This window comes from Blastococcus sp. CT_GayMR20 (genome assembly GCF_004570345.1).
Genome location: NZ_SPQM01000006.1, coordinates 1 through 55720 on the forward strand (window position 1 = coordinate 1; position 55720 = coordinate 55720).

Below are 55720 nucleotides of genomic sequence, written 5' to 3' on the forward strand. Positions count from 1 at the left end.
CCGACGTCGCCCGCATGATCGGGGCGCCGGTCTTCCACGTGAACGGCGACGACCCCGAGGCCTGCGTCCGCGTGGCGCGGCTCGCGGTCGAGTACCGCCAGGCGTTCAAGAAGGACGTCGTCGTGGATCTGGTCTGCTACCGCCGCCGCGGGCACAACGAGGGCGACGACCCGTCGATGACCCAGCCGCTGATGTACGACATCATCGACCGCAAGCGCTCGGTCCGGAAGCTGTACACCGAGGCGCTCGTGGGCCGCGGGGACATCACGCTGGCCGAGGCCGAGGAGGCCCTCAAGGACTACCGCGGTCAGCTCGAGCGGGCCTTCGCCGAGACGCACGACGCGCAGGAGACGTCCAAGCCCGAGCCCGTGATGGACCCGCGCACGGCGCAGGAGTCGCAGGTGAAGACGGCGATCACGCCGGAGGTCCTCAAGACCATCGGCGACGCGCACGTCTCCTTCCCGCCGGACTTCACCCCGCACCCGAAGCTGCAGAAGATGCTGGAGCGGCGCGCGGCGATGGCCAGCGAGGGCGGCATCGACTGGGCGATGGGCGAGCTGCTCGCGTTCGGGTCGCTGCTCATGGAGGGGGTGCCGGTCCGGCTCGCCGGGCAGGACTCCCGCCGCGGCACGTTCGTGCAGCGCCACTCGGTGCTCATCGACCGGGAGACCGGTGCGGAGTACACGCCGCTGGCCAATCTCACCGAGGACCAGGCCAAGTTCTTCGTCTACGACTCCCTGCTGTCGGAGTACGCCGCGCTGGGCTTCGAGTACGGCTACTCGGTCGCCAACCAGAAGGCGCTCGTCCTCTGGGAGGCGCAGTTCGGTGACTTCGTCGACGGCGCCCAGATGGTCATCGACGAGTTCATCAGCTCCGGCGAGGCCAAGTGGGGCCAGCGCTCCGGCGTGGTGATGCTGCTGCCGCACGGCCTCGAGGGCCAGGGCCCGGACCACTCCAGCGGCCGGATCGAGCGGTTCCTGCAGCTGTCGGCGGAGAACAACATGACCGTCGCCAACTGCACGACGCCGGGCAACTACTTCCACCTCCTCCGCCGTCAGGCGCTGTCGGACGTGCACCGCCCGCTGGTGGTGTTCACGCCGAAGTCGCTGCTGCGGGCCAAGGCCGCCGTCAGCGCGGTCGAGGACTTCACGGAGCAGGGCTTCCGTCCGGTCCTGCCCGACAGCGGTGTCGGCGGCGAGCCCCTGGACGACGCCGCGTTGCGGCGGGTGCTGCTCTGCAGCGGCAAGGTCGCCTACGACCTGATGGCGCAGCGGGAGTCCGACGGCACCGCGGACGTCGCCGTCGTGCGGGTCGAGCAGCTGTACCCGCTGCCGGCCGAGCAGATCCGGGCGGAGCTGGAGCGGTACCCGAACGCGACCGACGTGGTCTGGGTCCAGGAGGAGCCCATGAACATGGGCGCCTGGCAGTTCATGGCCGTCAACCTGCCCGAGCACCTGCCGGAGGGCCGGACGTTCCGCCGGGTCAGCCGGCGGGCCTCGGCCAGCCCGGCCGTGGGTTCGGCGAAGGTGCACGACGTCGAGCAGCGCCAGCTCGTCGCAGAGGCCTTCGCGGACTGACGTGTACTTCACCGATCGCGGGCTGGAGGAGCTGGCCGACCGGAGGGGCGAGGAGCAGGTGACCCTCGCCTGGCTGGCCGACCAGATGCAGGCGTTCGTGGACCAGTTCCCCGACTTCGAGGTGCCCGTCGAGCGGCTGGCCACCTGGCTCGCCCGCGGCGGCGCCGACCCGGACGAATGACACTGCGATCCTCCGGATCGCACCGCGGCCAGGTGCCGTCCCCCGGCTGAGCTGAGCCCTGCCGCGGGTCGCGGTGAGGACCTTCCGGGCCCGTCGCTGCGCTCCGCCCTCGCAGGGCGGCTCCCGGGCGCGCCTACCGGGCTTGGCGCCGCAGGGACGTCACCCTCTGACCGTGCTCGGTCACTCGCATGCCCTCTCCGGCCTCGCCGCGGGCGCGGCGACGCTGCCGTGGGCACCCATCCAGGGCACCGTCGCGCAGGTCGCCTGGGTCGCGGCCGCCGGCGGGTTCGCGATGCTCCCCGACCTCGACCACCGGGGCTCCACCGTCTCGGACATGTGGGGTCCGGTCACCGACGTCCCGTCCGGGCTGGTCGGCAAGGTCACCGGCGGACACCGATGGGGCACTCACGACGCGGTGCTCGCCCCGCTGGCGTTCGGCGGCCTGGCGATGCTCGCCGCGGACACCTACTGGGCGAGCCTGCTGCTGATGGCCCTGGCGATCGGCCTGGCGCTCCACGCACTGCACTTCGTCATCCCTGGCAACACGGAGACGACGATCATCGGCAACGTCGCGCTGTCGTGGGCAGGGGCCTGGTGGCTCCTCGAGCACAGCCCGCAACCGGCATGGCTGCCGTGGGCCGTGGCTCTGGGCGTGCTCACCCACATCGCCGGCGACGCCCTTACCAACGCAGGCATCCCGTTGCCGGTGCTGTGGCTGGTCCGGCGCACCCGATTGAAGTTCTCGCCCATGCGGACCGGCACGGTGCTGGAGAAGGCGGTGCTGGTGCCCGCCTTCATCGTGGCGATCGCGGTCTTCGTCTACCTCAACACCGAGGCCCGCACGGCCCTCGACCCCCTGGTCGACCGGATCCTCAGCCTCGGCTGAATCCGGTCGCCAGCGCGTCGCACGGCCCGCAGAATCGGGCGGTGGAACGCCTCTCCGACAAACTGCTGAACTGGGCCAGCATCCTCGACGACGTCACCCGGCGGCAGGCCGAGAACACCGCCTCCCTGGCGATCATCGCACCCCACGTCGCCCTCATGCCCGACGCGCACCTGGGCAAGGGGGCGACGGTCGGCTCGGTGCTGCCGACCAGACGCGCGATCATCCCGGCAGCTGTCGGCGTCGACATCGGCTGCGGCATGATCGCCGTCCGCACCCCGTGGACGGTCGAGGAGGTCCGCGCCCGGGGCTCGCTCGCGCCGCTGCGGGGCGACATCGAGCGCGCCGTCCCGTTGTCGGCCGGCAAGTACAACAAGAGGCTGACCGAGTCGGCGAAGCGCCGGGCCGCGGAGCTGGAGGAGCTCGCCGCCGAGCTGGGCGACCACGTGCTGCCCGCGGTCACCGGGGCGACCCCGAACTGGCAGCTCCAGCTGGGCAGCCTCGGCTCGGGGAACCACTTCATCGAGGTCACCGCCGACGAGCAGGACAGGGTCTGGCTGTTCCTGCACTCCGGCAGCCGGGGCGTGGGCAACAAGATCGCCATGCGGCACATCGCGATCGCCCGCAAGCGGGCCGAGCGCGAGCGGCTGGACCTGCCCGACCGTGACCTCGCCTGGCTCGAGGAGGGGACGCCGGAGTTCGACCGGTACATCGCCGAGCTGCGGTGGGCGCAGCACTTCGCCCTGCTCAACCGCGAGGAGATGATGGACCGGGTGGCCGGCTGCCTCGCCGTCCACATGCGCGCGGACGAGACCCCTCGCCTCGAGGTCACGAACTGCCACCACAACTTCACCCAGCGGGAGACCCACGACGGCGTCGACCTCTGGGTGTCGCGCAAGGGCGCGATCGAGGCGAGGAAGGGGCAGCCGGGCCTGATCCCGGGTTCCATGGGGACGGCGAGCTACGTCGTCGCCGGCCTGGGCAACCCGCTGTCGCTGAACTCCTCGCCCCACGGCGCCGGGCGGGCGTACTCGCGGAACCAGGCGCGGCGGACCTTCACCCGCGCCCAGCTCGAGGAGTCGATGCAGGGCATCGAGTGGCGGCACAGCGACGCCTTCCTGGACGAGATCCCTGCTGCCTACAAGCCCGTGGACGTCGTCATGGAGGACGCGAAGGATCTCGTGGAGGTGCGGCACACCCTGCGCCAGCTGGTCAACGTGAAGGGCGATTAGTGCACCGACCGCCGCCGAGGTCAGCGCGCGATGCCCTGCTCCCGCGCGCACGTGGCGACGGCGTCGGCGACGGCCCGGGCCACGCGGTCGTCCATGGGGCTGGGCACGACGTAGTCCGCCCGCACCTCGTCCCCGACGACGCCGGCGATCGCCGACGCGGCGGCGAGCTTCATCTCCTCGGTGATCGCGGTGGCGCCGGCGTCGATGGCGCCGCGGAAGATCCCGGGGAAGGCGAGGACGTTGTTGATCTGGTTCGCGAGGTCGCTGCGGCCGGTGGCGACGACGGCGGCGTAGCGGGCCGCCATCTCCGGATCCACCTCGGGCGTGGGGTTGGCGAGGGAGAAGACGATGCAGTTCGGGGCCATCGACGCGATCGCCGACTCGGGGACCGAACCGCCCGACAGCCCCAGATAGACATCGGCGCCTGCGAGAGCACCGATCATGGTGCCGGCGTACCCCGACCGGTTGGTGTTCTCGACGAGCCACTGCTTGATCGGCGTCAGGCCCTCCCGGCCGGCGTGCAGCACGCCCTGCGAGTCCGCCACCGAGATGTCGCCGATGCCGGCCCCGAGCAGGATCTTCGTGCAGGCGACGCCCGCCGCACCCGCTCCGGCGACCACCACCCGGAGGTCGCCGAGCTCGCGGCCGACGACCTTCGCCGCGTTGCGCAGCGCCGCCAGGACGACGATCGCCGTCCCGTGCTGGTCGTCGTGCATGACGGGGATGGACAACCGCTCGCGCAGCCGGGCCTCGATCTCGAAGCAGCGCGGAGCGCTGATGTCCTCCAGGTTGATCCCGCCGAAGGACGGCGCGATCGCGGCGACGGTCTCGACGATCGTGTCGACGTCGGTGCTGCTCAGCACGATGGGGACGGCGTCGAGTCCGCCGAACTCCTTGAACAGGCAGGCCTTGCCCTCCATGACCGGCAGGGAGGCGACCGGGCCGATGTTGCCCAGACCCAGCACGGCCGTGCCGTCGGAGACGACGGCGACGACGCGGGGCGCCCAGGTGAAGCGGTGGGCCAGCTCGGGCTCGGCGGCGATGGCGCTGGAGACGCGGGCGACGCCCGGGGTGTAGGTCAGCGCGAGGTCGGCGATCGAGTCGATCGAGCGGGTCGGCGTGACCGACAGCTTGCCGCCCTCGTGCACCGCGAACGCGGGATCGTCGGCGAAGCGATCGGGCTGCTGGTCGTGCCCTGAACCCGGACTGCCGCTCATGGACACGGGAGCCTAATGGGGTGGCCCCTGCGGCAGCCTGCCCGGGCGGGGCCAGAGCCGGCAGACGACGCGTCCGACGACCACTGCGGCGCCGAAGGACCGGCTGTCCTCGGTGGCGAAGGAGTTGTCCCCCTCGACCCAGTGGCCGCCCGGCACCGGCCGGAGGACCCGCTTCACGACCAGCAGGTCGGGGCGAGCGGGGAACCGAGCGAGGACGACGTCCCCCGGCCGGACGGCCGCTGCCGACCGGACACGGCGCACCAGCAGCCGGTCGCCGTGGCGGACGGTCGGGGACATCGACGGGCCGGTGATCCGCGCCATGGTCCAGGCGCTGCCGGGTCCGGGAACGGCTTCTCCCGCGCTGTCGCTGTCGATCACCGCGAGTAGGGTCGCAGACGACCCAACCCCACGACATCCGGAGGCACGTCCATGCGTTTCACCCGCATGTTCTCCGCCGTGGAGGCCACCGCTCACTGCGACCTCCCCTGCGGCGTGTACGACCCGGCCCAGGCCCGCATCGAGGCGGAGTCCGTCAAGGCCATCCAGGAGAAGTACCAGGGCAACGAGGACCCGGTCTTCCGTCAGCGCGCGGTCCTGATCAAGGAGCAGCGCTCGGACCTGGTCAAGCACCACCTGTGGGTGCTGTGGACCGACTACTTCAAGCCGCCGCACTTCGAGAAGTACCCCCAGCTGCACGAGCTGTTCAACAAGGCCACCAAGCAGGCCGGCGCCGCCGGCGGCAAGGGCAGCATGGACCCGGCCGAGGGCCAGAAGCTCCTCGACTACATCGCCGAGATCGACAAGATCTTCTGGGAGACCAAGGCCGCTGCCTGATTTCTCACGTTTCTCCCCGTCGCTGCCGGGCCACCCATACACGGGCGGTCCGGCAGCGTCGTCTTCTCTGCGGGCGCGACGACCGCGTCGATCCTTCCGCTGCGCCTAGGGTTCGCCGCATGCGCGGCTCGGAGGGTTACATGATCGACGTCGGCGCGCTCCTGGAGAAGGTCGAGGCCGCGGCCCCCATCGACTCCGTCGAGGCAGTCGCCGCCTCGCTCGGCGAGATGGTCGACGCCCGGGAGGTCAGCCTCCTCATCACCGACTTCACCGGACGGGCCGTCGTCCGGCTGACGTCGACGGACCGGGTGGAGGGCGCCCGGAGCCACGGCATCGAGCAGGCGGAGACCCTGCCCCTGCCCGGCACGCTGTACGAGCGCGTGCTGCGCACCCAGGGGGCCGACGTGCGGCCGCTCGACGACGGCTTCGCCCGGATGCTGGTCCCGGTCACCGACCGCGGGGACGCGATCGGGCTGCTCGAGCTGACGCTGCCGCGCCACCCCTCCCCCCAGGAGATCTCCGACATCGGGAGCGCGGCGCACGCCCTGGCCTACGTCGTCATCGCCGCCCGCCGGCACACCGACGTCTTCGAGTGGGGCCAGCGCTCGACGCCCTTCGCGCTGGCGGCCGAGATCCAGCGCCGGCTGCTGCCGGCCTCCTACACGTGCGAGGCGGGACAGTTCACCCTCGCCGGCTGGTTGGAGCCGGCGAGCTCGGTGGGCGGGGACACCTTCGACTACACCCTGGACCGCGACTCCCTCCAGGTGTCGATCACCGACGCGGTCGGTCACCAGGTGTCGGCGGCCCTGCTGGCGACGCTGTTGGTCGGCAGCCTGCGCAACGGGCGCCGCAAGGGCCTCGACCTCGGCAAGCAGGCGATGTACGCCAACGACTCCCTCGCCGAGAACGCGCCTGCCGGGCAGTTCGTCACCGGCCAGCTCATGCGGGTCGACCTGCACACCGGCACCGCAACGATCGTCAACGCCGGTCACCCGTTCCCGCTGCGGCTGCGCGACGGGAAGGTCGAGGAGGTCGAGCTGGGCATCGAACCGCCGTTCGGGGTCGTCCCCGGCAAGGGCTTCGACGTCCAGGAGTTCCCGCTGGAGCCCGGTGACCGGATCGTGCTGCTCACCGACGGCATGCAGGAGCGCAACGCCGTCAACCTCGACGTCGCCGCCACGCTGGCCGCCAGCGCCGACCTGCACCCCCGGGAGGTCGTGCAGGAGCTCGGGTCGGCCATCCTCCGGGCCACCGGCGGCGACCTGCAGGACGACGCCACGATGGTCTGCCTCGACTGGTACGGCGGGCCCCCGCGAGGGCGCAACAGCGAGCAGGGCGCCGACCCCGACCGCGCCTCCGCGCCCGTCTGAGCCGGACGTCCGGAGCCGCCCGGGACCCGGCCGGTAACGTTTGGCCACCATGCGCATCGACCGGGCCGGGTGGCCTTTCATCACCGGACCCCTGGCCCCTGCGGCTCTCGCTCTCGCGGCCGGACGACGGTGGGCCGCGTGGCCCTTTCTCGGGCTCTCCGCCTACATGGCCCTGTTCTTCCGTGACCCCGACCGCCGCTGTGACGCCGTGCCGCCCGACCCCGACGAGGTGCTCTCCCCGGCCGACGGCGTCGTCATGGTCGCCGGCGAACCGCAGCCCGACGTGGCGCCCGAGGGCGACTGGCAGCAGGTCAGCGTCTTCCTCTCCGTCGTCGACGTGCACGTCAACCGGTCGCCCTACCGCGGCGAGGTCGTGGAGAGCTCCTACCGCAAGGGCAGCTTCCTGGCCGCCTACCGCAAGGAGTCGGCGCACCGGAACGAGCGCAGCGAGCTGTGGCTGCGCGAGGGCGACCGCACCGTGGTCTTCCGGCAGATCGTCGGCGTCCTGGCCCGGCGGATCGTGACCCGCACCGGGCCGGGCCGGCGCCTGGCGACCGGCGAGCGGATGGGCCTCATGAAGTTCGGCTCCCGGATGGACGTCTTCGTGCCGCCGGAGTGCACGATCACCGTGACCGAGGGGCAGCGCGTGCGCGGTGGCGAGACCGTCATCGCCCGCTGGCCCGCGGCCGGCTGAGGAGGTCGCGCGTGCCACCCACCCGGCGCGGGGCGACCGTCGAGTTCGTCCGCGGTTCCGTCCGCGGCACCCGGCGCCGCGCTCTGGCGACGCTGCCCAGCCTGTTCACGCTCGGCAACATGTTCTGCGGGTTCTTCGCGATCCTGGTGTCGATCCGGGGTGACCACGATCTCGCCGCCGTCCTGATCGGCCTGTCGGTGGTCTTCGACATCACCGACGGCGCGGTCGCGCGCCTGGTCGGCGCCGTCACCCCGTTCGGCCTGCAGTTCGACTCGCTGGCCGACCTGGTCTCCTTCGGTCTCGCGCCGGCGCTGCTGGCTTTCACGGTGTTCTCGCAGGGCCGCGACGAGTGGGACCCGCTCGGCTGGGTGGCCTGCTTCATCTGGGTCGCCTGCGCCGCGATCCGGCTGGCCCGCTTCAACACCACCATCGATCCCACGGCCGACAAGCGGTACTTCATCGGCATGCCCAGTCCGGGGGCGGCCGGCGTGGTCATCGCGTCGGTGTTCGCGTTCGGCGACCAGATGCAGGGCCGCGACCGCCTGTGGGTGCTGCTGGTCGTCGTCGTCCCGGCGCTGCTGATGGTCACCAACATCCGCTTCCGGTCGTTCCGGTCGCTGGTCAGTCCCAAGAGCAGCCGGCCGTACGGGTTGATCGCGGCCGCCCTCGTGATCGTCATCGGCCTCGTGATCGATCCGGTGTGGACCGGCATCGCCCTGGCCTACGGCTACCTGCTGGCGCCGGTGCTGGTCCCGATCGTGTCGCCGCTGGGCCGGCTGCTGCCGGACCGGCTCAAGGAGGTGCTCTCATGACGGTGCGACCGGTCCGTCCGGACGACGTCCCGGCCGTCGTGGGGCTCGTCCGCGAGCTCGCCGACTACGAGCGGGCGCTGCACGAGGTGCGGCTCACCGAGGAGCAGCTGACCGCCGTGCTGTTCGGCGACTCCCCCGCCCTGTTCGGGCACGTGGCAACAGCTGACGACGGGGTGCACCCCGGCGAGGTCGTGGGGATCGCGCTGTGGTTCCTCAACTTCTCCACCTGGCGCGGCACCCACGGCATCTACCTCGAGGACCTCTACGTGTCACCCGGCCACCGCGGCACCGGTCTGGGCAGGGAGCTGCTGCGCACCCTCGCCGCCGTCTGCGTCGAGCGGGGGTACTCCCGCCTCGAGTGGTCGGTCCTGGACTGGAACGCGCCCTCGATCGACTTCTACAAGGCGGCCGGCGCCGTCCCGATGGACGACTGGACCGTCTTCCGCCTCACCGACGAGGCCCTCAGCACGTTCGCCGACGACCGGAGGACCCCATGACCACCGAGCGCACGCCGCCCGAGTGCTGGCTGACCGACATGGACGGCGTCCTCGTCCACGAGGAGAAGGCGCTGCCCGGCGCCGCGGAGTTCCTGGAGCGGCTGGTCGAGAAGCAGCGCCGGTTCCTGGTGCTGACCAACAACTCGATCTTCACGCCGCGCGACCTCTCCGCCCGGCTGGTCCGGGCCGGCCTGCAGGTGCCCGAGGAGTCGATCTGGACGTCGGCGCTGGCGACGGCGGACTTCCTGGCCACGCAGCTGCCGGCCGGTTCCGCCTACGTCATCGGTGAGGCGGGGATGACCACCGCGCTCCACGAGGTCGGCTACACGCTCACCGACACCGACCCCGACTACGTCGTCCTCGGGGAGACCCGCACGTACTCGTTCGAGGCCATCACCCGGGCGATCCGGCTGATCGGGCGCGGCGCCCGATTCATCGCCACGAACCCGGACGTCACCGGCCCGTCGCCGGAGGGTCCGCTGCCGGCGACCGGCTCGGTCGCGGCGATGATCACCCGGGCGACCGGCGCGGAGCCCTACTTCGTCGGCAAGCCGAACCCGATGATGTTCCGCAGCGCCATGAACCGCATCGAGGCGCACTCGGAGTCCACGATCATGGTGGGCGACCGCATGGACACCGACGTGGTGGCCGGCATCGAGGCCGGCCTGGAGACCGTGCTGGTGCTGTCGGGTTCCACGGCCGCGGCCGACGTCAGCCGGTTCCCGTTCCGCCCGAGCCGGATCCTCGACTCGATCGCAGACGTCATCGATCTGGTCTAACGCTCCAGGTAGGCCAGGCGAGCTTCGGGCGTGGCGAGCAGGTAGAGCTCGGCGGCCACCAGGAGGAGGACGGGCAACCCGATCGCGGGCTGCTCCGCCTCGAACGCGGTCGTGTAGGCCAGCGCGGCCAGGAGCAGCTGGAGGACGACGACCGGGCCGCGAGCCCAGCTCGCCACGCGCCACAGCCCGGTCGCGGCCACCGCGAGGGCCGCGGCACCGCCGGCGACGATCACCACCTCCGCGAGCGCGCGGGAGACACTGTCCGCCGAGCTGGTCACGGTCAGCCAGAGCAGCACCAGCGCGCCGATCGCGATGAGCGCCGCCTCCAGGCCGACGACCGCGGCCGCCCACTTCAGGGCGCGCGGCGCCTCGGGGCGCGACCGCTCGGGCCGGGGTGCCGGCGGCTCGGCCGCGGCACCGAGCAACCGGTCCAGCGCCCTGCGGGGCGGCTGCGGCGCTGCACCGCTCTGCTCCGTCACGACGGCGAGATTACGCGGGCACGGACGCTGCTCCTGCGCCCTTCCTCCCGGGGAAAAGCGTCGCGGCTGGTTAGCCTGGCGTCCATGCGCGCGCTCGTGGTGGTCAACCCTGCGGCCACCACCACGACGGAGAAGATGCGGAACGTGCTCGTCGGCGCTCTCGCCAGCGAGCTCAAGCTCGACGTCGTCCAGACCAACCACCGCGGCCACGCGCGGGAGCTCGCCGCCCAGGCGGCGGCCGAGGGCATCGACCTGCTGGTGTCCGTCGGCGGCGACGGCACCGTGAACGAGGTCGTGAACGGGATCCTCGACAAGGGCCCCGCCCCGCACCTGCCCATGCTCGCCGTCGTGCCGGGCGGGTCGACGAACGTCTTCTCCCGCGCGATCGGCCGCTCCCGCGACCCGATCGAGGCGACCGCGGAGATCCTGGACTCGCTGCGCGCCGGCCGGACCCGCCTGGTCTCCCTCGGCACCGCGAGCGCCTCGGGCTGCAGCGCCGCACCGGTCGAGGGCGGCGACCCGGCGACGGCAGCCGCCGACGCCGACGCCGACGCCGCCCGGCACGACGACGACTGGACGCCGCCGCGCTGGTTCGTCTTCGCCGCCGGCCTGGGCTTCGACGCCGAGGTCATCGCGCGCGTCGAGGCGCAGCGGGCGCGGGGCCGCCGTTCCACCGGCGCCCTCTACGTCCGGGAGGCGACCAGCGCCTTCCTGGTGGGGCGGGAACGCCGGCGGCCGGCCATGACGCTCCAGCTGCCGGGTCAGCCGCCGCTGGAGGGGCTGTTCCTCTGCCTGGTCTCCAACGTCAGCCCGTGGACCTATCTCGGCGCGCGACCGGTCAACCCGTCCCCCGAGGCCTCGTTCGACAGCGGCCTCGACGTCTTCGCGATGGGCCGCATGGGTCCGCTCCGGATGCTGCACACGCTCCGCCAGACCCTGGCGCGGGAACCCGACGCCCGCGGGCGCGGCGTGCACCGGTGGCACGACCTGGAGGAGCTGTCGCTCACCGCCTCCCGTCCGCAGGGCTGGCAGGTGGACGGCGACCATCTCGGCACCGCGACAGGACTGCGGCTGACGCACGTTCCCGCCGCTCTGCGCGTCGTCGCCTGAGAAATCCCGCTGGGGCTCTCACGCACGTCGCAGTACGGTTGTCAACGTCCCGCACCGGTGTGTGGTTCCGTCGAGTGGCGGGCCTAGCACGCCCGTGGTGAGCTTGCTCACGAGGGGTCGAACGACGGCCTCGATCTGCTTGACAGGCGTCCTCGTCGTGAAAACATCGCACGTGAACGCAACTTGCCGGTAACAAAACTTCGCCGGTGAGGACAACGCTCGAAGTCGCTGAGCCAAAGCGCTGGGCAACCGGTGTCGGCCCTGCACTGCGGTCCGAGGCCGGCGACTGAGATAGCAACCGTAAACGACACCGAGGAGTACGAAGCCATGGACTGGCGCCACCGCGCGCTCTGCCGGGACGAGGACCCCGAGCTGTTCTTCCCGATCGGGACGACCGGCCCGGCGATCGTCCAGATCGAGCAGGCCAAGGCCGTGTGCCAGCGCTGCCCGGTCGTGTCGTCGTGCCTGGACTGGGCACTGCGCTCGGGCCAGGACTCCGGGGTCTGGGGTGGGCTCTCCGAGGACGAGCGGCGTGCGCTGAAGCGCCGTCAGGCTCGTACCCGGGTGCGCACCGCCTGATCCGGAGCACGACCGCACGACGAACCGCCACGAGGCCGGTCCGGGATCCCCCGGGCCGGCCTCGGCTGTGTGTGGCGACGATGTGCGCGGATGGGCAGTTCTGGCCGCTGGAACTGCCCATCAGCGCACACTGCTCACCTCCGCGGCAGGCCGACCCCGGGGAGCCTCAGCACCGCCTCCGTGCCCGGCTGGTCGGTAGGAGTGCCCATCGCGAGGGTGCCGCCGAGCTCGCTGGTGACGAGGGTGCGCACGATCTGCAGGCCCAGCCCGTCGCTGCCGGCCGGGTCGAAGCCCTCGGGCAGCCCGCGGCCGTTGTCCCGCACCCGGACGACGAGGTCGTCGCCGGTCCGCTCCGCGATCAGCTCGATCGAACCCGGGACCCCCTCGAAGGCGTGCTCGGCGGCGTTGTGCAGCAGCTCGGTGATCGCCAGCACCAGCGGCGTCGCCGCGGCGGCCGGGAGCTCGCCGAAGGAGCCGGTGCGCCGCGTGTGCGCGGCCGGCCCGACGGACGTCAGGTCCCCCAGCATGGGCAAGACCTGGTCCAGGACGTCGTCCACGACCACGACGTCCTCCCGACTGCCGGCGAGCGTCTCGTGGACCACGGCGATGGACGCCACCCGGCGCACCGACTCCTCCAGCGCCGCTCGGGCGGCCGGTTCGGTCATCCGGCGGGCCTGCAGGCGGAGCAGCGCCGCGACCGTCTGCAGGTTGTTCTTCACGCGGTGGTGGATCTCGCGGATGGTGGCGTCCTTGGTGAGCAGCGCGCGGTCCCGCAGCCGGACGTCGGTCACGTCGCGGACCAGCACCAGCGCGCCGGGCTCGGAGCCGGGAGGCCGCAGCGGCAGCGCGCGCAGCAGCATCGTGGCGGTGGCGCCCTCGACGTCCATCGGATCGGGGAACCGGCCGGCGACAGCTGCGGCGATGCCGGCCGCCACGGCCTCCCCGGCCACGCGGTCGGCCGAGGCGCCCCGGGTCAGCTCCGCGAGGTCGGCGCCGACGACGTCGCCGGCCACGCCGATCCGCCGGTAGGCCGACAGCGCGTTGGGGCTGGCGTAGGTCGCGCGGCCGTGGCTGTTCAGGCGGACCAGGCCGTCACCCACGCGGGGACTGACCTCCGCGTCCTGCAGCTTCTGGGGCGGGAAGCTGCCCGACGAGACCATCAGGCAGAGGTCGGCGGCGATGTCCAGGTAGGTCAGCTCCAGGGTGGACGGCGACCGGGTGACGGCCAGGTTGGTGTCCTTGGCCAGGACGGCCACCGGGACGCCGTCGTGGCGCACGGGGATCACCTCGCGCCGCCGCGGGGCTACGCCCGACCAGTCGGGTTCGCCCTCGGTCACCGGCCGGCCCTCGCTGTGCGCGACCACGAACGGCTCGGCCACGACCCCGTCGACCTCGGTGCCCACCAGGTCCTCCGGACGGCTGGTCGGCGCGGTCAGGGGCCGGACCTGCGCGACGCACCACCAGCTCCCCGTCGGGAGCGGCACCCACAGCGTCAGGTCGGCGAAGGCGAGATCGGCGAGCAGCTGCCAGTCGGCGACCAGGCGGCGGGCGTGCTCGACCTGGGACGGGCTGGACGCCGAGCCGCGGGTGAGGCGGTCCGAGAGGCTGCTCATGATGGTTCCGAGCCTAAGGCGGCCGCCGCATACGCTCTCCGCGTGGCCGAGCCCCTCGCCTCCCCGTCCGTCGAGCCGGCCCGACCGGAGGACTACGACGCGATCGCCGAGCTGACGGTGCGGGTCTACGTGGACGGCGGTCTCGCCTCCCCCGGGTACGGCGTCGAGCTGGCCGACGTCGCCGGCCGCGCCGACCGCTCGGAGCTGCTCGTGGTCCGGGACTCCGGTCGCATCGTGGGCAGCGTCGCGCTGGTCCTGGACGGCGACTTCGGCAACGTGACCGCCTCCGAGGACGAGTCGGCGTTCCGGATGCTGGTGGTCGACCCGTCGGCGCAGGGGCGTGGCGTCGGCGAGCTGCTGGTCCGCACCTGTCTCGAGCGGGCGCGCGCCGCCGGCAAGCGCCGGATGGTGCTCTCGACCGACCCGCGGATGACCGCTGCCCAGCGGCTCTACCGGCGGATGGGCTTCACGCGGCTGCCCGAGCGGGACTGGTCGCCCGAGCCCGCCATCGACCTGCTCGTCTACGCGCGCGAGCTGTAGGAGGGGACGCCGGACGGCGTTGAAGATGTACCACGAGGTGCACGGCTCCGGCGGGACGCCCCTGCTCCTGCTGCACGGCGGGCTCTTCGACATCGATCAGCAGTTCGGCCAGGTCCTGCCCGGGCTGACCGCCGACCGCCAGGTGATCGCCGCCGACCTCCAGGGGCACCGGCGGACCAACGACGTCGACCGGCCGCTGCGCAGTGCGGATCTGGCGTCCGATGTCGTCGGCCTGCTGGGGCACCTGGACGTCGCTCGGGCAGACGTCTTCGGGTTCAGCGTCGGCGGGGCGACGGCCCTGCACCTGGCCATCGGGCAGCCGGAGCTGGTCCGGAAGCTGATCGTGTCGTCGGCCTCGTTCCACCCGGACGGCGACCGCCCCGAGAACAAGACCGCTGTGCCGGAGCTGACTGTCGAGATGATCGCCGGTACGCCGATGGAGCCGGCATACCGGGCCAAGTCGCCGCACCCCGACCGGCTGCAGGTCCTGCTCGACAAGCTGGGGACGTGCGACGAGGGGTTCGCCGGCCGGTCGGACGCGGACATCCAGGGCATTCCCGCCCCGACGTTGATCACGCTGGGCGACTGCGACGCGATCACGCTCGACCACGCCGTCCGCTTCCTGCAGCTGCGCGGCGGTGACGTGAACGGCGACTTCACCGGGGTGCCGGCCTCGCAGCTGGCGGTGTTCGCCGGCACCACCCACTTCAACGGCCTCGCGCGGACCGAGCTCGTCCTGGACGTCGTCCGCACCTTCCTCGACGCACCGATGCCTGAGGTCTGAGCCCGCCCGGTGCCGGTATCCGGGCGGTTCAAGTGGGCCTCTAGTGCGTGCCAAGTCCACCGAAAGCGCCCCGGGTCATGGTCCTCCCAGGCCCACCCGACGAGGAGAATCGCCATGACCCAGCAGACGTACCCGACCCCGCCCTCCGGCCAGCCGACGCCGCCGTACGCCCCGTCGTACGCCCCCTACGGCCCCGCGGCTGCCGGCTCCGGCCAGCCATCTGCGCCGCCCCGGCGCAGGCGCACCGGCGTGATCGTCGGCGCCGTCGTCGCCGCCGTCGTGGTGCTCGGCGGGCTCGTCGTCGGCGCGCTCCTGCTGTTCGGCAGCAAGACCCTGGACACCGCCGAGGCCGAGCGCCAGATCGCCCAGCTGACGCAGGACCAGGCCGGCGTCGCGCCGACCGACGTCTCCTGCCCGGCCGACATCGAGGCCGACGCTGGGGGCTCGTTCGCCTGCTCGGCGTCGCTGGAGGACCAGCCGATCACCTTCACCGTCACGCAGACCGACGACCGGGGCAACGTCGAGATCGACGGCGACAACACCTTCGTCGACATCGCCACGGTCGAGGCGTCGCTGGACGAGCAGCTGGGCGAGGTCTCCGGCGTGGAGGTCGAGAGCACGTGCGACGCCGACGGGCACTCCGTCCTCGTGGACGGCGTCGGGACGCCCATCCCCTGCACCGTGGTCAACGCCGGGGACGCCTCGGACAGCATCGAGGTGACCGCGACCGTGGACGAGAGCGGCGAGGTCTCCTACGAGGTGCTCTGACGGAGGGGCGACCTCAGCCACCGGCGACGGTGGCGATGAGGTCGCCCTCCTGGAGCACCTCGCCCTCCACCACGTGCAGCTCCTGCACGGTGCCGGCGCGTTCGGTGAGGACGGGGATCTCCATCTTCATCGACTCGAGGATGACCAGCGTGTCGCCGGCCGCGACCTCGGTGCCCGGCTCGACGAGGACCTTCCACACGCTGGACACCATCTCCGCGTGGATCTCCTCGACCGCCACCGGGCCTCCTCACCGACCTGCCGTCTCCGGACATGATCATCCAAGCACGGGGTCAGGCGGTCGGGACCGCTCTTCCGGCAGCCAGCCGGCCGAGGACGGCACACACGTCGGCGCCGTCGTGCGGCACCCCGGTGTCGGGCAGCGCGGAGAGCACGTCGGACGCCGCCCGCGCGGCAGACGCGATGTCGGGACCGGCGGCGCTGACCGTCGCCAGCAGGGCGTCGTACCAGCCGTCCAGCCGGTCCCCCGGTTCGTACCCGCGCACCGAGACGACCTCGGCACCCGGGCCTCCGGAGCGGCCGACGGGCAGCCGCCCGGTGACCCGGCCCGCGGTTCCCGGCGGCAGCGTCGACCGCAGCTGGACGGCGACCGCGGCGCGTGCGGCCGGTCCGGCAGGTGCGGCCGCCACCGCAGCGGGTCCCCCGGCGCTGCGCAGCGCCAGCTCGACCGCGTCCACGCCGTGGGCCCGCTCCAGGACGGCCATGTCGAGAGAGAAGCCGGCGGCCACCTCGGCGAGCTCGCCGTCCGGGGAGACGCCGACGGTGACCAGGCCTCGCCAGCCGACGTCCACCAGCCGCTTCGCGCTGCGGGGGAGCTCCGCCGGGTCACCGTCCCCGGGTGTCCAGGACACCCGTGCGATGCCGGCGGCCCGGTCGCGCGAGACGAAGGTCGGGAACCGGAGACCGTCGGCGGTCACCCACGCCAGCAGACCCCGCTCGCTGGCCGGCTCCACGCCGTCGCCCCCCAGCCGCTCCAGCACGTCGGCGTCCGGACCGACCCAGGTCAGCCCCGCCGCCAGGACGGCGGCGGCCAGGCGGGCGTTCCCGGCCAGCGCCGGCGGCACCGGCAGGACGGCGCTGACCCCGCTGCGGCGGGCAGCCTCGACGATGCGGTCCACGGCGAGATAGGACTCGCTGGCCGGCGCCGGCCCGAGCAGCACGGCGTCATCGGCCAGCCGCACGTGCAAGGCCGAGCGCTCCGCCTCGGAGTGCACCGCGACCGACTTCACACCCAGCCGCGCGCACGCGGACATCACCGCGCACGCGGCCGGTCCGCGGCCGGCCACGAGCACGCTCTCGATCCCCAGCTGTGCCACGCCCGCCCCCTCCTGCGACCCCCCGTCCGGAACCACCGCTGTGCAGTGAGCCGGCCCGCCTCGTGAGAGGCTTACCGAGCCAGCTTGGCGGCTCCGGCGACGCCGCGCACCCTACGTGCGCCCTGTCCCGGTCCGCGAGGACAGGGGTCGACCGGCCCACCAGCACCGCGAGAGGAGGGCAGCGATGTCCAAGCGTGGACGCAAGCGTCGCTCCCGCAAGGGAAGCAAGGCCAATCACGGCAAGCGGCCCAACGCCTGAAAGAGGACCCGAAAGACAGCGCCCCTCGCCGCAGATTGCGGAGAGGGGCGCTTTCGTTAGTGCGTATCAGGCGGGGGCGGGGTGGTCCCCGGCGCTCTCGGCGGTGACGCGCTGGACGCTGACCTGCGTGCCGTCCTCCTCGAAGGACACGTTGGTCAGCTGCACCTTGATGCGCTCGCGCAGGCCGGCCGGGGGTGCGTCTCCCCCGCAGCGCCGGCGCACCAGCGCCTTGAACTCCGCCTCGATGCCGAACTCCCGGAGGCACGAGGAGCAGTCCTCGAGATGCTCGGCGATGAGCGCGCGCCGCTCGTCGCCGGTCTCGTGGTCCAGGAACTCGAAGACGTGCGACAGGACGTCGTCGCACGAATGGATCTCGATCGGCTCGCCTGCGCCATGGACGTCGTCGGTCATGACTGGCTCGCCCCCTCACCGGCTCCGGCGCGGACGAAGCCGCGCTCGCGGGCGTAATCGGCCAACAGCTTCTGCAGTCCCCGTCGACCACGGTGCAGACGGGACATCACCGTGCCGATGGGCGTGCCCATGATCTCGGCGATCTCCTTGTAGGCGAAGCCCTCGACGTCCGCGAGGTACACCGCCAGACGGAAGTCCTCCGGCAACTGCTGGAGGGCCTCCTTGATGTCGGAGTCGGGCAGGTGGTCCAGCGCCTCGATCTCGGCGGAGCGCAGCCCGCTCGAGGTGTGCTCCTCCGCCGCGTACAGCTGCCAGTCCTGCACCTGCTCGGTGGGGTACTGCTGCGGCTGCCGCTGCTTCTTGCGGTAGCTGTTGATGTAGGTGTTGGTCAGGATCCGGTACAGCCACGCCTTGAGGTTCGTGCCCTCGGCGAACTGGTGGAAGGCCGAGTAGGCCTTCACGAAGGTCTCCTGCACGAGGTCCTCGGCGTCGGCCGGGTTGCGGGTCATCCGCAACGCCGCCGGGTAGAGCTGGTCGAGGAAGGGCAGCGCGTCGCGCTCGAAACGGGCGTCCCGCTCGGCGCGGGTCTCCGCCTCCCCGGCTCGGCTGCCGTCCGCCCGCGCTTCGGGCGTCTCGACCGGAGCCGTGTCCTCGGGGGTCTGATCTGCGGTCTGCTCAGGCACCGACCGTCCTCTCTGGGGCCCCCGGATGCGGGGCGCCGCATCGATCGATCCTAGCCGCGCGGCATCGGGGCGGCCCGGGGGGCGCCGGTGCGCGGCCCGCGGGCGGGCGCTGGAGACGGTGCTGCTCACGGCCGGTCCAACGGCGGGCGGGAGGGCGGGCATTCCCGGTACCGGCGAGCCGGGTCGGAACCGCCGCTACGCTGCGGCGCCGTGGCGGCGACCCCCGCGGTGCGGGTTCTCGAACGGGCCCGGGTGGCCCACACCCTGCACCCCTACGACCCGGAGCACCCCGCCGACCAGGGGCACGGCGAGGCGGCGGTGGCCGCGCTCGGCGCCGATCCCCGCCAGGTGTTCAAGACCCTGGTGGCCCGCGTCGACGGCGTCCTCACCGTCGCGGTCGTCCCGGTGAGCGGCACGCTGGACCTCAAAGCCCTGGCCGCGGCGGTCGGCGGCCGGAAGGCGGTGATGGCCGAGCCCGCCGACGCCGAACGGACGACGGGCTACGTGCTCGGCGGCATCAGCCCGCTCGGCCAGAAGAAGGCGCTGGCCACGGTCGTCGACGAGTCGGCACTCGGCTTCGCCACGGTGATGGTGAGCGCCGGCCGCCGCGGCCTCCAGGTGGAGCTGCCACCCGCGGACCTGGTGGGCCTGACGAGGGCCCGCACCGCACCGATCGGCCGGTGAGGTCAGGCGTTCGGGAATCGGGGACTGGACCTCAGCGCCCATGCTCCTGCGTCCTGGCGACCGCCCTGACTGCGAGCCGGCCCGACTGTCTCGTGACGGCCCACGTGGGCCGCCGGGGATGTTCGGGACGGGACAGGGTCAGGCCAGTCGGCCACGCAACGTCGATAGGCCGTCCCCGCTGAGGTGGCGGAGTGCGACGGTGCGGCCGGTGATTGCCAGCAGGAGCGCCTCGGCGTCGCCCCGCACGGTAGGACCGCTGCCGTGAGACCAGTCGATGTCACTGGCTTCCCATCGCAGACCGTCCAGCGTTCCCTTGGGCACGACGCCACCGGCGGGCGCGGCGGTCAGGTAGGTCAGCGACGTGTGCAGGCGCTCCTGGGGGATGTCGCGGGGCAGCCCCAAGGGCCAGCGGATGTCCAGGCCGTGTACCAGCAGGTCCGTGAGGGGCGCCTCGGGACCTGCACCGGGCGGGGTGAACCGCGAGTCGGCTTTTCGACGCAGCACCTCGGTGAGCTCGCCGAACGGCCGACGTGCCTGCTCGCGGGTCAGCCGAACGTTCGCTCGGTCGAAGTTCCCGCGGCACGCCACCATGGCCAACACGAACTTCGGGATGCCTACTTCCAGCGGCACGACCAGGTGCGCAACCACGTCGTGGACGCTCCATTCCCTGCAGAGGCTCTGCGTCGCCTGCTGCTCCCCCGTCAGTCCCGACAGCAGCGCAGCCAGACCGCGACGCTCGTCGGCAATCTCCGCGAATGTGTCCACAAAGGTCATCCTCGCAGGGCAATCACGGCGTCTTCTCAGGTGCAGCTCCGGTTCTCCGGTGCAACTTCAGCCGAGACCGCGGCCAGGACGACCGGCGTCGGCTGCCCGACCGGAACAGCGAGGCGCACACGCAGCCGGAGGCCCGACCTCGTGTCACCGGGCGCAGTGGACTTCTTCGCCTCCCCGCTCAGATCCGTCAACGGCGCACCCGACAGCGCAGGTGAAGCACCCGGTTGCCCTGAATCACCACGTCAGGATCCTCCAGAAGGTGCTGCGCGCGGACCGACCCGAAGTAGCGCTTGCCGGACCCGAACACGACGGGTACGACGTCCATGCGGACCTCGTCGACCAGGCCCGCGGCAAGGACCTGGCCACCGACGTCGCCAGCAGCGACCTCCACCATGCGGTCACCCGCGAGCTCCTGCGCCCTGGCCACGGCTGCCTCGACGCCGTCGACGAAGTGGAACGGCGCCTCGGGGTCCCAACCCTGGGGCTTCGGTCGGTGCGTCACGACGACCACGTGGTCGATCCCGCCCGGAGGTTTCCCGTCCCAGCCGTCCGTCATGTCGAAGACGTGGCGGCCGACGATCGTCGCCCCGATCTGGTCCCAGTACGGCCGGGTGTAGTCGTAGGACGCCTGCGACACCTTCAACTCGCCGCTCTCGTCCAACGGCACGTCACCGCTGGACAACCAGTCGAACAGCGGTCCGGGCTGGTCATCCTCGTCCGCGACGAAGCCGTCCACCGACACCGAGCTGTACATGACCACCTTGCCCACGGGGCTCTCCTCTGCTTTGGGCTGCCCCAAATTAGCGTGTCGTGAGTTGTCGTTCCTGCAAGAGATCAATCGGCCGGCAGCGGCCGGCCGTCCAGCGCGTGGCCGGGATGCTCCCGCAGAACCGCCGCCGGGTGATCGTCGGCCTCGTCCAGGGCTGACCACCGCAGGCGTCGGATGGCCGAGACTGCGCGAAGGGGCGGGTGTCCCACGAGCCGCCCTCGGCGCCACATGCTCGCGCGATCGAAGTCGAGGGATCGCTACCTGAGTGGAGGCCCGACGACCTTCGCAGAGCGGTCTCAGCCGTACGGCGTGAGCAGCTGGTCGACCGGCGCGTGGTCGTCGGTGAGCACGTCGGCGTCGCCCACGAAGTCGGCCAGGGCGTCGCCCTCGGCGACCCGCCAGACGAGGTCGCGGTCGGTCAGCGCCTCGGCGATCGCCTCGGTCGGCAGCGGCTGCCGGGATGCGACGGCGACCAGGTTGCCGCCGTCCTCGCCCGCGAGCACCGGGATCCGCGCCAGCAGCGCGACGTGCGGGAAGACGGCGCGCATCGTCGCCAGCTCGGCGCGCACGAAGCCCAGCGGCGGGTGGTCGATGAGGTTGACGGCGTAGACGCCGTCGTCGGCCAGGGCGTCGTCGACGAGCTCGAGCGCCTCCCGGGTGGTGAGCTGCCACGGCACCGACAGGCCACCGAAGGCGTCGCCGACGACCAGATCGCGACCTCCCGGCGGCTCGTCGGCCAGGCCGACGCGGCCGTCGGCCACCCGGACCCGCAGCCGGTCGGAGGTCTCCAACTCGAGCTGCTCCCGGTCGATGGCGACGACCCCGGGGTCGACCTCGATCACCAGGCTCTCGGTCCCCGGCCGGACCTCGGCGAGGTAGCGCGGCAGGGTGAGCCCGCCGCCGCCGACGTGCAGCGCCGACAGCGGCTCCCCGGCGGGGGCGACGACGTCGGTGACGGCGGCGATCGCCCGGACGTACTCGAACTCCAGGTGCGTCGGGTCGGCCAGGTCGACGTAGGAGTGCCGCAGGGTGTCGAGCAGCAGCACCCGTCCGGACCCGCGCTCGGGGTCGGCGACCACGCGGGCGCAGTGGTAGGCGGTCTCTTGCTCGCACGGGGTCGGCGCCACGGCGGCCAGTCCGGCGCCGGCCACGGCCAGCACGAGGAGCCCGGGTGGTACGCGGCCCGCACCGCCCGCCGTCCTGCGGCGCAGCAGGACGCCGACGGCGATGCCGGCCACCACGGTGAGCCCGCCGGTGCCGACGAGGATGACGCTGCTCGGCAGGATCGCGATCAGCAGGAAGCCGGTCACGAACGTCGCGGCGATGCCGCCCAGGGTGCCGATGCCCGACAACCGGCCGACGACGGCCCCCGTCTCCGACAGAGTGGCCAGCTGCAGCTTCACCACCATCGGCGGCACCGCAGACAGCAGGGCGGCCGGGACGACGACCGCGACCGCCGCCAGCAGCAGCACTCCCCCGGCGTCGGCTCCGCTGAGCAGCGAGCCGGTGAACCGCACCAGCGGCAGGACGGCGACGACGAGCGCGCCACCGGCCACCATCAGCGGCGCGAGCAGGCGGCGCGGGTCGGTGCGGTCGGCGGTGGCGCCCCCGGTCCACGCGCCGAGCGCGATGGCGGCGAGCGCGAAGCCGATGATCGCGGTGCTGGTCTGCAGCGTGACGCCGACGTACGGCGCGATGAGCCGCAGTCCGACGATCTCGAGCACGAGCACCGCGCCGGAGCAGAGGAAGGTGACGGTCGCCGCGACCCAGGTCGGCAGCGGGTGGGGGCCTGACTCCACCGTCAGAAGAGCGCGGGCTGGTCCGCGGGAGCGCTGACCGCCTCCGACCGGGAGACCAGCTCCGGCCCGTTGTTGGCCACGTTGTTCACCGCCGTGCTGACCGGGCGCAGCTCCAGCGCCTCGACCAGCTCGGGCGGCGTCGGCTGAGCCAGCTCCTCGACGTCCTCACGGGCCGGGTCGAGCCACGCCGTCCACCGGTCGGGGGGCAGCACCAGCGGCATCCGCTCGTGGATCTCCGTCAGCGCCCCGACGGCCGGCGACGTCACGATCGTGCAGGTGTAGAGCCGGTCCTCGCCGCGGCCCCAGACCTCCCACAGGCCGGCGAAGGCGAGCAGCGACCCGTCCTGCGGGGTGACGTAGTACGGCTGCTTGCCGGGGGAGTCCAGCCGCTTGGCCCACTCGTACCAGCCGTCGGCCGGCACCAGGCACCGGCGGGAGGCGGCGGCCTTCTTGAAGGCCGGCTTCTCGGTGAGCGACTCGACGCGGGCGTTGAGCATCCGGTTGCCGACGGAGACGTCCTTGGCCCAGGAGGGGACCAGACCCCACCGGACGGCGCGGAGCTCGCGGTGCCCGGCGCCGGTGGGTGCGCCCTCGGCGTCGCGCTCCTTCTTCCAGCGGACGACGTGCACGTCCTTCGTCGGAGCGACGTTGTAGTCGGCCGGCAGTGGCGCCTGTCCCTCCGCCCGCACGGCCTCGAACTCGAGGACCAGGTCCTCGGCCCGGCGGCTGGCGGCGTAGCGACCGCACATGGAGGTTCCTCCCGGATTTCCGATGTCGGGACGAACTCTAGGTGGGCCTGCTGACACCGCGCCGTCGCGCGTGGTGGGCACCGGCTCGGGTAGGGCCGTTGACGGACGGAGTTGTCGAGAGACGAGGATCACGGACGTGACCGCCACGCAGAACGCACCGACCGAGCAGCCGAAGACCGCCAGCGACTCCGGGGCCCGCCCATACGCGACTGTCAACCCCTACACCGGGGAGGTCGAGAAGGAATTCCCCTTCCTGGAGGCCGGCGCCATCGACGGCGTCGTCGCGAAGGCCCACGCCGCCTTCCTCGAGTGGCGGCGGCGCCCGGTCGAGGAGCGGGCGCAGATCGTCGGGCGTGCCGGCGAGCTGATGCTCGAGCGCGCGGACGAGTTCGCCGCCCTCGTGACCCGCGAGATGGGCAAGCGCATCCAGGAGGCCGGCGGCGAGGTACAGCTGGCCGCCAGCATCCTCGACTACTACGCGAAGAACGGCCCCCGTTTCCTCGAGCCCCGCCAGATCGAGGTGATGAAGGGCGAGGCCGTCGTCGAGAACGAGCCGCTCGGCGTGATCCTGGCCATCGAGCCGTGGAACTACCCGCTGTACCAGGTGGTCCGGGTCGCCGGGCCGAACCTCGTCCTCGGCAACGCGATCCTGCTCAAGCACGCCGAGCTGAACCCGCAGACGGCCCTGGCGATCGAGAAGTGCTTCCTCGACGCCGGCGTCCCCGAGGGCGTCTACACGAACGTCTTCCTCGCCATCCCCGACGTCGAGCAGGTCATCGCGCACCCGCTGGTGCGCGGCGTCACCCTCACCGGCAGCGAGCGGGCCGGCAGCGCCGTCGCCTCGCTGGCCGGCAAGCACCTCAAGAAGTCGGTCCTGGAGCTCGGCGGCAGCGACCCGTTCATCGTGCTCGACACCGAGGACCTCGGCCGCACGGTCAGGGCCGCGACGACGGGGCGGATGCAGAACAGTGGCCAGGCCTGCATCGCAGCCAAGCGGCTGATCGTCCCCGAGGACATCTACGAGCCGTTCGTCGAGGGCCTGAAGCAGGCGTTCTCCACCTTCTCCCCCGGCGACCCGAGCGACCCGTCGACGACGCTCGCGCCGCTGTCGAGCGAGCGGGCGGCCAAGGACCTGCACGCGCAGATCCAGGACGCGATCGACAAGGGCGCGACCGTCGTCATCGGCGGCGGCCGGCCCGACCTGCCGGGCGCCTTCGTCGAGCCGACGATCCTCACCGACGTCACCCCGGAGATGCGGGCCTACTCGGAGGAGCTCTTCGGCCCGGCCGCCGTCGTCTACAAGGTGTCGAACGAGGACGAGGCCGTCGAGCTGGCGAACAACACCACGTACGGCCTCGGCGCCGCCGTCTTCTCCGGCGACCTCGACCAGGCCCGGTCGGTCGCCGACCGGATCGAGGCCGGCATGGTGTTCGTCAACCAGCCGACCGGGTCGTCGGCCGAGCTGCCCTTCGGTGGCGTGAAGCGCTCGGGTTACGGCCGGGAGCTGTCGGAGCTCGGCATGTACGAGTTCGCCAACCGCAAGCTCACGCGCGTGCTGCCGGCCAAGAAGGCGGACAAGCCGCAGGCCGGTTGAGAACCCCAGGCAGAATGGCGCTGTGAATCCGGTCTGGACGACGCCGCACCGCTCGACCCCGGTCGACGCCGTGGTCGCCCTGCCCGGCTCCAAGTCGATCACCGCCCGGGCCCTGATCCTCGCGGCGATCGCGGACGGGCCGAGCCGGCTGGTCCGGCCGCTGCGCGCCCGCGACACCGACCTGATGGCCGCCGGCCTCCGCGCCCTCGGCGTCCGGATAGAGGACGACGGCGACGACCAGGTCGTGACCCCGTCGTCCCTGCGCGGACCGGCGCAGGTCGACGCCGGCCTGGCCGGCACCGTGCTGCGCTTCCTCCCGCCGGTCGCTGCCCTGGCCCACGGGGCCGTCACCGTGGACGGCGACCCGAGGCTGCGCGACCGCCCGAACGCCGGGCTGCTCGCCGCCCTCCGCGCCCTGGGCGTGTCCGTGGACGACGGCGGCCGCGGCCGCGCCCCGTTCACCGTGCACGGATCGGGCCGGGTGCGCGGCGGGGCCGTGGACGTGGACGCCAGCGAGTCCTCCCAGATCGTCTCCGGCCTGCTGCTCGCCGCGGCCCGCTTCGACGAGGGCATCGATCTGTCCCTCGCCGGCGGCGTCCCGTCGATGCCGCACGTGGAGATGACCGTGACGACGCTGCGCGAGCACGGCGTCGACGTCACTCCGACCGATCGCGGCTGGCGGGTTGCGCCCGGGCCCGTCGCCGCCCGCGACGTCGTCGTCGAGCCCGACCTCTCCAACGCCGCCCCCTTCCTCGCTGCGGCGCTGGCGACGGGCGGGCGGGTGACCGTGCGGGACTGGCCGGCGGTCACGACCCAGCCCGGCGCCCAGCTGGACCGGCTGCTGGCCCGCATGGGTGCCGAGGTCGAGCGCACCCCCGTGGGGCTGCAGGTCACCGGCACCGGCACGATCCGGCCGCTCGTCGCCGACCTGGGCGAGGTGGGCGAGCTGACGCCGGTCCTCGCCGCGCTGTGCGCGCTGGCCGACGGGGCGTCGCGGCTGACCGGCATCGGCCACCTGCGCGGCCACGAGACCGACCGGCTACAGGCACTCGACGAGGTGCTGACTGCTGTCGGCGCGCGGGTCGAGCAGCTGCCCGACGGCCTGGTCATCGAGCCCGGACCGCGCCGGCCCGCCCTGCTGGACTCCTACGCCGACCACCGCATGGTGCACGCGGCCGCCGTCCTCGGGCTGGCGATCGAGGGGGTGCAGGCCGGGGACCCCGGCGCCGTCACCAAGACGCTGCCCGACTTCGTCGATCGCTGGAACGGCCTGCTCGGCGACCCCGTGGGAGTCCCGCACTGAGCGGCCGGCGGCACGACAGCCGCTCGGACGAGGACGACATCCGGGTACGGCCCGGCCGTCGCGGTTCCCGCCCGCGCACGCGCACCCGGCCGGCGCACAAGGACGCCGTCCCCGGGCTGGTCGTCGCCGTCGACCGCGGTCGCATGACCGTGCGGGTCGAGGGTCCCGGCGTCGACGCGGTCGACGTCACGGCGATGCGCGCCCGGGAACTCGGCAAGCACGGGGTCGTCGTCGGCGACCGGGTGCGGCTGGTCGGTGACACGAGCGGCCGCACCGACAGCCTGGCGCGGATCGTCTCCATCGAGGAACGGACGACGTCGCTGCGGCGCACCGCCGACGACACCGACCCCACCGAGCGCGTGGTCGTGGCCAATGCCGACCAGCTGGTCATCGTCACCGCGGTGACCGACCCCGAGCCGGCGTACGGCTTCCTCGACCGCTGCCTGGTCGCGGCCTACGCCGGTGGCCTCGAACCGCTGCTCTGCATGACGAAGACCGACCTCGGCAGCCCCCAGCCCCTGTTGGACCGGTACGCCGGGCTGGGCCTGGATGCCGTGCACATCTCCCGGGAAACGCCGCTGGACCCGCTCCTCGACCGGCTCGTCGACAGGATGAGCGTCTTCGTCGGCCAGTCCGGTGTCGGCAAGTCGACCCTGGTCAACCGGCTGGTCCCCGACGCGTTCCGGGCGGTGGGCGACGTGAGCAAGATCGGCAAGGGCCGGCACACGTCGTCCTCGGCCGTGCTCTTCGATCTCCCCGGCGGCGGCACCGTCATCGACACCCCCGGCATCCGGTCGTTCGGCCTCGCGCACGTCACCGCCGACGACGTCCTCGAGGCGTTCGAGGAGATCGCCGAAGCCGCCGTCGACTGCCCGCCGCTGTGCGGGCACACCGCCGACGACCCCGAGTGCGCCCTCGACGCCTGGGCGGCGGCCGGCCCGCCGGCCCGGCTGGAGCAACTGGCGGCGCTCCGGGTGCTCCTCGGCGCGGTCGGTCAGCTCGGCCCCGGGTACTGAGAGGAACTAGCGGCGGCGGAACAGCCCGCGGCGCGGCTGGGCGAACAGCGCGTCGTCCATCGGTCCGTCGACCGCCTCGATCCGCAGCTCATGGCCCCGGCCGGGCGTCAGCCCGCCGATCTCCTCGGTGGACACGCAGACGCCCGTGCCCACGTCCAGCCGCACCCGGTAGGCGTCGGGGTAGGCCCTCAGCACGTAGTGGGGGTGGTCCGCGAACTCCAGCAGGTCGATCGCGCGGGTCCTCAGCAGCGGGCAGCACCCGCACCGCGGCTCGTAGTAGGGAGTCGGGCGCACCACGGCTTCCCAGGCCGGCCGGCCGGCGTGCTCCACCTCGGTGACGGCGTCGACCGTCACCGCCTCCCACTCCTCACCGGTCTCGCGGTCCTGGCCATCGGCGAGCTCGACCGGGTCGAGCATCGCCACCCACCGGTAGTCCTGGTACATCGGGGCGTCGGCGGACACCACCGCCGGGCGGACGTCGACCAGCCCGTCCTGGCGCAGCACCGGTGGCTCGGCCTCGACCGGCCACGGCAGCCCTCTCGGGTAGCCGCCGTCCGGAGTCAGGACGCCGACCTGCAGCGGAGGCTCACGGACGATCTGGAGCAGATCGCCCTCGAGGGTCTCCACCCGGAGCTGGTCCGGACGGCGCAGCCAGGCCCGGACGTGATCCGGGCCGCCGCCGTCCACGCCGCGGCGGAGGGTGAACCGCAGCGTCGACCACCGCCACGGCGAGGAGCGCGCCAGGGCAGCGAACGAGTCGGCGCTCGGAACTAGCACGCGGGGAAGTCTGGCGCGCCCCGGCCGCGCGCACGAGCGAGTTACTCGGAACGACCGCCATCCGCATCGCGGCGGTCATCCCGGCCCGCAGAACGACCACCGTGCGCAAGACGGCGCGGATCAGAGATCCACCGGACCGCCGATGCGCCAGTAGACGCCGGCCTCGCGGGTCAGCAGCCCCTCGTCGACGAGGTAGCGGCGCAGCGCGGCGACGTCCGGGTGCCAGACGGCCAGCAGCGCGTTGACCTCCCGCTCCGGGTACCGCACGCCGGGCTCGAAGACACGCACCAGGTGGTGCAGCACCAGGAGCCGCTTGCTGTGCTGCGCCGGGATCGAGACCAGCCGTCCGTCGCGGACGAACGCCGACAGCACCGCGTCCTCGGCCGGGTCGTCGGACAGCGGCTCCGGGGGCGGTGCCGCCTCGGCGGCGGCCCGGGCGGCCACGCCGAACCGGTCGGCGTGCAGCAGGAGGGTGTGGCCGTCGCGGTGCACGAGCCCGGCGCGGGCCAGCCGGCGGGCGGCGAGGGCGACGTCCTTGAGCGGGAGGCCCGACGCCGCGGCCACCTCCTCGGTCGTCCCGGCGCCCAGCGCGAGGGCCGCCACGACCTTCAGACGCGTGGGATCGGCCAGCAGTCCGGCGATCGTCGCGGCGTCCACGCTCCGACGGTATCGGCGCATCCCCGGATCCCGGACGGGTACTCCGGGGGCATGGTCAGTCCCATCGACATCCAGAAGGCTCTGTCCGGCATGGACTATCCGGCGAGCAAGGACGACATCGTCCGCCACGCGGAGCAGCAAGGGGGTGACAAGGAGGTCGTGGAGGCCCTCAGGAAGATCGAGGACCGCGAGTACGAAGGCCCGAGTGGGGTCAGTTCAGCGGTCTTCGACTGATCCCCGGCTAGGTTCGGTGCCCATGACGTCGGGGCGCGGGTTTTCGGAGGACATGAGGCTGGCACACGTGCTGGCCGATCAGGCCGACTCGATCAGCCTGGACCGCTTCAAGGCGCAGGACCTGAAGGTCGACACCAAGCCCGACCTGACGCCGGTGACCGACGCCGACCGGGCCGTCGAGGAGATGCTGCGCATCACCCTCAGCCGGGCTCGCACCCGCGACGCGGTGATGGGCGAGGAGTTCGGCACCACCGGTCACGGCCCGCGCCGCTGGGTGCTCGACCCGATCGACGGCACGAAGAACTTCGTCCGCGGCGTGCCGGTCTGGGCGACCCTCATCGCCCTCTTCGACGGCGAGGAGCCGGTGGTCGGCCTGGTCTCGGCCCCCGCGCTCAACCGGCGCTGGTGGGCGGCCAAGGACGTCGGCGCCTGGACGGGGCGCCGCCTGGAGTCCGCGACCCGCTGCCAGGTGTCGCAGGTGACCGACCTGGCGGACGCGAGCCTGTCGTACTCGAGCCTCTCGGGCTGGGCGGACCGGGGACGCCTCGACGGCTTCCTCGACCTCACCCGCTCCGTCTGGCGCACCCGCGCCTACGGCGACTTCTGGAGCTACGTCCTGCTGGCCGAGGGCGCCGTCGACATCGCCTGCGAGCCGGAGGTGTCGATCTGGGACCTCGCTGCCCTCGACGTCATCGTGCGGGAGGCCGGCGGCACCTTCACCGACCTGACCGGCGCCCCGGGACCGGCCGGCGGGCACGCACTGGCGACCAACGGCGCGCTGCACGAGGCGGCACTGCGCCACATCCGGCTGCCCGACCCCGACTGACCTGCACGGTCACGAGGTCGTCCCGCGCCACCGCTCCGCCGCGCGTGCCAGCTCCGGCGCCGGGCGCGGCTCCACCATCGGGCCGTGGTCCCGCCGGGGGACGACGTCGAGCCCGGCGCCCCGGCCGGCCAGCATCGCAGCGCCGACCGCCGAGGCGCTGCGCAGCCGCAGGTGACGGACCGGCCACTGCAGGACGTCGGCGAGCACCTGCTGGACGACGGCGGCCCGGGCGCCGCCACCGGTGAGGACGACGGGCACGGCTCCCGACGGGACGTCGAGCAGCCCGACCGCCGCGGCGACGGCGAATCCGATCCCCTCGACCGCCGCCCGGGCGAGGTCCGCGCGCGTGGTGCCCGGTTCGAGCCCGGCCCAGCCGCCCCGGTCGTCCGGGCCGGCGACGCCGCCGCGCTCGCCGGTGAGGAAGGGGCGGAACACCGCTCCCCCGGCCCCGGCGGGCGCCGAGGCGGCTGCGTCGAACAGCTCGTTCCAGCTCAGGCCGAGGACGCCGCAGACCCACTCCCACGCGGAGCCGCCGTTCTGCAGCGCGGCCATCGCGTACCAGCCGCCGTCGGCGTCGGCGTAGCCGTGCACCACCGGGTCGTCGACCGGTCGCGGCCGCCATCCGGGCCGGAGCACCTGGACGCCGGTCCCGAGGTTGACCTGCAGGGCCCCTTTCGTCCCGGCCGCGAACAGGGCCAGCGGGGTGTCCGCGCCGCCGACCACCACCGGCACCTCGCCGACCGGCAGCGCCGCGGTCCCGACGACGTCGGCGGATGACCGGACGTCCGGGAGGAGCGCGCGGTCGATGCCGCCCGCCGCGACCGCTGCGGCCGACCAGTCGTCGGCCACGACGTCCCAGAGCAGGGTGGCCGAGGCGTCGCTGCGGTCGGTGACCGCGCCGGGGACGAGCGTTGCGCGGAGCGCGTCCTTGGGCAGCAGAGCAGCCGCGGCCCGGTCGACGACAGCCGGCTCGTTCATCGCCAGCCAGGCCAGCATCGGGCCGGTCATCCCCGGCGCGAGCGGGTTCGCCAGGGCGGCCCGGTCGGCGGACGGCAGGGCCCGCCAGCGTGCCAGCTCGCCGGTCGCGCGCCGGTCGGGCCACAGCAGTGCCGGCCGCAGCGCGGTCTCGGCGTCGTCCACCAGGACGGCGCCGTGCATCTGCCCGGCGATCCCGAGCGCCCGCACCGGGGCGCCGGAGAGGTCCAGCCCGGCGAGCGCCTCGTCGAACGCGCGCCGCCAGGTGCCGACGTCGGTCTCGGCCCACCCCGGCGCCGGTCGCGCGACCTCGTACGCGGACTCGGCCTCGCCGACGACCTCCCCCGCCGCGTCGAGCGCGACCAGCTTCAGGCCGCTCGTGCCCAGGTCGGCGCCGAGCAGGACGTCGTCGGGCATCGGGCGTCAGCCGGGATGCGCGAAGCCGCCGGCGCGGCCGTTGCGGTCGGCCAGCAGCCCGGCGAGCGTCGAGACCGCGATCTCCGCCGGGGCCTTCGAGCCGATGTCGAGGCCGATCGGGCGGTGCACCCGGGCGATGTCCGCCTCGGGCACTCCGAGCGCGGTCAGCGCGGCGACGTGCGGGCCCTCGTGCCGGGGGTTGCCCATGACGCCGATCCAGCGGGCGGGCCGGGCGAGCGCGTCGCGGAGCAGTTCCCCCAGCTCGTCGCGGTGGTGGTCGGTCACCACGACGTCCGCCGTGCCCGCGGCGAGCTCCCGGTCCAGCTCGGCGAAGCTCCGCACGACGAGGTCCGGCGTGCCCGCGGGAACGCGCTCGCCGTCCGGCTCGACGACCACGGTGCGGAAGCCGAGCTCCGCACCCCAGCGCACCAGTACGTCGGCCACCGGCCAGGCGAAGACCGCCACCAGCAGCCGGTCGGCGGTCACGCCCGCTCCGGGCTGTCGCCGTAGGAGTAGGCGGCGTCGACGTACCGGCCGCCGGCGGCGACCCCGGGAGGTGCGATCCCGTCGAGCCGCGCGAGGTCGTCGGCGGAGAGCCGGACGTCGGCGGCGGCGACGTTCTCCTCGAGGTAGGTCCGCCGCTTGGTGCCCGGGATGGGGACGACGTCCTCTCCCTGGGCCAGCACCCAGGCCAGCGCCAGCTGACCCGGGGTCGTCCCCTTCTCCTGCGCCATCGCCCGGACGGCCTCGACGAGGCGGAGGTTCACCGCGAAGGCCTCCCCGGTGAACCGCGGATGACCCCGCCGCCAGTCGTCCTCCCCGAAGTCCTCGGGGCCGGTGATGGCGCCGGTCAGGAAGCCCCGGCCCAGCGGGCTGAAGGGGACGATGCCGATGCCGTGCTCGCGCGCGACGCCGAGCACTTCTGCCTCCAGGTCCCGCGTCCACAGCGACCACTCGCTCTGCAGGGCGGCGATCGGGTGCACGGCCACCGCCCGCCGGATCGATGCGGCGCTGGCCTCCGACAGGCCGAGGTACCGGACCTTGCCCTGCTCGACGAGCTCGGCCAGCGCACCGACCGTGTCCTCGATCGGCACCTTCCGGTCCACGCGGTGCTGGTAGTAGAGGTCGATCACGTCCACCTTCAGCCGTCGCAGGCTGTCCTCCACGCGCGCACGCACGTTCTCCGGGCGGCCGTCGATGCGCTGGCCGCCGTCCTCGGTCCGGCTGATCGCGAACTTCGTGGCGAGCTGGACATCGTCCCGGCGGCCGGCGATCGCCTCCCCGACCAGCTCCTCGTTGTGCCCGTCGCCGTAGACGTCGGAGGTGTCGAGGAACGTGACCCCCAGGTCCAGGGCCCGGTGGATCGTCGCGATCGACTCCTTCCGGTCGGCGGCGCCGTACATCTGGCTCATGCCCATGCAGCCGAGGCCGAGCGAGGAGACGGTCAGGCCGGTCAGGCCGAGCGTGCGGGTGCCGACGGAGGGACTCATGCCCGCATCCTCGTGCGTCGCCACCCGGGCCCGCCACCGGCCCCTCTGGTGGAATGGTCGAGCTGGGTGCCGACCGCCGGCAGCCGACAAGGAGGCCCTTCGTTGGAGTACGCCGAGTCCGTCGTCGACCTGGTCGGCAACACCCCGCTGGTGCGCCTCACCTCGGTGACCAGCTCCCTGGGCCCCGACGCGCCGCTGGTGCTGGCGAAGCTCGAGTACCTCAACCCGGGCGGATCGGTGAAGGACCGCATCGCCGTCCGGATGGTCGACGCCGCCGAGGCGAGCGGTGCGCTGAAGCCGGGCGGGACGATCGTGGAGCCGACCAGCGGCAACACCGGCATCGGGCTCGCCCTCGTCGCCCAGCAGCGCGGCTACAGCTGCATCTTCATCTGTCCCGACAAGGTGGGCCAGGAGAAGATCAACGTGCTGAAGGCCTACGGCGCCGAGGTCGTCGTCTGCCCGACCGCCGTCGACCCGTCCGATCCGCGGTCGTACTACTCGGTCTCCGACCGGCTCGCCCGCGAGACGCCGGGCGGCTGGAAGCCCGACCAGTACTCGAACCCGGCGAACCCGCAGTCGCACTACGAGACGACCGGCCCGGAGATCTGGGCGCAGACCGAGGGCCGGATCACCACCTTCGTCACGGGCATGGGCACCGGCGGCACGATCAGCGGGATCGGGCGCTACCTCAAGGAGGCGTCCGGCGGTCGCGTGCGCGTCGTCGGCGCCGACCCCGAGGGCTCGGTCTACTCCGGGGGCACCGGCCGCCCGTACCTGGTGGAGGGCGTCGGCGAGGATTTCTGGCCGTCCACGTACGACCGCGAGATCGCCGACGAGATCATCCCCGTGTCCGACGGCGACTCCTTCGCGATGACCCGGCGGCTGGCCCGGGAGGAGGGGCTGCTGGTCGGCGGCTCCTGCGGGATGGCCGTCGTCGCCGCGGTGAAGGCAGCGAGGAAGCTCACCAGGGACGACGTCATGGTGGTGCTGCTCCCGGACGGCGGCCGCGGCTACCTCAACAAGATCTTCAGCGACAAGTGGATGGCCGACTACGGCTTCCTCGACTCCGCCTCGGGCACCACGGTCGGCGAGCTCCTGCACACCAAGTCCGGCGAGACCCCGACGCTGGTGCACACGCATCCGAACGAGACCGTCCGCGACGCGATCAACATCCTCCGCGAGTACGGCGTCAGCCAGCTGCCGGTGGTGCGCGCGGAGCCCCCGGTGACGGCCGGCGAGGTCGTCGGCTCGGTCGACGAGAAGACCCTGCTCGACTCGCTCTTCGCCGGCCGGGCCAGCCTCGCCGACCGGGTGGAGAAGCACATGTCCCCGCCGCTGCCGATCATCGGCTCCGGGGAGGAGGTCGGCGCGGCGGTCGCCGCGCTCGGCTCCGCCGACGCGCTCGTGGTGCACGTCGACGGCAAGCCGGCCGGCGTCGTCACCCGCCAGGACGTGCTCGGCCACCTGGCGGGGCTCGGGCATACGGTCGGCCCATGAGCGGCTTCAACACGCGGGCGATCCACGCCGGGCAGGAACCGGACCCGGCGACCGGGGCGGTGATCCTGCCCGTCCACCTCACCACCACCTACAAGCAGGACGGCGTGGGCGGCCTGCGCGGCGGCTACGAGTACAGCCGCAGCGGCAACCCGACCCGGACGGCGCTGCACGAGGCGCTGGCCGCGCTGGAGGAGGGCACCACGGCGCTGGCCTTCGCCTCCGGCCTCGCCGCTGAGGACACCCTGCTGCGGACCGCCTGCCGTCCCGGCGACCACGTCGTCCTCGGGGGCGACGCGTACGGCGGGACGTTCCGGCTCATCTCCCGCGTGCTGTCGGAGTGGGGTCTGGAGTACACGCCCGTCCACCTCGACGACCCCGACGCGGTGCGCGCGGCGATCCGGCCGACCACCCGCGTCGTCTGGTGCGAGACCCCGAGCAACCCGCTGCTCAACATCACCGACATCGAACTCACCGCGGCGGTCGCGCACGAGGCCGGCGCGCTGCTCGTCGTCGACAACACCTTCGCCTCGCCCTACCTGCAGCGGCCGCTCACCCTCGGCGCGGACGTCGTCGTCCACTCGACGACCAAGTACCTCGGCGGGCACTCGGACGTCGTCGGTGGCGCACTGATCACGCGGGACACCGGCCTCGGCGAGCGCCTGGCCTACAACCACAACGCGATGGGCGCGGTGGCGAGCCCCTTCGACTCGTGGCTGGTGCTGCGCAGCCTCAAGACGCTGGGCGTCCGGATGGACCGGCACTCGGCCAACGCCGCACGGGTGGCCGAGTACCTGCTCGACCACCCGGCGGTCTCGGGCGTGCTGTACCCGGGGCTCCCGACCCACCCCGGGCACGACGTCGCCGCGAAGCAGATGGCCGGCTTCGGCGGGATGGTCTCGTTCCGGCTGAGGGACGGCGAGGACGCCGCACTGAAGGTGTGCGAGCGGGCGCAGCTGTTCACGCTGGCGGAGTCGCTGGGCGGCGTGGAGTCGCTGATCGAGCATCCGGGCCGCATGACGCACGCGAGCGCGGCCGGTTCGCCGCTGGAGGTGCCGGCCGACCTGGTGCGCCTCTCGGTCGGCATCGAGGACGTCGACGACCTCCTGGCCGACCTGGAGCAGGCCCTGGCTGAGCGCGGCGCCGTCAGCAGAAGGGCCCCCGTCAGAGCGGAAGCGTGAGAATCCTGGGGCCGTCCTCGGTGACGGCGACCGTGTGCTCGACGTGGGCGGCCCGGCTGCCGTCGGCGCTGCGCAGCGTCCAGCCGTCCGCGTCGACCCGGTAGTCGTCGCTCCCGCCGGCCAGGAACCAGGGCTCGATGGCGATGACCAGGCCGGGCCGCAGCGGGACCCCTCGCCCCGCCCGGCCCTCGTTCGGTACGTGCGGGGCCTCGTGCATCGTCCGGCCGACGCCGTGACCGCCCTGGTCGGTGTTGATCCCGCACCCGCCGGCGCGGCCCACGGCGCCGATGGCCGCGGAGACGTCGCCGACCCGGTTGCCCACGACGGCCGCCGCGATACCGGCCTCGAGCGCGCGTTCCGCGGTGGCCACGAGCGACAGGTCCTCCGGTCGCGGCGTGCCCACCGGGAACGTGATCGCGGCGTCGCCGACCCACCCGTCGAGCGTGGCGCCCGCGTCGACGCTGAGCAGATCGCCGTCCCCGAGGACGTCCGGCGAGGGGACGCCGTGCAGCGCGACGTCGTTGACCGACAGGCAGACCACGCCCGGGAACGGCGGCGTGGTGGCCGCCGGGGCATAGCCGAGGAACGGCGAGGTGGCTCCCGCCGCGGCGAGGACATCCCGGGCGACGGCGTCGAGCCGGGTCAGCCGGACGCCCGGCGCCGCGGCCGCCCGGACGGCGGCCAGCATGTCGGCGACCACCGCACCGGCGGCGCGCATGGCCTCCAGCTCGCCAGGCGTGCGCAGCTCGATCACGGGAACTCCTTCCGGTCTGACCGTCCCGGTCTTCAAGGGACCCCATCCTCCTCACCCCTCGCAAGCTCGGGGCGAGCCTCTGGATGGGCGGCCGGCTGGGCGCCCTGCTGCAGGCCGCTGCGGGAATCGAACCCCGGCGGAGGTCGCCTGGCCGTATCTGCCGCCGACGCCGGGCGCTCCTCCCGGCATGGTCTTCCTGGTCGTCACCGTCGTGGCCGACGTGGCCGGCGTCGTCCTGCTGGGCGCGGCCCGGGGACTGGAGCGGCCGGCCCTCCTGCTCGCCGGGCTGCTGCTGCTCCTGTTCGGCTTCGTGATGTTCTCGTACGCCACACGGACGGTCCCGGCAGGTCTGGCCAACGCGGTGTGGGCCGGGGCGAGCATCGTGCTGGTGGTCCTCCTCGGCCGGATCTTCCTGAGCGAGACGATCTCGGCGGCGCAGTACGTCTGCCTGGGCCTGATCCTCGCCGGCACGCTGGGTATCTACCTCCTCGGCCGCGCACCGGTGTCATGACCAGCGTCACCGAGTCCACGTGGACCGTCCCGACTCCCGCCCAGCTGGGCACCGAACTGGCCGCCATCGACCTGCCGGCACTGGTCGGGCGGCACGGCACGCCGCTGCTGGTGCTGGACCCGGCGAGGATCGCCGAGCAGTACCGGGCACTGCGCCGGGCGCTGCCGGACGTGCGGCCGTACTACGCGGTGAAGGCCCTGTCGCACCGGGCGGCGCTGGCCGCGGTCCGCGACGAGGGCGGCTTCTTCGACGTCGCCTCTCCTCGGGAGGTCGCGCTGGTGACGGAGCTGGGCGTGGCCCCGGACCGGTGCATCTACACCCACCCGGTCAAGAAGCCGGCGGACGTCGCGGCAGCGGTGCGGTCGGGCATCCGGACGTTCGTCTTCGACAACGAGGCGGAGCTGGACAAGTTCGCCGGCCTCGAGCACGACGTCGAGCTGCTGCTGAGGCTCCAGTACCGCACGCCGCAGGCGCTCATCGACCTGTCCTACAAGTACGGCGCCCGGCCTGACGAAGCCCTCGATCTCCTTCGGACCGCGCAGCAGAAGGGCCTGCGGGTGACCGGCCTGTCGTTCCACCCCGGCAGCCAGCTGGCGAGCGCCGAGCCGCTGCTCCAGGACATCCAGCACGCGGCGATGCTGATCGACTGCCTGGCCGACGTGGGCGTGGACCTGGACGTCCTCGACATCGGCGGGGGCCTGCCGGTGCCCTACGACGCGGCCGTGCCGCACCTGGACAGCTTCGTGTCGGCGATCGCGGAGGAGATCCGCCCACTGACCCGACGCGGCATCCAGGTGATCTCCGAACCGGGGCGGTTCGTGGCCGCGCCCGCCATGCTGGCCGTGGCCGGCGTCGTGGGGGTCACCCGGCGCGGGGGGATGCCCTGGTACTACCTGGACGACGGCCTCTACGGCAGCTTCTCGAACGTGCTGAGCGACCACGTCCACCCCACGGTCTACGCGTACGACGCGGGGCTCGAGGAGCGGGAGACCCTCCCCAGCGTCCTGGCCGGCCCGACCTGCGACAGCACCGACGTGATCACCACCAGCGCGATGCTGCCGGCGATGGAGGTCGGCGACCTGGTGGTGGCGCCGTTCATGGGGGCCTACACCAGCGTGACGGCCTGCGAGTTCAACGGCCTGCCGAAAGCCACCGTGGTCGTCGTCTGACAGAGGCCCCCCTCCTCCTCACCCCTCGCAGTCTCGGGCGAGCCTCTGGAGGCGGCCTTCAGCCTGTGGGCCCGACGATGAACAGCGGGCGGAAGTGCTCGACGACGGGGAACGGGTCGTAGAAGGAGTGCAGCAGGCGCCGCCACTCCTGGTATCCCGGCGAGCCCCGGAAACCCTCCGTGTGGTCCTCGAGACGGTTCCACTCGACGAGCAGGAGGAACACGTTGTCCCGCTCCGTGCACCGCGACAGCAGCAGCCGCCGGAAGCCCGGCGACGAGGAGATGATCGGGGAAGCGGCCCGGAACGCCGCCTCGAACTCGGCCTCGCGGCCCGGGGTCACCGACAGCTCGGCGTGCTCGAGGATCACCCGGCGGAGGTTACGGGGAAGCAGGAGCCGGTCAGCGCGGTTGTCGCCAGGCAGCATCGAACGAGGAGGAACGCCGTGAGCACCACCGAGAGCAGCGACCTGGCCGCCCAGGAGCGCGCCCGCATCCGCGAGGTCCACCTCAAGCCCGCAGGAGAGCGACCGTCGTCGACGGCCCGCGGCCTGCACCACACCGCCCTGATCAGCAGCGACGTCGAGCGCACGGTGCGCTTCTACCAGGACGTGCTGGGCTTTCCGCTGACCGAGCTGATCGAGAACCGCGACTATCCGGGCTCCTCCCACTTCTTCTTCGACATCGGCAACGGCAACCTGCTCGCCTTCTTCGACTTCCCCGGCCTCGACGTCGGCCCGTACGCCGAGGTCCTCGGCGGGCTGCACCACATGGCCATCAGCGTCGACCCCGACCGCTGGGCGAAGCTGGTCGAGCGGCTCACCGAGGCCGGCGTCGAGCACGAGGTGCACAGCGGCGTCTCGGTCTACTTCCGTGACCCCGACGGCGCCCGCATCGAGCTGATCGCCGACCCGCTCGGCGAGATGTACGGCCAGCACGTCCTCTGACGCAAGCCGCTCCCCCGACGTGACGCAGCCGCCCCGTCCCGGCCCGGCCTCCCGAGTCTCCCTCCCGGCCCTCTCGCCGTCCTCGAAGCTCTACGTGGGCACCGAGGCCGGCGGCTCCGCCCTGCTCCTCGTGGCCACCCTCACGGCGCTGCTGTGGGCCAACTCCCCGTGGTCCGGCTCCTACGACGCGTTCTGGTCGACGACCGCCACCATCGGCGTCGGCGACCTGGCGCTGTCCATGGACCTCGAGCACTGGGTCAACGACGCCGCGATGGCGCTGTTCTTCCTGGTCGTCGGCCTGGAGATCACCCGCGAGGTGTCCACGGGCGAACTGCGCGACCGGCGGAACGTGGCGGCGCCGGCCCTCGGCGCCCTCGGCGGCCTGCTCGTGCCGGCCGCCGTCTACCTCGCCGTGAACCCCTCGGGCCCGGCCAGCGCCGGCTGGGGCATCGTCATGTCCACGGACACGGCGTTCGTCCTCGGCATCCTCGCGCTGTTCGGCCCGCGGTGCCCGGACCGGCTGCGGCTCTTCCTGCTCACCCTCGCGATCGTCGACGACATCGGTGCCATCTCCGTCATGGCGCTCGTCTACAGCGGGAACCTCGGCCTGACCGCCCTGGCCGTCTCCGGCGTGCTGGTCGCCGTCCTGGTGGGTCTCCGGTGGCTGGGTGTCTGGCGGCTGGCGCCCTACGTGGTCACCGGCATCGCGCTGTGGCTCGCCGTCCATGCCTCGGGCGTGCACGCCACGCTGGCCGGCGTCCTTGTGGGGCTGCTGCTGCCGTCGAAGCCGACGGCGCCGGAAGTGCTCGATCGCACCCGCGACTACGGCCGTGCGCTCCGCGAGGCGCCCGACCCGCAGCGGGCCCAGCTGGCCCGCCTCGCCGTCGCCGCCACCGTTCCGGCCGGCGCCCGGCTGCAGCAGACGCTGCACCGGTGGACCGCCTACGGCGTCGTCCCTGTCTTCGGTCTGGCCAACGCGGGTGTCCCGCTCGACCTCGAGACCCTGCGGACGGCGGCGACGTCGCCGGTGACCCTGGGCATCGCGGCCGCCCTCGTCGTCGGCAACGCGATCGGCATCACCGCCGGTGCCGCGGTCGCGCTGCGCACGGGCTGGGGCACGCTGCCCGGCGGCGTCCGCTGGTCGCACCTGATGGCCGGCGCGACGCTGGCCGGCATCGGCTTCACGATCTCGCTGTTCATCACCGATCTGGCGTTCACCGACGAGCGGCTGCGCGAGCAGGCGACCATCGGCATCCTCGCCGGCTCAGTGGTGGCAGCGGTCGCCGGTGTCGTCCTGCTCCGCGTCCTCGGCGAGCGCTTCTCGCTGTGCTCGCCGGAGTCCGAGGGGCCACCGGCGCTGCCGCCGCGGCCCTGGCTCGAGCCCTCCGTTCCCGCCTGACACGGCGCGGCGCAGGGCGCCGAGCTCCATCCGGCCGGAGAAACGGCGGCCGTCGACGAGGACGGTCGGCGTGCCGGCGACCCCGGCGGCCAGGCCGGCCGCGAAGTCGGCCTCGATCTTGTCACCGAACGGCTGCGCGGCCTGGCCGACCACCCGGTCGCCGTCCAGCCCGAGCTCCTCGGCGTAGGCGCGCAGGGCGGCGTCGTCGAGTCGCTCCTGCCGGACGAACAGGAGGTCGTGCATGGGCCAGAAGCCTCCTTGCGCGCCGGCCGCCTCCGCCGCGAGGGCGGCGGTCAATGCATACGGATGGCGCTCGGCCAGGGGGAAGTGCCGGAAGACCAGGCGGATCCCGCCGTCGGACTCCTCGACGAGGCGGCGGAGCACCGGCGCCGCGGCCGCGCAGTACGGGCACTCGTAGTCGCCGTACTCGACGACCGTGACCGGCGCCCCGGGATTCCCGAGCACGTGCTCGCCCGGCAGCCGCCGGACGGCGCTCTCCTCGGGGGTTGCCGTCACCGGCCCGGGGAGGTCACGAGGTCGGCGTACTCGGGGTGCTTCTCGATCCAGCCCCGCACGAACGAGCACTTCGGGACGACCGAGCCGCCCTTGGCGCGAACGTCGTCCAGCGCGCCCTGCACGAGCGTGCTGCCGAGGCCGGACCGCCCGCTGTCCTGGTCGACCTCGGTGTGGGTGAACACGGTGGTGTCGCCGTTGCGCTGGTAGTCGGCGTGGCCGAGCAGCTGCTCGCCGTCGCGGATCTCGTATCGGTCTGCTTCCGGGACGTCCCGGACGGTGGGCTCCATGCCGACGCCAACGGTTGCCCGGCGGCCGCTGTTCCGTCCCGTGGACGGAACGGGCCCGGTCACCGAGGTGACCGGGCCCTTCGTCGTAGCGGGGACAGGATTCGAACCTGTGACCTCTGGGTTATGAGCCCAGCGAGCTACCGAGCTGCTCCACCCCGCGTCGGCGCAACCCAGGCTACACGCCGCTCGGCGACCGCCTCCGGGCCCCTCGCGACGGCCCTCGTGACAGCCCCGTCACACAGGTCCCAGCGCCGCGCGCGCCTTCCCTGACCGCCCCGCGGCGCCGCTTACAGTCCGCACCGTGGCGGGGGGTGCAGCGATGAGCATGTTCGCCGGCCAGCCGCAGCCGGTGGAGATCCTCCACCGCGGCATCTGGTACTCCGGCGAGCTCATCGGCTGGCGTCACGAGGCGGACGGCCGGGTCGCCGCCCGGGTCCGCTGCCGCGTCGACGGACTGCGGCACTCCGCCTGGGTCGACCTGCAGACCCTGCGCCTGCCCGATCCCCAGCACCCGCCCCGCAAGGAGCGGTACCCGGCCGCCCTCCCGAAGGCCGCGGCGGACCCGGAGGACGACGCGACCCGCCCGCACTCCATGCTGGCCGGGCTCGGCAGCGCACGTCCCACCAAGCCCGTGCACGCCGTCACGCCGCCGCCGGCGCCGGCGGCCGTCGAGCCGTGGCACGAGCGGCCGCCGGTAGCCCGGCCGCAGTGGGACGAGCCCCGGTCCCGGCCGCGCCGCAACGAGCAGCTGCACCAGCTCGACGCGTACCTCAGCGTCGTCTGACGCGGCCGGCGCCGATCGTCGCTACGGCGATGCCGACAAGGCGTCGGTCAGCAACGCGACGAGCGCCTCGTGCTGCACGTCGGTCGAGGACGCGATCTCCTCGTCCGAGCCGTCGAGAGCCCGGGCGGCGAGCCCCGCCTTGCTGTCGATCAGCTCGGCGATCCGGGCGTCGATCGTCTGCGCCGCGATGATGCGCCACGCGGTCACCGGTTCCGCCTGACCGATCCGGTGACTGCGGTCGATGGCCTGGGTCTGCTCAGCGTCGGTCCAGGACAGCTCGGCGAGCACGATGTTGGACGCGACCTGCAGGTTGAGCCCCACGCCGGCCGCGGTCAGGGAGCAGACCGCGATGGCGACGTCCGGGTCCTTCACGAAGGCGTCGATGTTGCGCTGCCGCGCGGTCGACGTCTGGTCGCCACGGATCGAGGAGAACCGGATGCCCTGCTTGGCGAAGGTCTCCTCGGCCGCGTCCATGACGTCGATGTGCTTGGCGAAGAAGACCACCTTGCCCGCACTCCGGGCGAGCTGGGCGGCGTAGTCGGCGGCGAGCGGCGCCTTGGCCTGGCCGATGCGGCGCACCATGCTGAACACGTTCTCGCCGGTCGTCGAGGTGGCCGCGTCCTTCAGCTCCGCCCGCGCCACCCTGCGTACCAGGGCGTGGTCGATGCCCTCGACGAGGTCGGAGGAGCGGTTCGCGAGCGCGGTCTCGTACCGCGCCACCATCCGCCGGGCGAGATCCCGCTCGGCGGCCCGGATCGACCGTCCGGTCGGCCCGTCCAGCTCGACGGGCAGGTCGGCGACGCGGCGGGCGGGGATGTCGGCTGCCACGTCGACCTTGCGGCGGCGGACGACGCCGCGGTCGATGACGCACGCACGCGCGGCCGGGTAGAACCCGGGGTCAGCAGGTGTCAGGCCGGACTGCTCGAGCGCCTCCATCAGCTCGCCGATCGGCATGGCCTCGTCGATCCAGCCCAGGAACTGCCAGATCGCCCGGAAGTCCTCGATGTCGTTGATCAGCGGGGTGCCGGTGAGGGCCATCAGCAGGGGACGCCCGGTGCGGGCACGGATGCGCTCGGAGAGCTCGAGGACGTGCTGCGAGCGCTGGGACGTCTTGTTCTTGATGAAGTGTGCCTCGTCGACCACCATGCCGCGGAAGCCGAAGTCGCCGATCCACCCCACGTGCCGGTCGAGCACCTCGTAGTTGACGACGACGATGTCGGCGAAGCCGTCGATGGTGTTCCCGTCGCCGTGGATCACCGTGGCCGCGCGATGGGGCGTCCACAGTCCCGCCTCGCGCGCCCAGTTGGTCTTGACGACGTTCGGCACGACCACGAGCAGCGGGTAGGCGTTCGCCGCCTCCGCGGCCAGCAGGGCCTGGGCCGTCTTGCCCAGGCCCGGCTCGTCGGCGAGCAGGAAGGTCCGATGACCGGAAGCGACGGCAGCCACCAGTTGTGCCTGGTGCGGCATGAGCTCCCGACCGCCGGGCGCGCGCAGGGACGACGGCGCCGGGAGGGCCATGCAGGCCGAGGCTCCGGCGCCGGCGCGCTCGAACGAACTGAGGAGCGGGCCGAGCAGCTCCCACCCGGCGAGGCGGCGTGGGCGGACCGTGGTCTGCCGCACCGCATCGAAGTCCGGGGCGAGGAACGGGTTGGCCAGCTGCCGGGAGACCACCGACTGGGGCACGACCCGGCGCTCGGGAACGGCGGGCGCGGCGACCGGCTCCGCCGGCGTGGGCGCCTCGGGGGTCGGCTCCACGCCGGCGGTGCGCAGCATCTCGCGCGTGAGCGATCGGGCCGCATCCGAGACGACGGCGTCGTCGGAGAGGAAGGCCAGGAGGCCGGTGTCCCGCACCGCTGTCTTGGCGAGGATGGTGGCCACGCCGTCGAGGCGCCTGAGTTGCTCCGACCGGCGGGCGTCCCCCATGGCCGCGTCGGCCTTGATCCGGGCATGCTCCTCGCGGACGAGGAGTCCCACGGCCTGGAACTTCGTGCGGACGGCCGGCGTCACGCGGCCGCGCTCGACGGCGGCCTCCACCTCACGGACGGCGCGGGCGAGCTCCGCGATGACGTCACCGTCCCGGACCCGCCGCTGGTTCCGCGGGGCACTGCGGCGAGCGCCGTTCTGGCCTCGGCCCCCTCGAGCCACGGATCCCTCCTCTGGCATGCCCGGCGACCTGCGGCCGGACGCCGCAGATCGTCCCGCGTGCCGGCCCCCGGCGATGCGCCGCCCCGAACCGCCTTCCGGTGGCCGTCTGCACACAGATGGAAACGGCCCCCACATGGGACTGTGGGGGCCGTTCCGTCGTTGTAGCGGGGGCAGGATTCGAACCTGCGACCTCTGGGTTATGAGCCCAGCGAGCTACCGAGCTGCTCCACCCCGCGTCGGTAGAGCCCACCTTACACGCCCGGGACGGAGGGAGGGTGCGGGGTTGCCCACACCCTCCCTCCCGCTCACCCGCCGGGGGTGGCGCCGGCCGCCCCCTGCGCGGCCTGGTACGCCTCGACCGCGGTGCCCAGGTTCTCGAGCGCCTGACCCTGCGCACTGAAGTCGCCGGCGCGCTGCGCTGCGGCCAGTTCCTCCAGGGCGGCGTTGATGTCGCTCACCGCCTCGTCGAGACCGGGGGCGGCCGGTGTCCCGCCGTCGGCCGGTGGCGTCGTCGGGGTGGTGGGCGTGGTCGGCTCGGCGGGATCGGTCGGGTCGTCGGTGGCGGCGTTCTCGTCCGTCGCGGACTCCCCCGCTCCCGCGCCGAAGACCTGGTCGAGCGCCTCCTCCAGCGTGTCGGCGTACCCGATCCGGTCGCCGAAGTTGACCAGGACCTTCTGCAGCAGCGGGAAGCCGCCCTCGCCGGTGCCGCGCACGTACAGCGGCTCGACGTACAGCAGACCGGCGTCGCCGATGGGCAGGGTCAGGAGGTTGCCGAACACCGGGTCGGAGTTCTCGCTGTTGAACAGGGTCAGGTCCGGTCGGACCTGGTTGTTGGACTCGAACGAGTTCTGGACCTGCCCCGGTCCCCGGAACGGGGTGTTGCCCGGCAGCCGCAGCACCTGGATCTCGCCGTAGGTCTCCGGGGCGCTGGAGGCGGAGATGAAGGCCGAGAGGTTGTCCCGCTGGAAGGCGTTGAGGGCGCTGGTCAGCTGGAAGCTGGCCTCGTCGTCGTTCGGCCGCTGCGCCAGGATGTAGTACGGCGGCTGGTCCTCCTCGGTGTTCCGCGTCGGGTCGTCGGGGATCTGCCAGCGGTCGTTGGCGTTGTAGAAGTCCACCGGGTCGTCGACGTGGTAGCGGGTGAGGATCTCCCGCTGCACCTTGAACAGGTCCTCCGGGTACCGCACGTGGCTGTTCAGCTCGTCGGAGATCGCGCTCTTCGGCTGGACGACGCCCGGGAAGGCCTTCATGTAGGTCTGCAGCACCGGGTCCTCGGTGTCCCACTCGTACAGCGTCACGGTGCCGTCGTGCGCGTCGACCGTCGCCTTCACCGAGTTGCGGATGTAGTTGAAGGTCTCGTTCGGCAGCGCCGTGGTACCGGTGCCCGTCAGCGCGTCCGACGCCGCCTCGCCCAGCTCCATCTGCTCGGCGTACGGGTAGGAGTCCGACGTCGTGTAGCCGTCGAGCATCCAGACGATCCGGCCGTCGATCACCGCCGGGTACGGGTCGCCGTCGACCTCGAGGAAGGGCGCGGCCTTCTCGACCCGCTCGCGCGGGTCACGCACGTAGAGGACCTTCGATTCCTCGTTGACGGCGTTGGACAGCAGGAAGTTGCGCTCGCGGTAGTAGATGGCGAACGTCAGCTGCCGGAAGAAGCTGCCGACCGACACCCCGCCCTCGCCGTTGTAGGTGTTGTTGATCTGGCCTTCGTCGTCCGAGCCGCCCTCGGGCTGGTCGAACTCCTGGGGCCGGGCGCCCTCCGGGGCGCCGACCACCGAGTAGTCCCGCATCAGCTCGCCGTAGTAGATGCGCGGCTCCTCGACCTCGATGTCGCCCCGCACCGGCAGGTCGCGCGTCGTGAAGTTGGGCTCCCCACCTTCGGTGCCGGCCACGACCTCGTTCGCCGGCGCGGCCACGAACCCGTTGCCGTGCGTGTAGACCGTGTGCCGGTTGATCCAGGTGCTCTGGTTCTCCGACAGGCCGGCGCTGTTGAGCTCGCGCACGGCGACGACGTAGTCGCGGACCTCGCCGTTGACCGTGTAGCGGTCGATGTCCAGCTTCTCCGGGAAGCCGTACACGTTCCGGATCTGCTGGCGGGCGGTGAAGGTGTCGGCCAGGACGTTGGGGTCCAGCAGCCGCGCGTTCGGAATCGTCTGCGTGTCGTTGCGCAGCTCGGCCAGGGCCGCAGAGGTGTCGACCTCCTCGCCGGTCGCCTCCTGCGCGTAGTCGACGTACTCGATGTCGGCGAGGTTGTAGGCGTCGCGCGTCGCGGCGATCGCCCGGTCGATGTAGGGAGCTTCCTTCTCGTTGGCACTGGGCTTGACCACGAACTGCTGCACGATCGCGGGGTAGGCCACGCCGATGACGAGGCTGGAGATCAGCAGCAGCACCAGCGCGGCGGCCGGCAGCAGGAAGTTGCGCACGAAGATGTTGGCGAAGAAGGCCAGTGCGCAGACGGCGGCGACGAACACCAGGATCGTCTTCGGCACGAGCAGCGCGTTGACGTCGGTGTAGCTGGCGCCGGTGAAGACCTCACCGCGGTCGGAGTAGACGAGCCCGTAGCGGTCCAGCCAGTAGGCGACCGCCTTCAGCGCGACGAAGAGCCCGAGCAGCACCGACAGCTGCACCCGCGCCGCGGCGGTCAGCTTCTGCCCCGGCGTCTGCAGCCGCAGCCCGCCGAAGACGTAGTGGGTGAGCACCGAGCCGATCAGCGCCAGCAGCACGATCGCGAACCCGAACCCCAGCGCCAGCCGGTAGAAGGGGTAGTCGAAGACGAAGAACGACACGTCGACGCCGAACTCCGGGTCGGTGCGCCCGAACGGGGTGCTGTTGCGGAAGCCGAGCCACGTCTGCCAGCTGCCCTGCGCGGTGAACCCGGCGAACAGCCCGAGGACGACGGCGACGGCGGTGAGCACCAGACCGCGGCGCGGCTCGAGCGACTGGCGGTAGCGCTCCAGGTTCTGCTGCTCCAGCGACATCGGCCGGAACGTGGGCCGGAACCGGTACGCCAGGTAGATCGCCAGCGCGACCAGGCCGCCGGTGGCGACGCCGGCCACGGCGAACAGCAGCGCACGCGTCTGCAGCTCGGTCCAGAAGACCTTGGTGTAGTCCGTCTCGTCGAACCAGAGGTAGTCCACGTAGACGTTCGTCAGCGTGCCGATGGCCGTGAACAGCACCAGCAGGACGCCGATGGCGCCGAGGACCAGCTTGGCGCGCCGCGACAGGGTCGGCACCGGCACGGGGGGCCGCATGGCCACGAGCGCTCTCCTTCGTGTTGCAACATCCGGCCACGGCACCGCCGCAGCCACGTGTGGTCGGACCCGGCGCCCTCAGGCGCGGTCCCCGCTCATCCCAGCACAACGCTCAGGGCGCGCCCGGGTTCCCATCGCCCCGACAGGCCGTGCCGACGGGCCTCCCAGGCAGTCCCGGACCCTCAGCAGGGCTCCGGCGTCCGGCCGGCCTCGAAGTCGGCCAGCGCGTCGAGGGCGTCCTCCAGGGTGGCGACCCGCGCCAGGGGGAAATCGGGCTCGGCCACGCCCAGCGCCTCCTCGCAGTTCCCGGCGGGCACCAGGAAGAGCTCGGCGTCGATCTCGGCGGCCGCGACCATCTTCAGCGTGATCCCGCCGATGGGGCCCACGTTCCCGTCCGCGTCGATCGTCCCGGTGCCCGCGACGATGGCGCCGCCGGTCAGGTCGTCGTCCCCCACGAGGTCGAGGATGCCGAGCGTCAGCATCAGGCCGGCCGACGGACCGCCGACGTCCTCCACCTGGATGTCGACGTCGAAGGGCGCCGAGGGCTGCTCGAGGATCGTGATGCCGAGGAGCGAGCCGTCGCCGTCCTCGGCGGACTTCGTCGTCACGGTGGCGGAGCCCGGCGCGCCGAGCCGGGTGTAGGAGACGGTCACGTCCGAGCCGCCGGGGATGTCGTCGAGCACTGCGTCGAGGGCGTCGACGTCGGGCACGGGACGGCCGTCGATCGCCTCCAGGGCGTCGCCCTCCTCGAGTGCGTCCTCCGACGGCGAGTCCTCGGCGAAGCCCTGCACGACGACATCCCCGGCGGCTCGGACGTGACCGTCTCCTACACCCGGCTCGGCGCGCCGGGCTCCGCCACCGTGACGACGAAGTCCGCCGAGGACGGCGACGGCTCGCTCCTCGGCATCACGATCCTCGAGCAGCCCTCGGCGCCCTTCGACGTCGACATCCAGGTGGAGGACGTCGGCGGTCCGTCGGCCGGCCTGATGCTGACGCTCGGCATCCTCGACCTCGTGGGGGACGACGACCTGACCGGCGGCGCCATCGTCGCGGGCACCGGGACGATCGACGCGGACGGGAACGTGGGCCCCATCGGCGGGATCACGCTGAAGATGGTCGCGGCCGCCGAGATCGACGCCGAGCTCTTCCTGGTGCCCGCCGGGAACTGCGAGGAGGCGCTGGGCGTGGCCGAGCCCGATTTCCCCCTGGCGCGGGTCGCCACCCTGGAGGACGCCCTCGACGCGCTGGCCGACTTCGAGGCCGGCCGGACGCCGGAGCCCTGCTGAGGGTCCGGGACTGCCTGGGAGGCCCGTCGGCACGGCCTGTCGGGGCGATGGGAACCCGGGCGCGCCCTGAGCGTTGTGCTGGGATGAGCGGGGACCGCGCCTGAGGGCGCCGGGTCCGACCACACGTGGCTGCGGCGGTGCCGTGGCCGGATGTTGCAACACGAAGGAGAGCGCTCGTGGCCATGCGGCCCCCCGTGCCGGTGCCGACCCTGTCGCGGCGCGCCAAGCTGGTCCTCGGCGCCATCGGCGTCCTGCTGGTGCTGTTCACGGCCATCGGCACGCTGACGAACGTCTACGTGGACTACCTCTGGTTCGACGAGACGGACTACACCAAGGTCTTCTGGACCGAGCTGCAGACGCGTGCGCTGCTGTTCGCCGTGGCCGGCGTCGCCACCGGCGGCCTGGTCGCGCTGGCGATCTACCTGGCGTACCGGTTCCGGCCCACGTTCCGGCCGATGTCGCTGGAGCAGCAGAACCTGGAGCGCTACCGCCAGTCGCTCGAGCCGCGCCGCGGTCTGGTGCTCACCGCCGTCGCCGTCGTCCTCGGGCTGTTCGCCGGGTTCACCGCGCAGGGCAGCTGGCAGACGTGGCTCGGCTTCCGCAACAGCACCCCGTTCGGGCGCACCGACCCGGAGTTCGGCGTCGACGTGTCGTTCTTCGTCTTCGACTACCCCTTCTACCGGCTGGCGCTGGGGTTCGGGTTCGCGATCGTGCTGCTGGCGCTGATCGGCTCGGTGCTCACCCACTACGTCTTCGGCGGGCTGCGGCTGCAGACGCCGGGGCAGAAGCTGACCGCCGCGGCGCGGGTGCAGCTGTCGGTGCTGCTCGGGCTCTTCGTCGCGCTGAAGGCGGTCGCCTACTGGCTGGACCGCTACGGGCTCGTCTACTCCGACCGCGGTGAGGTCTTCACCGGCGCCAGCTACACCGACGTCAACGCGCTGCTCGTGCCGAAGACGATCCTGGTGTTCGTCGCCGCCGTCTGCGCACTGGCCTTCTTCGCCAACATCTTCGTGCGCAACTTCCTGCTGCCGGCCGCCGCGCTGGTGCTGCTGCTGATCTCCAGCCTCGTCATCGGCGTGGCCTACCCCGCGATCGTGCAGCAGTTCGTGGTCAAGCCCAGTGCCAACGAGAAGGAAGCTCCCTACATCGACCGGGCGATCGCCGCGACGCGCGACGCCTACAACCTCGCCGACATCGAGTACGTCGACTACGCGCAGGAGGCGACCGGCGAGGAGGTCGACACCTCTGCGGCCCTGGCCGAGCTGCGCAACGACACGCAGACGATTCCGAACGCGCGGCTGCTGGACCCCAACGTCCTGGCCGACACCTTCACCGCCCGCCAGCAGATCCGGAACGTGTACGGCTTCCCGGAGAAGCTGGACATCGACCGCTACACGGTCAACGGCGAGGTCCGCGACTACGTCGTCGCCGTGCGCGAGCTCAACAGCGCCGGCCTGTCGGAGAACCAGAGCACCTGGATCAACCGGCACACGGTCTACACGCACGGCAACGGGTTCGTGGCCGCGCCGGCGAACGAGGTCGTGGCCGGCACCGAAGGTGGGGAGCCCAACTTCACGACGCGCGACCTGCCGGTGCGGGGCGACATCGAGGTCGAGGAGCCGCGCATCTACTACGGCGAGCTGATGCGGGACTACTCGGTGGTCGGCGCCCCGGAGGGCGCCCGGCCCCAGGAGTTCGACCAGCCCGAGGGCGGCTCGGACGACGAAGGCCAGATCAACAACACCTACAACGGCGAGGGCGGGGTGTCGGTCGGCAGCTTCTTCCGGCAGCTGACGTTCGCCATCTACTACCGCGAGCGCAACTTCCTGCTGTCCAACGCCGTCAACGAGGAATCGAAGGTCCTCTACGTGCGTGACCCGCGCGAGCGGGTCGAGAAGGCCGCGCCCTTCCTCGAGGTCGACGGCGACCCGTACCCGGCGGTGATCGACGGCCGGATCGTCTGGATGCTCGACGGCTACACGACGTCGGACTCCTACCCGTACGCCGAGCAGATGGAGCTGGGCGAGGCGGCGTCGGACGCGCTGACGGGCACCGGTACCACGGCGCTGCCGAACGAGACCTTCAACTACATCCGCAACTCGGTGAAGGCGACGGTCGACGCGCACGACGGCACCGTGACGCTGTACGAGTGGGACACCGAGGACCCGGTGCTGCAGACCTACATGAAGGCCTTCCCGGGCGTCGTCCAGCCGAAGAGCGCGATCTCCGACGAGCTGAACAGCCACGTGCGGTACCCGGAGGACCTGTTCAAGGTGCAGCGGGAGATCCTCACCCGCTACCACGTCGACGACCCGGTGGACTTCTACAACGCCAACGACCGCTGGCAGATCCCCGACGACCCGACGCGGAACACCGAGGAGGACCAGCCGCCGTACTACATCCTGGCGCAGCGGCCGAACGACGACGAGGCCAGCTTCCAGCTGACCAGCGCCCTCAACGCCTTCCAGCGGGACAACCTCTCGGCCTTCATCTCCGCCTCCAGCGCCCCGGAGACCTACGGCGAGATCCAGGTGCTGCGGCTGCCGGGCAACACCCCGTTCCGGGGACCGGGGCAGGTCCAGAACTCGTTCGAGTCCAACAACCAGGTCCGACCGGACCTGACCCTGTTCAACAGCGAGAACTCCGACCCGGTGTTCGGCAACCTCCTGACCCTGCCCATCGGCGACGCCGGTCTGCTGTACGTCGAGCCGCTGTACGTGCGCGGCACCGGCGAGGGCGGCTTCCCGCTGCTGCAGAAGGTCCTGGTCAACTTCGGCGACCGGATCGGGTACGCCGACACGCTGGAGGAGGCGCTCGACCAGGTCTTCGGCGCGGGAGCGGGGGAGTCCGCGACGGACGAGAACGCCGCCACCGACGACCCGACCGATCCCGCCGAGCCGACCACGCCCACCACCCCGACGACGCCACCGGCCGACGGCGGGACACCGGCCGCCCCCGGTCTCGACGAGGCGGTGAGCGACATCAACGCCGCCCTGGAGGAACTGGCCGCAGCGCAGCGCGCCGGCGACTTCAGTGCGCAGGGTCAGGCGCTCGAGAACCTGGGCACCGCGGTCGAGGCGTACCAGGCCGCGCAGGGGGCGGCCGGCGCCACCCCCGGCGGGTGAGCGGGAGGGAGGGTGTGGGCAACCCCGCACCCTCCCTCCGTCCCGGGCGTGTAAGGTGGGCTCTACCGACGCGGGGTGGAGCAGCTCGGTAGCTCGCTGGGCTCATAACCCAGAGGTCGCAGGTTCGAATCCTGCCCCCGCTACAACGACGGAACGGCCCCCACAGTCCCATGTGGGGGCCGTTTCCATCTGTGTGCAGACGGCCACCGGAAGGCGGTTCGGGGCGGCGCATCGCCGGGGGCCGGCACGCGGGACGATCTGCGGCGTCCGGCCGCAGGTCGCCGGGCATGCCAGAGGAGGGATCCGTGGCTCGAGGGGGCCGAGGCCAGAACGGCGCTCGCCGCAGTGCCCCGCGGAACCAGCGGCGGGTCCGGGACGGTGACGTCATCGCGGAGCTCGCCCGCGCCGTCCGTGAGGTGGAGGCCGCCGTCGAGCGCGGCCGCGTGACGCCGGCCGTCCGCACGAAGTTCCAGGCCGTGGGACTCCTCGTCCGCGAGGAGCATGCCCGGATCAAGGCCGACGCGGCCATGGGGGACGCCCGCCGGTCGGAGCAACTCAGGCGCCTCGACGGCGTGGCCACCATCCTCGCCAAGACAGCGGTGCGGGACACCGGCCTCCTGGCCTTCCTCTCCGACGACGCCGTCGTCTCGGATGCGGCCCGATCGCTCACGCGCGAGATGCTGCGCACCGCCGGCGTGGAGCCGACCCCCGAGGCGCCCACGCCGGCGGAGCCGGTCGCCGCGCCCGCCGTTCCCGAGCGCCGGGTCGTGCCCCAGTCGGTGGTCTCCCGGCAGCTGGCCAACCCGTTCCTCGCCCCGGACTTCGATGCGGTGCGGCAGACCACGGTCCGCCCACGCCGCCTCGCCGGGTGGGAGCTGCTCGGCCCGCTCCTCAGTTCGTTCGAGCGCGCCGGCGCCGGAGCCTCGGCCTGCATGGCCCTCCCGGCGCCGTCGTCCCTGCGCGCGCCCGGCGGTCGGGAGCTCATGCCGCACCAGGCACAACTGGTGGCTGCCGTCGCTTCCGGTCATCGGACCTTCCTGCTCGCCGACGAGCCGGGCCTGGGCAAGACGGCCCAGGCCCTGCTGGCCGCGGAGGCGGCGAACGCCTACCCGCTGCTCGTGGTCGTGCCGAACGTCGTCAAGACCAACTGGGCGCGCGAGGCGGGACTGTGGACGCCCCATCGCGCGGCCACGGTGATCCACGGCGACGGGAACACCATCGACGGCTTCGCCGACATCGTCGTCGTCAACTACGAGGTGCTCGACCGGCACGTGGGGTGGATCGGCGACTTCGGCTTCCGCGGCATGGTGGTCGACGAGGCACACTTCATCAAGAACAAGACGTCCCAGCGCTCGCAGCACGTCCTCGAGCTCTCCGAGCGCATCCGTGCCCGCACCGGGCGTCCCCTGCTGATGGCCCTCACCGGCACCCCGCTGATCAACGACATCGAGGACTTCCGGGCGATCTGGCAGTTCCTGGGCTGGATCGACGAGGCCATGCCGATCGGCGAGCTGATGGAGGCGCTCGAGCAGTCCGGCCTGACACCTGCTGACCCCGGGTTCTACCCGGCCGCGCGTGCGTGCGTCATCGACCGCGGCGTCGTCCGCCGCCGCAAGGTCGACGTGGCAGCCGACATCCCCGCCCGCCGCGTCGCCGACCTGCCCGTCGAGCTGGACGGGCCGACCGGACGGTCGATCCGGGCCGCCGAGCGGGATCTCGCCCGGCGGATGGTGGCGCGGTACGAGACCGCGCTCGCGAACCGCTCCTCCGACCTCGTCGAGGGCATCGACCACGCCCTGGTACGCAGGGTGGCGCGGGCGGAGCTGAAGGACGCGGCCACCTCGACGACCGGCGAGAACGTGTTCAGCATGGTGCGCCGCATCGGCCAGGCCAAGGCGCCGCTCGCCGCCGACTACGCCGCCCAGCTCGCCCGGAGTGCGGGCAAGGTGGTCTTCTTCGCCAAGCACATCGACGTCATGGACGCGGCCGAGGAGACCTTCGCCAAGCAGGGCATCCGGTTCTCCTCGATCCGTGGCGACCAGACGTCGACCGCGCGGCAGCGCAACATCGACGCCTTCGTGAAGGACCCGGACGTCGCCATCGCGGTCTGCTCCCTGACCGCGGCCGGCGTGGGGCTCAACCTGCAGGTCGCGTCCAACATCGTGCTCGCCGAGCTGTCCTGGACCGACGCTGAGCAGACCCAGGCCATCGACCGCAGTCACCGGATCGGTCAGGCGGAACCGGTGACCGCGTGGCGCATCATCGCGGCGCAGACGATCGACGCCCGGATCGCCGAGCTGATCGACAGCAAGGCGGGGCTCGCCGCCCGGGCTCTCGACGGCTCGGACGAGGAGATCGCGTCCTCGACCGACGTGCAGCACGAGGCGCTCGTCGCGTTGCTGACCGACGCCTTGTCGGCATCGCCGTAGCGACGATCGGCGCCGGCCGCGTCAGACGACGCTGAGGTACGCGTCGAGCTGGTGCAGCTGCTCGTTGCGGCGCGGCCGGGACCGGGGCTCGTCCCACTGCGGCCGGGCTACCGGCGGCCGCTCGTGCCACGGCTCGACGGCCGCCGGCGCCGGCGGCGGCGTGACGGCGTGCACGGGCTTGGTGGGACGTGCGCTGCCGAGCCCGGCCAGCATGGAGTGCGGGCGGGTCGCGTCGTCCTCCGGGTCCGCCGCGGCCTTCGGGAGGGCGGCCGGGTACCGCTCCTTGCGGGGCGGGTGCTGGGGATCGGGCAGGCGCAGGGTCTGCAGGTCGACCCAGGCGGAGTGCCGCAGTCCGTCGACGCGGCAGCGGACCCGGGCGGCGACCCGGCCGTCCGCCTCGTGACGCCAGCCGATGAGCTCGCCGGAGTACCAGATGCCGCGGTGGAGGATCTCCACCGGCTGCGGCTGGCCGGCGAACATGCTCATCGCTGCACCCCCCGCCACGGTGCGGACTGTAAGCGGCGCCGCGGGGCGGTCAGGGAAGGCGCGCGCGGCGCTGGGACCTGTGTGACGGGGCTGTCACGAGGGCCGTCGCGAGGGGCCCGGAGGCGGTCGCCGAGCGGCGTGTAGCCTGGGTTGCGCCGACGCGGGGTGGAGCAGCTCGGTAGCTCGCTGGGCTCATAACCCAGAGGTCACAGGTTCGAATCCTGTCCCCGCTACGACGAAGGGCCCGGTCACCTCGGTGACCGGGCCCGTTCCGTCCACGGGACGGAACAGCGGCCGCCGGGCAACCGTTGGCGTCGGCATGGAGCCCACCGTCCGGGACGTCCCGGAAGCAGACCGATACGAGATCCGCGACGGCGAGCAGCTGCTCGGCCACGCCGACTACCAGCGCAACGGCGACACCACCGTGTTCACCCACACCGAGGTCGACCAGGACAGCGGGCGGTCCGGCCTCGGCAGCACGCTCGTGCAGGGCGCGCTGGACGACGTTCGCGCCAAGGGCGGCTCGGTCGTCCCGAAGTGCTCGTTCGTGCGGGGCTGGATCGAGAAGCACCCCGAGTACGCCGACCTCGTGACCTCCCCGGGCCGGTGACGGCAACCCCCGAGGAGAGCGCCGTCCGGCGGCTGCCGGGCGAGCACGTGCTCGGGAATCCCGGGGCGCCGGTCACGGTCGTCGAGTACGGCGACTACGAGTGCCCGTACTGCGCGGCCGCGGCGCCGGTGCTCCGCCGCCTCGTCGAGGAGTCCGACGGCGGGATCCGCCTGGTCTTCCGGCACTTCCCCCTGGCCGAGCGCCATCCGTATGCATTGACCGCCGCCCTCGCGGCGGAGGCGGCCGGCGCGCAAGGAGGCTTCTGGCCCATGCACGACCTCCTGTTCGTCCGGCAGGAGCGACTCGACGACGCCGCCCTGCGCGCCTACGCCGAGGAGCTCGGGCTGGACGGCGACCGGGTGGTCGGCCAGGCCGCGCAGCCGTTCGGTGACAAGATCGAGGCCGACTTCGCGGCCGGCCTGGCCGCCGGGGTCGCCGGCACGCCGACCGTCCTCGTCGACGGCCGCCGTTTCTCCGGCCGGATGGAGCTCGGCGCCCTGCGCCGCGCCGTGTCAGGCGGGAACGGAGGGCTCGAGCCAGGGCCGCGGCGGCAGCGCCGGTGGCCCCTCGGACTCCGGCGAGCACAGCGAGAAGCGCTCGCCGAGGACGCGGAGCAGGACGACACCGGCGACCGCTGCCACCACTGAGCCGGC

The 55720-nt window shown here is 72.7% G+C and carries 57 protein-coding genes, 4 tRNA genes and 1 pseudogene; 35 read left to right on the forward strand and 27 right to left on the reverse strand.

Going from position 1 to position 55720, the window contains the following annotated elements; all coding sequences use genetic code 11:
* The 4 genes from E4P40_RS02620 to E4P40_RS02635 form a co-directional block, all read left to right on the forward strand.
* Positions 1-1577, forward strand: a 1577-nt coding sequence (locus E4P40_RS02620) for a multifunctional oxoglutarate decarboxylase/oxoglutarate dehydrogenase thiamine pyrophosphate-binding subunit/dihydrolipoyllysine-residue succinyltransferase subunit (protein ID WP_135157107.1), incomplete at its 5' end; no start/stop codon positions are given.
* 1 nt (position 1578) lies between these two features.
* Positions 1579-1758, forward strand: a complete 180-nt coding sequence (locus E4P40_RS02625) for a DUF6104 family protein (protein ID WP_135157109.1) — start codon at positions 1579-1581, stop codon at positions 1756-1758.
* A gap of 172 nt (positions 1759-1930) precedes the next feature.
* The gene (locus E4P40_RS02630) at positions 1931-2644 is read left to right on the forward strand and encodes a metal-dependent hydrolase (RefSeq protein WP_135157112.1); all 714 of its coding nucleotides are present in this window, start codon (positions 1931-1933) and stop codon (positions 2642-2644) included.
* Between the two features lie 41 nt (positions 2645-2685).
* Positions 2686-3873 (forward strand): RtcB family protein, encoded by a 1188-nt coding sequence (locus tag E4P40_RS02635; protein ID WP_135157114.1) that lies wholly within the window; start codon positions 2686-2688, stop codon positions 3871-3873.
* A gap of 20 nt (positions 3874-3893) precedes the next feature.
* Here E4P40_RS02635 and E4P40_RS02640 read toward each other — a convergent pair whose 3' ends face one another.
* Positions 3894-5090, reverse strand: a complete 1197-nt coding sequence (locus tag E4P40_RS02640; protein WP_135157116.1) for an NADP-dependent malic enzyme — start codon at positions 5088-5090, stop codon at positions 3894-3896.
* A 12-nt stretch (positions 5091-5102) separates the two neighbouring features.
* Positions 5103-5468, reverse strand: coding sequence for a S26 family signal peptidase (locus E4P40_RS02645; protein ID WP_245160099.1), 366 nt, complete (start codon positions 5466-5468; stop codon positions 5103-5105).
* 51 nt (positions 5469-5519) lie between these two features.
* Between E4P40_RS02645 and sodN the strand changes: the two genes are divergently transcribed.
* The 6 genes from sodN to E4P40_RS02675 all read left to right on the forward strand — a co-directional run bounded on the left by sodN (position 5520) and on the right by E4P40_RS02675 (position 10076).
* Positions 5520-5924, forward strand: a complete 405-nt coding sequence (gene sodN / locus E4P40_RS02650; protein ID WP_135157118.1) for a superoxide dismutase, Ni — start codon at positions 5520-5522, stop codon at positions 5922-5924.
* Positions 5925-6043: 119 nt separating this feature from the next.
* Positions 6044-7294 (forward strand): PP2C family protein-serine/threonine phosphatase, encoded by a 1251-nt coding sequence (locus tag E4P40_RS02655; RefSeq protein WP_135157120.1) that lies wholly within the window; start codon positions 6044-6046, stop codon positions 7292-7294.
* A 49-nt stretch (positions 7295-7343) separates the two neighbouring features.
* On the forward strand, positions 7344-7988 hold the full coding sequence (locus E4P40_RS02660; protein WP_135157122.1) for a phosphatidylserine decarboxylase: 645 nt from the start codon (positions 7344-7346) through the stop codon (positions 7986-7988).
* An 11-nt stretch (positions 7989-7999) separates the two neighbouring features.
* Positions 8000-8800: a CDP-diacylglycerol--serine O-phosphatidyltransferase gene (pssA, locus tag E4P40_RS02665; protein ID WP_245160100.1), complete on the forward strand. Its 801-nt coding sequence runs from the start codon at positions 8000-8002 to the stop codon at positions 8798-8800.
* Positions 8797-9297 carry a GNAT family N-acetyltransferase gene (locus E4P40_RS02670; RefSeq protein WP_135157124.1) on the forward strand — a complete coding sequence of 167 codons (501 nt, stop codon included), beginning with the start codon at positions 8797-8799 and terminating at the stop codon, positions 9295-9297. Before pssA ends, E4P40_RS02670 begins: the two co-directional genes overlap by 4 nt.
* Positions 9294-10076, forward strand: a complete 783-nt coding sequence (locus tag E4P40_RS02675) for an HAD-IIA family hydrolase (protein WP_135157126.1) — start codon at positions 9294-9296, stop codon at positions 10074-10076. Before E4P40_RS02670 ends, E4P40_RS02675 begins: the two co-directional genes overlap by 4 nt.
* Here the strand turns inward: E4P40_RS02675 and E4P40_RS02680 are convergent.
* Positions 10073-10555 (reverse strand): hypothetical protein, encoded by a 483-nt coding sequence (locus E4P40_RS02680; RefSeq protein WP_245160101.1) that lies wholly within the window; start codon positions 10553-10555, stop codon positions 10073-10075. The genes E4P40_RS02675 and E4P40_RS02680 overlap by 4 nt on opposite strands.
* 84 nt (positions 10556-10639) lie before the next feature.
* On the opposite strand from E4P40_RS02680, the gene E4P40_RS02685 reads away from it, so the two are divergent.
* Together E4P40_RS02685 and E4P40_RS02690 are read left to right on the forward strand one after the other, a co-directional pair.
* Entirely contained in the window at positions 10640-11665 is a 1026-nt protein-coding gene (locus E4P40_RS02685; protein ID WP_135157128.1) for a diacylglycerol kinase family protein, read from the forward strand.
* A gap of 327 nt (positions 11666-11992) precedes the next feature.
* On the forward strand, positions 11993-12244 hold the full coding sequence (locus E4P40_RS02690) for a WhiB family transcriptional regulator (protein ID WP_135157129.1): 252 nt from the start codon (positions 11993-11995) through the stop codon (positions 12242-12244).
* A gap of 134 nt (positions 12245-12378) precedes the next feature.
* On the opposite strand, the gene E4P40_RS02695 is transcribed toward E4P40_RS02690, so the two are convergent.
* Complete coding sequence (locus E4P40_RS02695) at positions 12379-13857, reverse strand: sensor histidine kinase (RefSeq protein ID WP_135157131.1); 1479 nt, start codon at positions 13855-13857, stop codon at positions 12379-12381.
* Positions 13858-13899: 42 nt separating this feature from the next.
* Here E4P40_RS02695 and E4P40_RS02700 point away from each other — a divergent pair, with 42 nt between their 5' ends.
* From E4P40_RS02700 to E4P40_RS02710, 3 genes are all read left to right on the forward strand, one after another.
* Positions 13900-14397 (forward strand): GNAT family N-acetyltransferase, encoded by a 498-nt coding sequence (locus E4P40_RS02700; RefSeq protein WP_135157133.1) that lies wholly within the window; start codon positions 13900-13902, stop codon positions 14395-14397.
* A gap of 25 nt (positions 14398-14422) precedes the next feature.
* Positions 14423-15181 (forward strand): alpha/beta hydrolase, encoded by a 759-nt coding sequence (locus tag E4P40_RS02705; RefSeq protein ID WP_135157203.1) that lies wholly within the window; start codon positions 14423-14425, stop codon positions 15179-15181.
* Between the two features lie 114 nt (positions 15182-15295).
* Positions 15296-15949, forward strand: a complete 654-nt coding sequence (locus E4P40_RS02710) for a DUF4333 domain-containing protein (RefSeq protein ID WP_135157135.1) — start codon at positions 15296-15298, stop codon at positions 15947-15949.
* Between the two features lie 13 nt (positions 15950-15962).
* Here E4P40_RS02710 and E4P40_RS02715 read toward each other — a convergent pair whose 3' ends face one another.
* The 4 genes from E4P40_RS02715 to E4P40_RS02735 form a co-directional block, all read right to left on the reverse strand.
* The gene (locus tag E4P40_RS02715) at positions 15963-16187 is read right to left on the reverse strand and encodes a biotin/lipoyl-binding carrier protein (protein ID WP_135157137.1); all 225 of its coding nucleotides are present in this window, start codon (positions 16185-16187) and stop codon (positions 15963-15965) included.
* Between the two features lie 52 nt (positions 16188-16239).
* A complete protein-coding gene (locus tag E4P40_RS02720; RefSeq protein WP_135157139.1) occupies positions 16240-17283 on the reverse strand; it encodes a biotin carboxylase N-terminal domain-containing protein in 1044 nt (347 codons plus the stop codon).
* A 325-nt stretch (positions 17284-17608) separates the two neighbouring features.
* Positions 17609-17953, reverse strand: coding sequence for a mycothiol system anti-sigma-R factor (gene rsrA, locus E4P40_RS02730; protein WP_135157141.1), 345 nt, complete (start codon positions 17951-17953; stop codon positions 17609-17611).
* Positions 17950-18636, reverse strand: coding sequence for a sigma-70 family RNA polymerase sigma factor (locus E4P40_RS02735; protein WP_135157143.1), 687 nt, complete (start codon positions 18634-18636; stop codon positions 17950-17952). Before E4P40_RS02735 ends, rsrA begins: the two co-directional genes overlap by 4 nt.
* A gap of 210 nt (positions 18637-18846) precedes the next feature.
* Here E4P40_RS02735 and ybaK point away from each other — a divergent pair, with 210 nt between their 5' ends.
* A complete protein-coding gene (ybaK, locus tag E4P40_RS02740) occupies positions 18847-19320 on the forward strand; it encodes a Cys-tRNA(Pro) deacylase (RefSeq protein WP_135157145.1) in 474 nt (157 codons plus the stop codon).
* Between the two features lie 138 nt (positions 19321-19458).
* On the opposite strand, the gene E4P40_RS02745 is transcribed toward ybaK, so the two are convergent.
* The 4 genes from E4P40_RS02745 to E4P40_RS02760 form a co-directional block, all read right to left on the reverse strand.
* Positions 19459-20085, reverse strand: a complete 627-nt coding sequence (locus tag E4P40_RS02745; RefSeq protein WP_209305170.1) for a maleylpyruvate isomerase family mycothiol-dependent enzyme — start codon at positions 20083-20085, stop codon at positions 19459-19461.
* A gap of 196 nt (positions 20086-20281) precedes the next feature.
* Entirely contained in the window at positions 20282-20863 is a 582-nt protein-coding gene (locus tag E4P40_RS02750; protein WP_135157149.1) for a dihydrofolate reductase family protein, read from the reverse strand.
* A 296-nt stretch (positions 20864-21159) separates the two neighbouring features.
* Complete coding sequence (locus tag E4P40_RS02755; protein ID WP_167762085.1) at positions 21160-22662, reverse strand: fused MFS/spermidine synthase; 1503 nt, start codon at positions 22660-22662, stop codon at positions 21160-21162.
* Positions 22663-22664: 2 nt separating this feature from the next.
* The gene (locus E4P40_RS02760; RefSeq protein ID WP_135157153.1) at positions 22665-23411 is read right to left on the reverse strand and encodes an SOS response-associated peptidase; all 747 of its coding nucleotides are present in this window, start codon (positions 23409-23411) and stop codon (positions 22665-22667) included.
* Between the two features lie 136 nt (positions 23412-23547).
* Between E4P40_RS02760 and E4P40_RS02765 the strand changes: the two genes are divergently transcribed.
* From E4P40_RS02765 to rsgA, 3 genes are all read left to right on the forward strand, one after another.
* Positions 23548-25005, forward strand: a complete 1458-nt coding sequence (locus tag E4P40_RS02765) for an NAD-dependent succinate-semialdehyde dehydrogenase (RefSeq protein WP_209305171.1) — start codon at positions 23548-23550, stop codon at positions 25003-25005.
* A 22-nt stretch (positions 25006-25027) separates the two neighbouring features.
* Positions 25028-26308, forward strand: coding sequence for a 3-phosphoshikimate 1-carboxyvinyltransferase (gene aroA / locus E4P40_RS02770; protein WP_135157157.1), 1281 nt, complete (start codon positions 25028-25030; stop codon positions 26306-26308).
* 143 nt (positions 26309-26451) lie between these two features.
* A complete protein-coding gene (gene rsgA, locus E4P40_RS02775) occupies positions 26452-27324 on the forward strand; it encodes a ribosome small subunit-dependent GTPase A (RefSeq protein ID WP_245160102.1) in 873 nt (290 codons plus the stop codon).
* A gap of 6 nt (positions 27325-27330) precedes the next feature.
* Here the strand turns inward: rsgA and E4P40_RS02780 are convergent, their stop codons facing one another.
* Complete coding sequence (locus tag E4P40_RS02780; RefSeq protein WP_135157159.1) at positions 27331-28101, reverse strand: hypothetical protein; 771 nt, start codon at positions 28099-28101, stop codon at positions 27331-27333.
* A 120-nt stretch (positions 28102-28221) separates the two neighbouring features.
* Positions 28222-28758 (reverse strand): DUF2087 domain-containing protein, encoded by a 537-nt coding sequence (locus E4P40_RS02785; RefSeq protein WP_135157161.1) that lies wholly within the window; start codon positions 28756-28758, stop codon positions 28222-28224.
* Between the two features lie 51 nt (positions 28759-28809).
* Between E4P40_RS02785 and E4P40_RS02790 the strand changes: the two genes are divergently transcribed.
* Both E4P40_RS02790 and hisN read left to right on the forward strand, forming a co-directional pair.
* Positions 28810-28992, forward strand: coding sequence for a DUF2795 domain-containing protein (locus E4P40_RS02790; protein ID WP_135157163.1), 183 nt, complete (start codon positions 28810-28812; stop codon positions 28990-28992).
* A gap of 52 nt (positions 28993-29044) precedes the next feature.
* Entirely contained in the window at positions 29045-29818 is a 774-nt protein-coding gene (gene hisN, locus E4P40_RS02795; protein WP_348519636.1) for a histidinol-phosphatase, read from the forward strand.
* A 9-nt stretch (positions 29819-29827) separates the two neighbouring features.
* On the opposite strand, the gene E4P40_RS02800 is transcribed toward hisN, so the two are convergent.
* From E4P40_RS02800 to E4P40_RS02810, 3 genes are read right to left on the reverse strand one after another with little or no spacing between them, the layout of a single operon-like run.
* The gene (locus E4P40_RS02800; protein ID WP_135157167.1) at positions 29828-31210 is read right to left on the reverse strand and encodes an FGGY family carbohydrate kinase; all 1383 of its coding nucleotides are present in this window, start codon (positions 31208-31210) and stop codon (positions 29828-29830) included.
* A gap of 6 nt (positions 31211-31216) precedes the next feature.
* Complete coding sequence (locus tag E4P40_RS02805; protein WP_135157169.1) at positions 31217-31696, reverse strand: XdhC family protein; 480 nt, start codon at positions 31694-31696, stop codon at positions 31217-31219.
* Entirely contained in the window at positions 31693-32700 is a 1008-nt protein-coding gene (locus tag E4P40_RS02810; RefSeq protein WP_135157171.1) for an aldo/keto reductase, read from the reverse strand. The genes E4P40_RS02805 and E4P40_RS02810 overlap by 4 nt, the downstream gene beginning before the upstream one ends.
* A gap of 102 nt (positions 32701-32802) precedes the next feature.
* On the opposite strand from E4P40_RS02810, the gene E4P40_RS02815 reads away from it, so the two are divergent.
* Both E4P40_RS02815 and E4P40_RS02820 read left to right on the forward strand, forming a co-directional pair.
* Entirely contained in the window at positions 32803-34197 is a 1395-nt protein-coding gene (locus E4P40_RS02815) for a cystathionine beta-synthase (protein WP_135157173.1), read from the forward strand.
* Positions 34194-35375 carry a cystathionine gamma-synthase gene (locus E4P40_RS02820; protein WP_135157175.1) on the forward strand — a complete coding sequence of 394 codons (1182 nt, stop codon included), beginning with the start codon at positions 34194-34196 and terminating at the stop codon, positions 35373-35375. Before E4P40_RS02815 ends, E4P40_RS02820 begins: the two co-directional genes overlap by 4 nt.
* Here the strand turns inward: E4P40_RS02820 and map are convergent.
* Complete coding sequence (gene map, locus E4P40_RS02825; RefSeq protein WP_135157177.1) at positions 35359-36129, reverse strand: type I methionyl aminopeptidase; 771 nt, start codon at positions 36127-36129, stop codon at positions 35359-35361. The two genes, E4P40_RS02820 and map, sit on opposite strands and share 17 nt — an antisense overlap.
* A gap of 187 nt (positions 36130-36316) precedes the next feature.
* Here map and E4P40_RS27880 point away from each other — a divergent pair, with 187 nt between their 5' ends.
* Positions 36317-36640: an SMR family transporter gene (locus E4P40_RS27880; protein WP_167762086.1), complete on the forward strand. Its 324-nt coding sequence runs from the start codon at positions 36317-36319 to the stop codon at positions 36638-36640.
* Positions 36637-37809 (forward strand): type III PLP-dependent enzyme, encoded by a 1173-nt coding sequence (locus E4P40_RS02835; protein ID WP_135157181.1) that lies wholly within the window; start codon positions 36637-36639, stop codon positions 37807-37809. Before E4P40_RS27880 ends, E4P40_RS02835 begins: the two co-directional genes overlap by 4 nt.
* 58 nt (positions 37810-37867) lie before the next feature.
* Here E4P40_RS02835 and E4P40_RS02840 read toward each other — a convergent pair whose 3' ends face one another.
* Entirely contained in the window at positions 37868-38176 is a 309-nt protein-coding gene (locus tag E4P40_RS02840) for an antibiotic biosynthesis monooxygenase (RefSeq protein ID WP_135157183.1), read from the reverse strand.
* A gap of 75 nt (positions 38177-38251) precedes the next feature.
* Here E4P40_RS02840 and E4P40_RS02845 point away from each other — a divergent pair, with 75 nt between their 5' ends.
* Positions 38252-38752 carry a VOC family protein gene (locus E4P40_RS02845; protein ID WP_135157185.1) on the forward strand — a complete coding sequence of 167 codons (501 nt, stop codon included), beginning with the start codon at positions 38252-38254 and terminating at the stop codon, positions 38750-38752.
* A gap of 19 nt (positions 38753-38771) precedes the next feature.
* A complete protein-coding gene (gene nhaA, locus E4P40_RS02850; RefSeq protein ID WP_135157187.1) occupies positions 38772-40151 on the forward strand; it encodes a Na+/H+ antiporter NhaA in 1380 nt (459 codons plus the stop codon).
* A 12-nt stretch (positions 40152-40163) separates the two neighbouring features.
* Here nhaA and E4P40_RS28740 read toward each other — a convergent pair.
* The 3 genes and pseudogenes from E4P40_RS28740 to E4P40_RS02865 form a co-directional block, all read right to left on the reverse strand.
* Positions 40164-40736 (reverse strand): annotated as a pseudogene (locus E4P40_RS28740) (thioredoxin domain-containing protein); the annotation flags it as partial.
* Positions 40664-40954: a GNAT family N-acetyltransferase gene (locus E4P40_RS02860; RefSeq protein ID WP_135157189.1), complete on the reverse strand. Its 291-nt coding sequence runs from the start codon at positions 40952-40954 to the stop codon at positions 40664-40666. The pseudogene E4P40_RS28740 and the gene E4P40_RS02860, both read right to left, overlap by 73 nt.
* 86 nt (positions 40955-41040) lie before the next feature.
* A tRNA-Met gene (locus tag E4P40_RS02865) sits at positions 41041-41114 on the reverse strand.
* 141 nt (positions 41115-41255) lie between these two features.
* On the opposite strand from E4P40_RS02865, the gene E4P40_RS02870 reads away from it, so the two are divergent.
* Positions 41256-41738, forward strand: coding sequence for a hypothetical protein (locus E4P40_RS02870; protein WP_135157191.1), 483 nt, complete (start codon positions 41256-41258; stop codon positions 41736-41738).
* A 21-nt stretch (positions 41739-41759) separates the two neighbouring features.
* Here E4P40_RS02870 and E4P40_RS02875 read toward each other — a convergent pair whose 3' ends face one another.
* The 4 genes from E4P40_RS02875 to E4P40_RS28745 form a co-directional block, all read right to left on the reverse strand.
* Entirely contained in the window at positions 41760-43883 is a 2124-nt protein-coding gene (locus E4P40_RS02875) for a DEAD/DEAH box helicase (protein ID WP_135157193.1), read from the reverse strand.
* A gap of 162 nt (positions 43884-44045) precedes the next feature.
* Positions 44046-44119 (reverse strand) — tRNA-Met (locus E4P40_RS02880).
* Positions 44120-44188: 69 nt separating this feature from the next.
* On the reverse strand, positions 44189-47131 hold the full coding sequence (locus E4P40_RS02885; protein ID WP_245160106.1) for a UPF0182 family protein: 2943 nt from the start codon (positions 47129-47131) through the stop codon (positions 44189-44191).
* A gap of 182 nt (positions 47132-47313) precedes the next feature.
* Complete coding sequence (locus E4P40_RS28745; RefSeq protein WP_245160104.1) at positions 47314-47922, reverse strand: S16 family serine protease; 609 nt, start codon at positions 47920-47922, stop codon at positions 47314-47316.
* A gap of 24 nt (positions 47923-47946) precedes the next feature.
* On the opposite strand from E4P40_RS28745, the gene E4P40_RS28750 reads away from it, so the two are divergent.
* From E4P40_RS28750 to E4P40_RS02905, 4 genes are all read left to right on the forward strand, one after another.
* Complete coding sequence (locus tag E4P40_RS28750) at positions 47947-48417, forward strand: S16 family serine protease (protein ID WP_245160105.1); 471 nt, start codon at positions 47947-47949, stop codon at positions 48415-48417.
* A gap of 182 nt (positions 48418-48599) precedes the next feature.
* Positions 48600-51542, forward strand: a complete 2943-nt coding sequence (locus tag E4P40_RS02895) for a UPF0182 family protein (RefSeq protein ID WP_245160106.1) — start codon at positions 48600-48602, stop codon at positions 51540-51542.
* Between the two features lie 69 nt (positions 51543-51611).
* Positions 51612-51685 (forward strand) — tRNA-Met (locus E4P40_RS02900).
* A gap of 162 nt (positions 51686-51847) precedes the next feature.
* Entirely contained in the window at positions 51848-53971 is a 2124-nt protein-coding gene (locus tag E4P40_RS02905) for a DEAD/DEAH box helicase (protein WP_135157193.1), read from the forward strand.
* 21 nt (positions 53972-53992) lie between these two features.
* Here the strand turns inward: E4P40_RS02905 and E4P40_RS02910 are convergent, their stop codons facing one another.
* Positions 53993-54475, reverse strand: a complete 483-nt coding sequence (locus E4P40_RS02910; protein WP_135157191.1) for a hypothetical protein — start codon at positions 54473-54475, stop codon at positions 53993-53995.
* A 141-nt stretch (positions 54476-54616) separates the two neighbouring features.
* Between E4P40_RS02910 and E4P40_RS02915 the strand changes: the two genes are divergently transcribed.
* The 3 genes from E4P40_RS02915 (at position 54617) to E4P40_RS28755 (ending at position 55714) form a co-directional block, all read left to right on the forward strand.
* A tRNA-Met gene (locus E4P40_RS02915) sits at positions 54617-54690 on the forward strand.
* 86 nt (positions 54691-54776) lie between these two features.
* Complete coding sequence (locus E4P40_RS02920) at positions 54777-55067, forward strand: GNAT family N-acetyltransferase (protein ID WP_135157189.1); 291 nt, start codon at positions 54777-54779, stop codon at positions 55065-55067.
* Complete coding sequence (locus E4P40_RS28755; RefSeq protein WP_245160103.1) at positions 55064-55714, forward strand: thioredoxin domain-containing protein; 651 nt, start codon at positions 55064-55066, stop codon at positions 55712-55714. Before E4P40_RS02920 ends, E4P40_RS28755 begins: the two co-directional genes overlap by 4 nt.
* Positions 55715-55720: the final 6 nt, after the last annotated feature.

Coding starts and splice junctions, on each gene's coding strand:
- E4P40_RS02640 (WP_135157116.1), bottom strand. CDS start 5,090: ATGAGCGGCAGTCCGGGTTCAGGGCACGACCAGCAGCCCGATCGCTTC.
- sodN (WP_135157118.1), top strand. CDS start 5,520: ATGCGTTTCACCCGCATGTTCTCCGCCGTGGAGGCCACCGCTCACTGC.
- E4P40_RS02655 (WP_135157120.1), top strand. CDS start 6,044: ATGCGCGGCTCGGAGGGTTACATGATCGACGTCGGCGCGCTCCTGGAG.
- E4P40_RS02660 (WP_135157122.1), top strand. CDS start 7,344: ATGCGCATCGACCGGGCCGGGTGGCCTTTCATCACCGGACCCCTGGCC.
- E4P40_RS02670 (WP_135157124.1), top strand. CDS start 8,797: ATGACGGTGCGACCGGTCCGTCCGGACGACGTCCCGGCCGTCGTGGGG.
- E4P40_RS02675 (WP_135157126.1), top strand. CDS start 9,294: ATGACCACCGAGCGCACGCCGCCCGAGTGCTGGCTGACCGACATGGAC.
- E4P40_RS02685 (WP_135157128.1), top strand. CDS start 10,640: ATGCGCGCGCTCGTGGTGGTCAACCCTGCGGCCACCACCACGACGGAG.
- E4P40_RS02690 (WP_135157129.1), top strand. CDS start 11,993: ATGGACTGGCGCCACCGCGCGCTCTGCCGGGACGAGGACCCCGAGCTG.
- E4P40_RS02695 (WP_135157131.1), bottom strand. CDS start 13,857: ATGAGCAGCCTCTCGGACCGCCTCACCCGCGGCTCGGCGTCCAGCCCG.
- E4P40_RS02705 (WP_135157203.1), top strand. CDS start 14,423: ATGTACCACGAGGTGCACGGCTCCGGCGGGACGCCCCTGCTCCTGCTG.
- E4P40_RS02710 (WP_135157135.1), top strand. CDS start 15,296: ATGACCCAGCAGACGTACCCGACCCCGCCCTCCGGCCAGCCGACGCCG.
- rsrA (WP_135157141.1), bottom strand. CDS start 17,953: ATGACCGACGACGTCCATGGCGCAGGCGAGCCGATCGAGATCCATTCG.
- E4P40_RS02760 (WP_135157153.1), bottom strand. CDS start 23,411: ATGTGCGGTCGCTACGCCGCCAGCCGCCGGGCCGAGGACCTGGTCCTC.
- rsgA (WP_245160102.1), top strand. CDS start 26,452: ATGACCGTGCGGGTCGAGGGTCCCGGCGTCGACGCGGTCGACGTCACG.
- E4P40_RS02790 (WP_135157163.1), top strand. CDS start 28,810: ATGGTCAGTCCCATCGACATCCAGAAGGCTCTGTCCGGCATGGACTAT.
- hisN (WP_348519636.1), top strand. CDS start 29,045: ATGAGGCTGGCACACGTGCTGGCCGATCAGGCCGACTCGATCAGCCTG.
- E4P40_RS02800 (WP_135157167.1), bottom strand. CDS start 31,210: ATGCCCGACGACGTCCTGCTCGGCGCCGACCTGGGCACGAGCGGCCTG.
- E4P40_RS02810 (WP_135157171.1), bottom strand. CDS start 32,700: ATGAGTCCCTCCGTCGGCACCCGCACGCTCGGCCTGACCGGCCTGACC.
- E4P40_RS02820 (WP_135157175.1), top strand. CDS start 34,194: ATGAGCGGCTTCAACACGCGGGCGATCCACGCCGGGCAGGAACCGGAC.
- E4P40_RS27880 (WP_167762086.1), top strand. CDS start 36,317: ATGGTCTTCCTGGTCGTCACCGTCGTGGCCGACGTGGCCGGCGTCGTC.
- E4P40_RS02835 (WP_135157181.1), top strand. CDS start 36,637: ATGACCAGCGTCACCGAGTCCACGTGGACCGTCCCGACTCCCGCCCAG.
- E4P40_RS02860 (WP_135157189.1), bottom strand. CDS start 40,954: ATGGAGCCCACCGTCCGGGACGTCCCGGAAGCAGACCGATACGAGATC.
- E4P40_RS02885 (WP_245160106.1), bottom strand. CDS start 47,131: ATGCGGCCCCCCGTGCCGGTGCCGACCCTGTCGCGGCGCGCCAAGCTG.
- E4P40_RS02895 (WP_245160106.1), top strand. CDS start 48,600: ATGCGGCCCCCCGTGCCGGTGCCGACCCTGTCGCGGCGCGCCAAGCTG.
- E4P40_RS02920 (WP_135157189.1), top strand. CDS start 54,777: ATGGAGCCCACCGTCCGGGACGTCCCGGAAGCAGACCGATACGAGATC.